The organism is Phyllobacterium sp. CCNWLW183 (genome assembly GCF_037203775.1).
Classification (GTDB): domain Bacteria; phylum Pseudomonadota; class Alphaproteobacteria; order Rhizobiales; family Rhizobiaceae; genus Phyllobacterium; species Phyllobacterium ifriqiyense.
Window position 1 is genome coordinate 57,672 of the sequence record NZ_JBBCBN010000008.1, and the last position, 56,005, is coordinate 113,676.

Annotated in this window: 58 protein-coding genes and 1 pseudogene (1 of these 59 running past the window's edge); 28 read left to right on the plus strand and 31 right to left on the minus strand. The window is 55.9% G+C overall.

Annotation, left to right across the window (positions count from 1 at the left end; all coding sequences use genetic code 11):
* The first annotated feature begins 27 nt into the window (after positions 1-27).
* The 5 genes from V9K95_RS17935 to V9K95_RS17955 are packed head-to-tail and all read left to right on the plus strand — an operon-like array spanning position 28 to position 5,070.
* A complete protein-coding gene (locus V9K95_RS17935; protein WP_336441756.1) occupies positions 28-864 on the plus strand; it encodes a metallophosphoesterase family protein in 837 nt (278 codons plus the stop codon).
* Positions 861-2,015 (plus strand): ABC transporter ATP-binding protein, encoded by a 1,155-nt coding sequence (locus tag V9K95_RS17940; protein ID WP_336441755.1) that lies wholly within the window; start codon positions 861-863, stop codon positions 2,013-2,015. The genes V9K95_RS17935 and V9K95_RS17940 overlap by 4 nt, the downstream gene beginning before the upstream one ends.
* The gene (locus V9K95_RS17945) at positions 2,008-2,946 is read left to right on the plus strand and encodes a carbohydrate ABC transporter permease (protein WP_336441754.1); all 939 of its coding nucleotides are present in this window, start codon (positions 2,008-2,010) and stop codon (positions 2,944-2,946) included. The genes V9K95_RS17940 and V9K95_RS17945 overlap by 8 nt, the downstream gene beginning before the upstream one ends.
* The gene (locus V9K95_RS17950; RefSeq protein WP_440810762.1) at positions 2,943-3,779 is read left to right on the plus strand and encodes a carbohydrate ABC transporter permease; all 837 of its coding nucleotides are present in this window, start codon (positions 2,943-2,945) and stop codon (positions 3,777-3,779) included. The genes V9K95_RS17945 and V9K95_RS17950 overlap by 4 nt, the downstream gene beginning before the upstream one ends.
* Before the next feature lie 25 nt (positions 3,780-3,804).
* Positions 3,805-5,070, plus strand: coding sequence for an ABC transporter substrate-binding protein (locus V9K95_RS17955; RefSeq protein ID WP_336441753.1), 1,266 nt, complete (start codon positions 3,805-3,807; stop codon positions 5,068-5,070).
* A gap of 167 nt (positions 5,071-5,237) precedes the next feature.
* Here V9K95_RS17955 and V9K95_RS17960 read toward each other — a convergent pair whose 3' ends face one another.
* Positions 5,238-5,936: a TetR/AcrR family transcriptional regulator gene (locus tag V9K95_RS17960; protein ID WP_336441752.1), complete on the minus strand. Its 699-nt coding sequence runs from the start codon at positions 5,934-5,936 to the stop codon at positions 5,238-5,240.
* Between the two features lie 221 nt (positions 5,937-6,157).
* On the opposite strand from V9K95_RS17960, the gene V9K95_RS17965 reads away from it, so the two are divergent.
* The 8 genes from V9K95_RS17965 (at position 6,158) to V9K95_RS18000 (ending at position 15,233) form a co-directional block, all read left to right on the plus strand.
* Positions 6,158-7,009 carry a uracil-DNA glycosylase gene (locus V9K95_RS17965; protein WP_336441751.1) on the plus strand — a complete coding sequence of 284 codons (852 nt, stop codon included), beginning with the start codon at positions 6,158-6,160 and terminating at the stop codon, positions 7,007-7,009.
* 2 nt (positions 7,010-7,011) lie between these two features.
* Positions 7,012-8,643, plus strand: coding sequence for a GMC family oxidoreductase (locus V9K95_RS17970; protein WP_336441750.1), 1,632 nt, complete (start codon positions 7,012-7,014; stop codon positions 8,641-8,643).
* A complete protein-coding gene (locus V9K95_RS17975) occupies positions 8,640-8,960 on the plus strand; it encodes an NIPSNAP family protein (protein WP_336441749.1) in 321 nt (106 codons plus the stop codon). The genes V9K95_RS17970 and V9K95_RS17975 overlap by 4 nt, the downstream gene beginning before the upstream one ends.
* A 124-nt stretch (positions 8,961-9,084) precedes the next feature.
* Entirely contained in the window at positions 9,085-10,155 is a 1,071-nt protein-coding gene (locus V9K95_RS17980) for a BMP family ABC transporter substrate-binding protein (protein ID WP_336441748.1), read from the plus strand.
* 22 nt (positions 10,156-10,177) lie between these two features.
* Positions 10,178-11,737 (plus strand): ABC transporter ATP-binding protein, encoded by a 1,560-nt coding sequence (locus V9K95_RS17985; RefSeq protein WP_336441747.1) that lies wholly within the window; start codon positions 10,178-10,180, stop codon positions 11,735-11,737.
* Positions 11,734-12,780, plus strand: coding sequence for an ABC transporter permease (locus tag V9K95_RS17990; protein WP_336441746.1), 1,047 nt, complete (start codon positions 11,734-11,736; stop codon positions 12,778-12,780). Before V9K95_RS17985 ends, V9K95_RS17990 begins: the two co-directional genes overlap by 4 nt.
* Positions 12,765-13,658, plus strand: a complete 894-nt coding sequence (locus V9K95_RS17995; RefSeq protein ID WP_115055690.1) for an ABC transporter permease subunit — start codon at positions 12,765-12,767, stop codon at positions 13,656-13,658. The genes V9K95_RS17990 and V9K95_RS17995 overlap by 16 nt, the downstream gene beginning before the upstream one ends.
* Before the next feature lie 63 nt (positions 13,659-13,721).
* Complete coding sequence (locus V9K95_RS18000) at positions 13,722-15,233, plus strand: amidohydrolase family protein (RefSeq protein ID WP_336441745.1); 1,512 nt, start codon at positions 13,722-13,724, stop codon at positions 15,231-15,233.
* Between the two features lie 278 nt (positions 15,234-15,511).
* Here the strand turns inward: V9K95_RS18000 and V9K95_RS18010 are convergent, their stop codons facing one another.
* From V9K95_RS18010 to V9K95_RS18055, 10 genes are all read right to left on the minus strand, one after another.
* Positions 15,512-15,934: a VOC family protein gene (locus tag V9K95_RS18010; RefSeq protein ID WP_336441744.1), complete on the minus strand. Its 423-nt coding sequence runs from the start codon at positions 15,932-15,934 to the stop codon at positions 15,512-15,514.
* Positions 15,935-16,523: 589 nt separating this feature from the next.
* Complete coding sequence (locus V9K95_RS18015; RefSeq protein WP_336441742.1) at positions 16,524-16,922, minus strand: response regulator; 399 nt, start codon at positions 16,920-16,922, stop codon at positions 16,524-16,526.
* Positions 16,923-16,992: 70 nt separating this feature from the next.
* Entirely contained in the window at positions 16,993-18,045 is a 1,053-nt protein-coding gene (locus tag V9K95_RS18020; protein WP_336441741.1) for a sensor histidine kinase, read from the minus strand.
* A 467-nt stretch (positions 18,046-18,512) separates the two neighbouring features.
* Positions 18,513-20,111, minus strand: coding sequence for an MFS transporter (locus V9K95_RS18025; RefSeq protein ID WP_336441740.1), 1,599 nt, complete (start codon positions 20,109-20,111; stop codon positions 18,513-18,515).
* The gene (locus tag V9K95_RS18030) at positions 20,108-20,551 is read right to left on the minus strand and encodes a DoxX family protein (protein ID WP_336441739.1); all 444 of its coding nucleotides are present in this window, start codon (positions 20,549-20,551) and stop codon (positions 20,108-20,110) included. The genes V9K95_RS18025 and V9K95_RS18030 overlap by 4 nt, the downstream gene beginning before the upstream one ends.
* Before the next feature lie 173 nt (positions 20,552-20,724).
* Positions 20,725-22,707 carry an amidohydrolase gene (locus V9K95_RS18035; RefSeq protein ID WP_336441738.1) on the minus strand — a complete coding sequence of 661 codons (1,983 nt, stop codon included), beginning with the start codon at positions 22,705-22,707 and terminating at the stop codon, positions 20,725-20,727.
* The gene (locus V9K95_RS18040; RefSeq protein WP_336441737.1) at positions 22,707-22,994 is read right to left on the minus strand and encodes a XapX domain-containing protein; all 288 of its coding nucleotides are present in this window, start codon (positions 22,992-22,994) and stop codon (positions 22,707-22,709) included. Before V9K95_RS18040 ends, V9K95_RS18035 begins: the two co-directional genes overlap by 1 nt.
* Before the next feature lie 61 nt (positions 22,995-23,055).
* Positions 23,056-23,745, minus strand: a complete 690-nt coding sequence (locus tag V9K95_RS18045) for an isochorismatase family protein (RefSeq protein ID WP_115053967.1) — start codon at positions 23,743-23,745, stop codon at positions 23,056-23,058.
* A gap of 695 nt (positions 23,746-24,440) precedes the next feature.
* Positions 24,441-25,382 carry a LysR family transcriptional regulator gene (locus V9K95_RS18050; protein WP_336441736.1) on the minus strand — a complete coding sequence of 314 codons (942 nt, stop codon included), beginning with the start codon at positions 25,380-25,382 and terminating at the stop codon, positions 24,441-24,443.
* Positions 25,383-25,557: 175 nt separating this feature from the next.
* Positions 25,558-26,490, minus strand: a complete 933-nt coding sequence (locus tag V9K95_RS18055) for a VOC family protein (RefSeq protein WP_336441735.1) — start codon at positions 26,488-26,490, stop codon at positions 25,558-25,560.
* Between the two features lie 120 nt (positions 26,491-26,610).
* On the opposite strand from V9K95_RS18055, the gene V9K95_RS18060 reads away from it, so the two are divergent.
* The gene (locus V9K95_RS18060; protein ID WP_336441734.1) at positions 26,611-27,510 is read left to right on the plus strand and encodes a LysR family transcriptional regulator; all 900 of its coding nucleotides are present in this window, start codon (positions 26,611-26,613) and stop codon (positions 27,508-27,510) included.
* Here the strand turns inward: V9K95_RS18060 and V9K95_RS23745 are convergent.
* Positions 27,497-27,841, minus strand: a pseudogene (locus V9K95_RS23745) (gamma-glutamylcyclotransferase); the annotation flags it as partial. The gene V9K95_RS18060 and the pseudogene V9K95_RS23745 overlap by 14 nt on opposite strands.
* 266 nt (positions 27,842-28,107) lie before the next feature.
* On the opposite strand from V9K95_RS23745, the gene V9K95_RS18065 reads away from it, so the two are divergent.
* Positions 28,108-28,281: a hypothetical protein gene (locus V9K95_RS18065; RefSeq protein ID WP_336441733.1), complete on the plus strand. Its 174-nt coding sequence runs from the start codon at positions 28,108-28,110 to the stop codon at positions 28,279-28,281.
* Positions 28,278-28,682 (plus strand): hypothetical protein, encoded by a 405-nt coding sequence (locus V9K95_RS18070; RefSeq protein WP_336441732.1) that lies wholly within the window; start codon positions 28,278-28,280, stop codon positions 28,680-28,682. Before V9K95_RS18065 ends, V9K95_RS18070 begins: the two co-directional genes overlap by 4 nt.
* 126 nt (positions 28,683-28,808) lie before the next feature.
* Here V9K95_RS18070 and V9K95_RS18075 read toward each other — a convergent pair whose 3' ends face one another.
* Positions 28,809-28,994: a hypothetical protein gene (locus V9K95_RS18075; RefSeq protein ID WP_336441731.1), complete on the minus strand. Its 186-nt coding sequence runs from the start codon at positions 28,992-28,994 to the stop codon at positions 28,809-28,811.
* A gap of 177 nt (positions 28,995-29,171) precedes the next feature.
* Positions 29,172-30,071 carry a LysR family transcriptional regulator gene (locus tag V9K95_RS18080; protein WP_336441730.1) on the minus strand — a complete coding sequence of 300 codons (900 nt, stop codon included), beginning with the start codon at positions 30,069-30,071 and terminating at the stop codon, positions 29,172-29,174.
* A 254-nt stretch (positions 30,072-30,325) separates the two neighbouring features.
* On the opposite strand from V9K95_RS18080, the gene V9K95_RS18085 reads away from it, so the two are divergent.
* Positions 30,326-31,207, plus strand: coding sequence for an NmrA family NAD(P)-binding protein (locus tag V9K95_RS18085; RefSeq protein WP_336441729.1), 882 nt, complete (start codon positions 30,326-30,328; stop codon positions 31,205-31,207).
* A 346-nt stretch (positions 31,208-31,553) separates the two neighbouring features.
* Here V9K95_RS18085 and V9K95_RS18090 read toward each other — a convergent pair whose 3' ends face one another.
* From V9K95_RS18090 to V9K95_RS18100, 3 genes are all read right to left on the minus strand, one after another.
* A complete protein-coding gene (locus V9K95_RS18090) occupies positions 31,554-31,952 on the minus strand; it encodes a hypothetical protein (protein WP_336441728.1) in 399 nt (132 codons plus the stop codon).
* Positions 31,953-31,983: 31 nt separating this feature from the next.
* Positions 31,984-33,591, minus strand: coding sequence for a GMC family oxidoreductase (locus tag V9K95_RS18095; protein WP_336441727.1), 1,608 nt, complete (start codon positions 33,589-33,591; stop codon positions 31,984-31,986).
* Positions 33,592-33,781: 190 nt separating this feature from the next.
* Positions 33,782-34,579: an alpha/beta fold hydrolase gene (locus V9K95_RS18100; protein WP_336441726.1), complete on the minus strand. Its 798-nt coding sequence runs from the start codon at positions 34,577-34,579 to the stop codon at positions 33,782-33,784.
* 144 nt (positions 34,580-34,723) lie between these two features.
* Between V9K95_RS18100 and V9K95_RS18105 the strand changes: the two genes are divergently transcribed.
* The gene (locus tag V9K95_RS18105; RefSeq protein ID WP_336441725.1) at positions 34,724-35,191 is read left to right on the plus strand and encodes a MarR family winged helix-turn-helix transcriptional regulator; all 468 of its coding nucleotides are present in this window, start codon (positions 34,724-34,726) and stop codon (positions 35,189-35,191) included.
* 28 nt (positions 35,192-35,219) lie between these two features.
* On the opposite strand, the gene V9K95_RS18110 is transcribed toward V9K95_RS18105, so the two are convergent.
* Together V9K95_RS18110 and V9K95_RS18115 are read right to left on the minus strand one after the other, a co-directional pair.
* Positions 35,220-35,999 carry an SDR family oxidoreductase gene (locus tag V9K95_RS18110; protein WP_336441724.1) on the minus strand — a complete coding sequence of 260 codons (780 nt, stop codon included), beginning with the start codon at positions 35,997-35,999 and terminating at the stop codon, positions 35,220-35,222.
* Positions 35,996-36,325, minus strand: a complete 330-nt coding sequence (locus V9K95_RS18115; protein ID WP_336441723.1) for a nuclear transport factor 2 family protein — start codon at positions 36,323-36,325, stop codon at positions 35,996-35,998. Before V9K95_RS18115 ends, V9K95_RS18110 begins: the two co-directional genes overlap by 4 nt.
* 138 nt (positions 36,326-36,463) lie before the next feature.
* On the opposite strand from V9K95_RS18115, the gene V9K95_RS18120 reads away from it, so the two are divergent.
* A complete protein-coding gene (locus V9K95_RS18120; RefSeq protein WP_336441722.1) occupies positions 36,464-37,360 on the plus strand; it encodes a LysR family transcriptional regulator in 897 nt (298 codons plus the stop codon).
* Between the two features lie 239 nt (positions 37,361-37,599).
* Here V9K95_RS18120 and V9K95_RS18125 read toward each other — a convergent pair whose 3' ends face one another.
* Both V9K95_RS18125 and V9K95_RS18130 read right to left on the minus strand, forming a co-directional pair.
* Positions 37,600-37,818, minus strand: coding sequence for a hypothetical protein (locus tag V9K95_RS18125; RefSeq protein WP_336441721.1), 219 nt, complete (start codon positions 37,816-37,818; stop codon positions 37,600-37,602).
* Between the two features lie 75 nt (positions 37,819-37,893).
* The gene (locus tag V9K95_RS18130) at positions 37,894-38,760 is read right to left on the minus strand and encodes a LysR family transcriptional regulator (RefSeq protein WP_336441720.1); all 867 of its coding nucleotides are present in this window, start codon (positions 38,758-38,760) and stop codon (positions 37,894-37,896) included.
* Between the two features lie 92 nt (positions 38,761-38,852).
* On the opposite strand from V9K95_RS18130, the gene V9K95_RS18135 reads away from it, so the two are divergent.
* A complete protein-coding gene (locus tag V9K95_RS18135; RefSeq protein WP_336441719.1) occupies positions 38,853-39,800 on the plus strand; it encodes a DMT family transporter in 948 nt (315 codons plus the stop codon).
* Positions 39,801-40,069: 269 nt separating this feature from the next.
* Here the strand turns inward: V9K95_RS18135 and V9K95_RS18140 are convergent, their stop codons facing one another.
* Genes V9K95_RS18140 through V9K95_RS18165 form a run of 6 tightly spaced genes read right to left on the minus strand, consistent with a single transcriptional unit; the run spans position 40,070 to position 45,980 of the window.
* Positions 40,070-40,939, minus strand: a complete 870-nt coding sequence (locus V9K95_RS18140) for an NADPH-dependent oxidoreductase (RefSeq protein WP_336441718.1) — start codon at positions 40,937-40,939, stop codon at positions 40,070-40,072.
* 34 nt (positions 40,940-40,973) lie between these two features.
* Entirely contained in the window at positions 40,974-41,762 is a 789-nt protein-coding gene (locus tag V9K95_RS18145; RefSeq protein ID WP_336441717.1) for an ABC transporter permease, read from the minus strand.
* Positions 41,762-42,610, minus strand: a complete 849-nt coding sequence (locus V9K95_RS18150) for an ABC transporter permease (RefSeq protein ID WP_336441716.1) — start codon at positions 42,608-42,610, stop codon at positions 41,762-41,764. Before V9K95_RS18150 ends, V9K95_RS18145 begins: the two co-directional genes overlap by 1 nt.
* 27 nt (positions 42,611-42,637) lie before the next feature.
* Positions 42,638-43,714 carry an ABC transporter substrate-binding protein gene (locus V9K95_RS18155; RefSeq protein ID WP_336441715.1) on the minus strand — a complete coding sequence of 359 codons (1,077 nt, stop codon included), beginning with the start codon at positions 43,712-43,714 and terminating at the stop codon, positions 42,638-42,640.
* Position 43,715: 1 nt separating this feature from the next.
* On the minus strand, positions 43,716-44,606 hold the full coding sequence (locus V9K95_RS18160; RefSeq protein WP_336441714.1) for an ABC transporter ATP-binding protein: 891 nt from the start codon (positions 44,604-44,606) through the stop codon (positions 43,716-43,718).
* An 18-nt stretch (positions 44,607-44,624) separates the two neighbouring features.
* Positions 44,625-45,980, minus strand: coding sequence for an LLM class flavin-dependent oxidoreductase (locus V9K95_RS18165; RefSeq protein ID WP_336441713.1), 1,356 nt, complete (start codon positions 45,978-45,980; stop codon positions 44,625-44,627).
* A gap of 618 nt (positions 45,981-46,598) precedes the next feature.
* On the opposite strand from V9K95_RS18165, the gene V9K95_RS18170 reads away from it, so the two are divergent.
* From V9K95_RS18170 to V9K95_RS18195, 6 genes are all read left to right on the plus strand, one after another.
* Positions 46,599-47,249, plus strand: coding sequence for a DUF6766 family protein (locus V9K95_RS18170; RefSeq protein ID WP_336441712.1), 651 nt, complete (start codon positions 46,599-46,601; stop codon positions 47,247-47,249).
* Between the two features lie 72 nt (positions 47,250-47,321).
* Entirely contained in the window at positions 47,322-47,813 is a 492-nt protein-coding gene (locus V9K95_RS18175; protein WP_336441711.1) for a YciE/YciF ferroxidase family protein, read from the plus strand.
* A 39-nt stretch (positions 47,814-47,852) separates the two neighbouring features.
* Positions 47,853-49,967, plus strand: coding sequence for a catalase (locus tag V9K95_RS18180; RefSeq protein WP_336441710.1), 2,115 nt, complete (start codon positions 47,853-47,855; stop codon positions 49,965-49,967).
* Between the two features lie 514 nt (positions 49,968-50,481).
* Positions 50,482-50,688, plus strand: coding sequence for a hypothetical protein (locus V9K95_RS18185; protein ID WP_336441709.1), 207 nt, complete (start codon positions 50,482-50,484; stop codon positions 50,686-50,688).
* A gap of 120 nt (positions 50,689-50,808) precedes the next feature.
* Entirely contained in the window at positions 50,809-51,009 is a 201-nt protein-coding gene (locus V9K95_RS18190) for a hypothetical protein (protein WP_336441708.1), read from the plus strand.
* A gap of 368 nt (positions 51,010-51,377) precedes the next feature.
* Positions 51,378-51,554 (plus strand): hypothetical protein, encoded by a 177-nt coding sequence (locus V9K95_RS18195; protein ID WP_336441822.1) that lies wholly within the window; start codon positions 51,378-51,380, stop codon positions 51,552-51,554.
* Between the two features lie 236 nt (positions 51,555-51,790).
* Here the strand turns inward: V9K95_RS18195 and V9K95_RS18200 are convergent, their stop codons facing one another.
* From V9K95_RS18200 to V9K95_RS18210, 3 genes are read right to left on the minus strand one after another with little or no spacing between them, the layout of a single operon-like run.
* Entirely contained in the window at positions 51,791-51,970 is a 180-nt protein-coding gene (locus V9K95_RS18200; protein WP_336441707.1) for a hypothetical protein, read from the minus strand.
* A gap of 59 nt (positions 51,971-52,029) precedes the next feature.
* The gene (locus V9K95_RS18205) at positions 52,030-52,632 is read right to left on the minus strand and encodes a general stress protein (RefSeq protein WP_336441706.1); all 603 of its coding nucleotides are present in this window, start codon (positions 52,630-52,632) and stop codon (positions 52,030-52,032) included.
* Positions 52,633-52,664: 32 nt separating this feature from the next.
* On the minus strand, positions 52,665-52,985 hold the full coding sequence (locus tag V9K95_RS18210) for a PepSY domain-containing protein (protein ID WP_442958590.1): 321 nt from the start codon (positions 52,983-52,985) through the stop codon (positions 52,665-52,667).
* Positions 52,986-53,252: 267 nt separating this feature from the next.
* Between V9K95_RS18210 and V9K95_RS18215 the strand changes: the two genes are divergently transcribed.
* Positions 53,253-53,456 (plus strand): CsbD family protein, encoded by a 204-nt coding sequence (locus V9K95_RS18215; RefSeq protein WP_336441704.1) that lies wholly within the window; start codon positions 53,253-53,255, stop codon positions 53,454-53,456.
* 67 nt (positions 53,457-53,523) lie between these two features.
* Positions 53,524-53,964 (plus strand): DUF1810 domain-containing protein, encoded by a 441-nt coding sequence (locus tag V9K95_RS18220; RefSeq protein ID WP_336441703.1) that lies wholly within the window; start codon positions 53,524-53,526, stop codon positions 53,962-53,964.
* A gap of 269 nt (positions 53,965-54,233) precedes the next feature.
* Here the strand turns inward: V9K95_RS18220 and V9K95_RS18225 are convergent, their stop codons facing one another.
* Positions 54,234-56,005 carry the 3' portion of a hybrid sensor histidine kinase/response regulator gene (locus V9K95_RS18225; RefSeq protein WP_336441702.1) on the minus strand. Its footprint extends 127 nt past the window's final position, so 1,772 of the gene's 1,899 nt are visible here — the last part of the coding sequence; its start codon lies off the right edge, out of view; the stop codon is at positions 54,234-54,236.

A 56,005-nucleotide genomic window follows, 5' to 3' on the forward strand; every position in this document is an offset into this window, starting at 1 on the left:
CATTTGATTTTTAAAGAGAGATATCCCGTGCGGATCATCCAGATCACTGACACTCACCTCAGCCCGTCCAAACCGCATTTCAACGCGAACTGGTCACCATTGGCCCAATGGGTCACAGACCAGAATCCGGATCTGGTTATTCATACGGGCGACCTGGCTGTTGATGGGGCTGATATTGAGGACGATCTTGCCTTCTCGGCCAAACTGCTGAACGAAATTTCTGCTCCGGTTCTCAGTCTGCCCGGCAATCACGATATTGGTCACATGCCCGGAAGTGCACAGCCGGTTAATGCAACCCGGATTGACCGCTGGCGTGAGATGGTTGGACCGGATCGCTGGACTTACGACAGCAAACACTGGCGGTTGATCGGCCTGAACAGTCTCATCCTGGGTGCTGACAGTCCGGAAGAAGAAGAGCAATTCGATTGGCTTGAAGTTGCGCTTGCCGACGCTGAAGCCCGCCGCATTGCTGTCTTCGCGCACAAGCCACTCTTCGTCGATACAGCCGATGAAGGCGAAACGGGCTATTGGAGCATTCGTCCCGCTCCGCGCCAAAAACTTCTGGATCTCTTTGCGGAATATGATGTCGCCCTCCATGCCAGCGGGCATTTGCATCGTGGCTGGCAAGGCATGCACAACAATACCAGCCTTGTCTGGGCCCCTGCGTCCTCGTTCATCGTCGGAGATATGGAGCGCGACATGCCCGGCGCGCGCATTCTTGGTGCGGCGATCCACACACTCGCGGACACCGTGAAAAGCGAGATCGTCGAAATCGATACCTTGTCCCGTTTCGTACTCGATGATGTCATCGAAGAGGTCTATCCGCGCGCAAAGAAGGCGCCGACGGCGGAGACAACCATATGAGCGCGTTCGCCCTCAGGCATATCTCCAAATCCTACGGCGCAAACAGTATACTGAACGATGTCAGCATTGAAGCAGAAGAAGGCGAATTTATCGCGCTTGTCGGTCCATCCGGCTGTGGCAAGAGTACCTTGCTGCGCATTGCCGCCGGTCTGGATCACGGCGATACCGGCAGCATCTGGATGGGCGAGCGGGAGATTACAGCCGATCATCCCGCTGACCGCAATGTGGCAATGGTTTTCCAGTCCTACGCACTTTATCCGCACCTGACTGCCGCACAGAATATCGCGGTGCCGCTCGCCATGCGCAATCTTTCCTTGCTACAGCGGATGCCGTTCATCGGCCCTTTCGTCTCCGGCCGAGCCACCGCTCAAGCGGCGATCAAAAAGCAGGTGTTTACCACAGCAACAAGCCTTCAGATTGACCATCTCCTCGACCGCAAGCCTGGCCAAATGTCCGGTGGCCAGCGTCAGCGCGTCGCCTTGGCCCGGGCACTTGTCCGGCAACCCGGCGTCTTCCTGATGGACGAACCGCTTTCCAACCTTGACGCCAATCTGCGCGTCCACACACGTGCCGAGATTGTCGATCTGCATCGGCGCGCCGGTGTCCCCACCATATACGTCACCCATGACCAGTCCGAAGCATTGAGCATGGCTGACCGTGTCGCGGTAATGATGGGCGGCAAGGTGCTGCAGTTCGATTCTCCGTCACGTATCTATGACGACCCGCGCCATATCGAAGTCGCGAAATTCGTTGGCAGCCCACGTATCAATATTATCAGCGCCATTACATCCGAGAATGGCACCATCTTTTTTGGCGGCAAGGCAATCCTTGAAGGTGTCACGGGGCCGGTGGGAACATCAGTCCACGTCGGGATCAGGCCAGAGCGTATAAAATTGAGGTCCCCCGGCTCAAAGGGCATTGCGGCGACAGTCTCACGGTTGGAGTTTCTGGGCTCCGAAGTGTTGGTGACGGCAGACACGGCTGGCATCGATGAAGGCCTTGTTGTCAAGGCCGCCCCTGCCGACATGGCGCACCTTGGCGTGGGCTCGCCGATTATACTGCAGATCGACAAGGGTGCTTGTCTGGTGTTCGGTCAGGACGGATCGCGCCTTCCCTTGCGAACCCCGGCAAGGATTGCCGTCGATGCGTGAGTTGGCGACACCGCTTCAGGACAATTGCTCTTCTGCAAGGCAGGCAGCGATCCGCGCAGCCAGGCGCGAGGAAAGGGTAGCATGGCAGCTGGCCGCCCCGGCGATAGTTCTCATTGTCGTTCTGATCCTGCTGCCGACACTCGCTGTATTTGTTTTCAGCCTGACAAATTACGAACTGGGCTATGACGACTTCCAGTTTATCGGCTTCGGCAACTATATCGAGTTGGTCCGTGACCGGACGTTCCTGATCTCACTCAAGAACACCGCCATCTATACGGCAATCGTCACGCCGTTTTCCGTGTTTATCGGCCTCGCCGTCGCCCTGTTGATTGAAGGGGAAACACGCGGGCGGACCTTCTTCCGTACAGTCTACTTTCTGCCCGTTGCTTCGCTACTTGTCGCCATGGCAACCGTGTTCCAGTATCTGCTTCATCCGACAATCGGCCCGGTCAACGCCATCCTTTCCATGATCGGTATCGCAGGACCAAACTGGCTCGGCAGCAGCAGCACCGTGCTTTTCAGTTTGGCAATCATTGGCATCTGGCAGTCGGTCGGCTTTAACATGGTGCTGTTCCTTGCGGGCCTGACGGCAATCCCGCGCGAGCTTTACGCGGCAGCGGAAGTCGATGGCGCCAAGGGCAGCTGGGAGCGTTTTCGTCTCGTCACATGGCCAATGCTGGGGCCAACAACGCTGTTCGTCACCACAATCAGTGTCATCAATGCGGTCAAGGTTTTCGAGACCGTCAAAACCCTGACCGAGGGCGGTCCGAACAAGAGCTCGGAGGTTCTGCTTTTTACCATTTATCAGGAGGGATTTGTCTTTCTGCGTGTAGGCTATGCCTCCGCTATGACTGTCATTTTCCTGGCCTTCCTGATCGTTCTTATGCTCATCCAATATCGGGTTTTGGACCGGCGGGTGCATTACACATGAAAAACGTTGCTCTGTTCTCCATGCGTAATCTGCGTCTCGGCATCCTGTCAGCCGGAGCCCTCCTTTTCCTTGCTCCCTATATCTGGATGATTTCAACCGCAGCCAAATCACGCGAGGAAATCTTCTCATCCTCGCTGACATTGCTGCCGCAACACTGGGCTTTGTGGGAAAATCTCGGCAAAGCCTTCTTGCGAGTGCCTATGGAGCAACTCCTGCTTAATGGAGTGATCGTGTGCGCGCTGATCTTCTTCTTTCAGGTGGTCATTGCGATACCATGCGCCTACGCCATGGCGAAGCTGAGATTCCGCGCGGCCCAGACCATGATGACCCTCGTCATGCTCGGATTGCTCATTCCCATTCATGCAACCGCGTTGCCCATCTACGTCGCATTGAACAAGGCCGGCATGCTCAACAGCTACTTCGCCCTGTCGGCACCGTTCTTCATATCGGTCTTTGGCATCTTTCTTTTTCTGCAATTCTTCCGCGCCATGCCCGATGACCTGATCGCGGCTGCCCGCCTCGACGGGATGTCGGAACTGGCCATCGTCAACCGCGTAATAGTGCCCAATGCATGGCCCGCAGTGACCGCCTTTGCGATTTTCTCGGTCGTTGCCCACTGGAATGATCTGTTCTGGCCGCTGATCGTGATCACCGGCACGGAACGGGCGACCCCCCCGCTTGGTTTGCTATTTTTCCGTGCAGCAGAGGCAGGTGACGACTACGGCGCGCTGATGGCCGCAACCCTCATCATTACCCTGCCGCTTGTCGCAGCATTTCTGCTGGCACAACGGCGCTTCATAGAAGGCATCACTCTCACCGGCCTCAAAGGCTGATCATTCCCAAGACCAGGAGATAATAATGAGCTTTTTCCGAAAGACGATTGCGGCTGCCGCCATCGCCACTGTTTTCAGCATACCCGCATTCGCAGAGACAACGCTGAATGTGCATTACCCGATGCCCGGTTTTTTCAAGGATGTAATGGATGTTATCTCCAAGAAATTCATGGAGGAAAACCCTGACATCAAGATCAGTTTTGTCAGCCCTTCGGCCACCTACGAAGAAGGTATTCAGACGATCTTGCGTCAGGCAGGCACTGCTGAAATGCCTGATATCACCTTTATCGGCCTCAACCGGCTCCGCATGATTGCCGAACGCGGTGTGAACGTGGACATGACGCCACTGATTGCCAAAGAGACCGACATGGCCGCCCAAGGCTTCAGCGACAATATCCTTCGCCTGGCCCAGGTTGGCGATCGGCAGGTGGGTCTCGCCTTCGCCACCTCAAACCCCATCATGTACTACAATGCCGATCTCATCCGGCAAGTGGGTGGCAATCCCGATCATCCTCCAAAAACATGGGACGAGGTCATCGCGCTTGGAGCGAAGGTCAAGGCGCTCGGAAACGGTAATGAGGGCATCGATTTTCGCTGGCAAGGGGATGATTGGATGTTCTCCGCGCTGCTTTTTGGTGCGGGCGGCACCATGCTTTCTCCCGATGAAAAGAAAGTTGCCTTCAATGGCCCCGAAGGTGTTGCTGCATTTAACCTCGTCAGCCGTCTGGCCAAGGAAGGTGGAATGCCGGTCCTGACAAAACAGGCAGGCGAGCAGGCCTTCGTCGCTGGTAAGGTTGGCTTTACATTTCAGACCACAGGCGCCTTGCGCAACACGATCAAGAATGTCGGCAGCAAGTTTGATTTGCGCACCGGTCCATTGCCGCTTCTCAATCCCGAAAAAGGCCGTCTCCCGACGGGCGGCAATGCGGTGGTAATCCTGACGAAGGATATAGCAAAGCAGACAGCTGCGTGGAAGTTTGCAAAGTTTGCCGCCGGGCCCTATGGCGCATCGGTAGTCGTTCCGGGAACGGGTTACGTACCCAATAATGAGCTTGCCGCGAAGTCACCTGAATATCTGGCTGATTTCTACAAGCAGAACCCGTTGTTTCAGGCTGGTCTTAACCAGATGAACCTGATGATACCCTGGTATGCGTTTCCAGGATCAAACGGCGTGAAGGTGACCCAGACAATCGTCGATAATCTGTCGCGCGTCGTAGAACAGACAGCAACGCCGGAAGAGGCATTGAACAACGCCGCAGACGAGGTACAGAAACTGCTGCCACGCCGCTGAAAATAAACCGCTCTTATGAAATCGGCCACTGTGCGTGATTAGCGAAGTGGCTGATCGATCCTTGATCTTGAGTTGGCGCGCGTTAGACCGTCGATATTAGAGCGTTTTGATTGGTCCCATAACGGCCCAGAGTCGCGGTTCTAGCGGCTCAGTTAAGCCGATGCAGACTATCTCGCCTTTGCTGAATCATCATGATGACGGGGCAGAAGCCCCCTCAATACCGTCTGCGTGATCGTCTTCGCAGCCATATCGTAGTCCATGGCCTTTAATTCGCTGACATTAAGCGCATCACAGGCCAGAGCCTCGAACTCGGCATAGAACTGCGTTACCGACCACAACAGAATGAACAGGTGGCGGGCATCGATTTTCTCGATCTTTCCAGCCGCCGCCCATGCATCGATTACTGTCGCCTTCTCGGACGTAACAGTTCGCATGTGGTCGCGGGCCGCGACCGAAAGGTGTTCAGCTCCCTGCAGTATCTCATTTGCGAAAAGACGCGTCTCCGCGGCATTTTCCCTGGCATTGTCCAGCTTTGCGCGCACATAGGCCTCGATCGCATCACCGGGCTCACGATCGGCGCAAATATGCCGGAATGCATCATCCCAACTGTGGATCAGGTGATCTATGGCAGCGGTGTAGATCTCCTCTTTGGACGAGAAATAATAATAGACATTGCCCTTTGGCAGACCCGAAGCCTTGGCGATTTCAACGATGCGGGCGCCATCAAGGCCTTTGCGCGAGAATATCTCGACAGCGGCAGTCAAGATCTTGAGCACATTGCGTGCTCTGATCGGCTCATCCGACGCGGCCTGCAATGTAAGCCCTTTTTCAGCGGCGGCATGGGTTGCGCTAAGTTCTTCTGCCATTGGTATCCCGTTATTTTCCATAAGGTGTGTCTGAATAATCGCCCACGTCAACACCCCTTTTTGCTTTGGTGGTGCGTCTTTCCCATTGAATGGTCCGCAAAGAATCGTGGTGCCAATAAAAAAGAAGTTGACAATTTGGTCAAGTTTTTTCATGAAAAGCTGACAAAACGGTCAGGTTTCTGTAGACGCCTGCCAGAGTCGATCAGTTGGGGGACCTGGGGATGCCAATATCGTTAAGAGCCGCCATGGAGGAATTTCTGTCAGATTGGTCCGCTGACCTGACTGCACCATGGCGTTTGCTGATCGGGCATGCGGGGCCTGACATCGAAGCGATAGCGCCCGAACTCGAGCTGGAGGTCTGGGAGCCTATTTTCCCCGTTCGTCTCGAAAAGCATTTTCCCGGAATGCCTGCCGGCGCGCACTGCCTGAGGGCATTTGAAGGAATTAAACCCGACGACGTTCATTGTGTCATTCTGGGTCAAGACCCCTACCCCGAACCCGGGTTTGCTACCGGACGTGCCTTTGAAGCCGGGAATCTTGCGGGTTGGAACGAACTTGACAAGATGTTTTCCAAGAGCATTCGGGCCTATATGCAGATGATCGTGGCAGCGCGAACAGGCGATCTATCTTACGCCCGCAGCTTCGAAGACTGGCCGAAGACACTTGCGGCCATGGAAAACGGTACAGTCGACATCGAACATCCATCCGCTGTAGCGGACCGCTGGGTCTCAAATGGCGTTCTGCTTCTGAATGCCTCGCTCACGCTCACCCGTTTCAAAGTGAATATGGATGAGCATCAGACGAAGGGCCATCTGCGACTCTGGCATCCGCTGATTGTGGAAACCCTGCGTGTCCTCGCCTCCAAGGGCAAGCCGTTGGTGTTCCTCGGTTTTGGTGGCGCCGCTGCAGACGTACTGGCAGACGCTGGCATTGACGAGTCTGCCAATGGAAATCTGCGCTGCATCTTGCGGGAACATCCAGCCTATGCCGATGCCGTCCTTTCTAGACCCAATCCATTCATTCTTTGCAACGACTCTTTGAAGGAGATGGGCGCTCGTCCCATCGCGTGGTAACCATGGTGTCAACGAAAACATTCGATTTCATAATCATAGGCGCCGGTTCGGCAGGTTGCGTCCTGGCAAACCGCCTGTCCGCCGATCCTTCCAACAAGGTACTTTTGCTTGAAGCGGGCGGGCGGGATCTCAACCCATTGTTTCGGCTGCCCATGCTTATGGGCAAGCTATTTCATTCGGGCATCTATAACTGGCACTATCACACTGAGCCGGAGCGGCATCTGAACGGACGCTCTCTCTATTGGCCTCGTGGCAAAGTACTTGGCGGAACATCCACGATCAATGGCATGATCTATGTTCGCGGCAACCGTCACGACTATGATCGCTGGGCGCAGATTGGCGCAGCGGGATGGTCATACGATGAAGTACTGCCGGCATTCCTCCGCTCCGAGAACCACGTGCAACGCAATGGCGCCTACCACAATTCCGAAGGTGAACTGACGGTCTGCCGGGCACGCGGCTGGAACAGCCTGCTGGATGTTTTCAACGAGGCAGGCGGACAGGCCGGATATCCTCACAATGACGATTTCAACGGTGGCGAACAGGAAGGTTTCGGTCGCTATGACTTCACCATCGCCAAGGGCAAACGCTGCTCGGCGGCTTATGCCTTTCTGCGCCCAGCCAGGAAACGCTCGAACCTGACGATCATTTCGCGCGCCCATGCAAGGCGTATCCTCATCGAAAATGGCCGGGCTATCGGCGTCGAGTTCACTCGGAAAGGCAATATTTCGCAAGTCTATGCAGATCGTGAGGTGATCCTGTCTGCCGGTGTCGTCAACTCACCGCAAATTCTCATGCTGTCGGGAATCGGCGCGGCGGACGAACTTGCGCAGCATAATATTTCGGTCGTCCAGGACCTTCCCGGTGTAGGCAAAAACCTTCAGGATCATGTTGATTGCGTCATGTCCTATGAGTGCCGGGAGCCGGTCACACTCTATTCGGACCTGCGCGCCGACAAGCTTACCTGGTCGGTGATCCAGGGCATGCTGTTTGGAAAAGGAATCGCGACAACTTTTCCATATGAAGCCGGTGCTTTCGTCAAATCGCGCCAAGACCTGGTTGCACCCGATATCCAGCTTCACTTCATGCCGGCACTTGAAAAAACCGCGAACCTGCATTTTCCAAATCCGTTCAAGAAAGAGCGGGTGGAGGCCAATCATGGCTTTTCATTGCGCGTTGGTCCGGTCAATCCAGAGAGCCGTGGCGAGATCAGGCTGCGCTCGGCCGATCCGATGGACAGGCCACGCATCACAGCGAACTATCTGCAAACAGAATTTGATATTCGAACGATGATCAATGCGATCCGCATGACCCGCTACATCATCAAGCAGAAAGCTTTCGATAAATATCGTGGCAAGGAACTTGCTCCTGGTCCCGCCGTCGAAAGCGACGCGGAAATGACCAAGTGGCTGCGTGCCAATGCCATGACGACGTTCCATCCGGTCGGCACTTGCAAAATGGGCAATGACCAGATGGCCGTTGTCGACTCTCGATTGAAAGTTCACGGCATAAAGGGCCTACGCATCGCGGACGCCTCGATCATGCCAATCATTTCAAGCGGCAACACGAATGCCCCGGCGATCATGATCGGGGAGCGGGCTGCTGAATTCATTCTCAAGGAGCCATCCATATGATCGTCGAACATCGCACCTATACGTTTCGCCCTGGAACAGTCGAGGGTTGGCTGAAAAAATACGAGACCGAGGGCCTGCCGATCCAGAAGCGGCACCTCAACACATTTCTCGGTCTCTATGTCAGCGAGATCGGCCACCTGCACACAACGGTTCTGATGTGGCGCTATGACAGTCTTGCCGACCGGGAGACAAGACGGGCAGCCATGTATGCTGACCCGGATTGGCAGGCCTTCATCTCCGGCGTCTGGTCTCTCGACGCCATTCAGAGTCAGGACGTGATGATTATGAATCCGGCACCATTTTCTCCCGACGCCTGAGACGGGCGGTGTCTGAAGTGAAAAGGGCCCAAAATCCTGGACCCCGATGACGACCGGGCGGCAAACGAAGCCGCCCCAATAAGAAGTTGCTGATATACAACCTCCAGAGCAAGGAAATGGGAACATGACCAACAAGACTTCAAATGAAATGAATATGTTGCATAGGCCGGTCGGTCGCCGCACATTCCTCAAGGCCTCGGCCGGATTGGCCGCCATGACAATCGCAGGTGGCCGACTGACAACGGATGCGCGCGCTGCGGGCGGCCTTGTCGCGCTGGTTCACACGCAGGCAGCGGGTGATGCCGGTCCCGTGGACTCGATGATCGCCAGGCTCACACAACTTTCCAAAGAGCTGGGGTTCCAATATCGCTCCTTATACGCTCAAGACCCGGCGACCTATGAGACCATTTTCCGTACTCTCGGCGATGCTGGCGCGGCAGTGATCGTTTCGACCTTCAACGAGGTAGCAGAACCCTTCAAAGCGCTCGCCCCTTCTTACCCCGATACCAAGTGGATTCAACTTTTCGCTGATCCCTTCGAGCCAGCAATCCCCAATGTCGTGACGGTGTCCTATGATTACTATCTCGGCTGTTATCTCTCCGGCATTTTTGCTGCGCGCGTGAGCAAGTCGGGCAAGCTTGGTTTTATCGGAGGCGTGTCCATTCCGCCAATCAATGCCGACTATAATGCATTCAAGGCAGGTGCCTTGTCCGTGCGTCCGGATGCATCGGTCAAAATCGCATTCGCAGGATCTTTTCAAGACCCGGCAAAAGGTCAGGAGATCGCGACACAGATGTATTCAAGTGGCATTGACTTCATCCAGACTGATGCTGCAGCAACAGATTTCGGTATCATTGCCGCAGCAAAAGAGACGGAAGGCCGTCTGGTGAGCGTCCTTGATCCCGCTCAATTCCCGCAAGGTCCAAAATCCGTAATTTCAATCGTCAGCCTCGACTTCGGAACCTCGCTCTATAACGAGGTAAAGAAGGCATTTGGCAGCGAATTTGCTGGCGGAACCCATGAGCATACCGGTTTGGGAACAGGCGTTATCGACTTCATCCCGTCGCCACTCTTCGCCGAACAGGGGCCAGCTGACATTGTTGCCAGGGCAAAGGAAGTGGAGCCAGAGATTGCAGCGGCACGAGCAGCAATTCTTAACGGATCATTGAAGGTTCCGTTCAATACAAAGCTGTGAACTTCGACTGGATCAAGCCGCGATGACAAAACTTAGCCCCCCAATATTTGAATGCCGCGACGTGACCGTTCGCTACGGTCATGTCCTCGCGCTCTCTAATGTCGGAGCCGTTTTTGAACGTGGCATGATCCACGCGGTGGTCGGCCAGAATGGTGCGGGCAAGACGACGTTTGCCCGCGTCCTGGCCGGTCTGGTTCGCCCTGCATCGGGTGAGATCAAGGTCGACGGTCGCCCGCTTGCAGGCGGCAACGTCAGGGATGCCCGGCGTTCGGGTGTTGAACTCGTCCACCAGAGCTTCGCGCTACCCCCCTCTTTCACGGTCGCCGAAGCAATGCAGTTTGGCGCGGAAGGCGGAAGATTCTTTACAAAGGAAAAACTTGAAAAGCGGTGGCAGCTCCACCTCGACGCGCTCGACGTGAAGGTGAGTGCGAGGCAGCGCATTCGCGACCTACCAGTCGAGACCCAGCAAGGGGTTGAAATCGCAAGAGCTCTCGTTTCGGACGCAAAGCTGCTCATCCTGGATGAACCCACAGCGGTTCTTTCTCCTGAAGGTGCCGAGAAGCTTTTCGAACGAGTGAGGCGTCTCAAGGAGCGCGGCGTGACCGTGATCCTTATCTTGCACAAAATTCGAGAAGTTCTGGCAATTGCAGATACCGTCACGGTTCTGCGTGGCGGTAAGCTCGTTGATGGGCCTCTTGCCAGCAATGGGATTGATGCGAACCGGCTGGCAGAGCTTATTATCGGGCCAGCTGCTGCCCGCAATCTCAATCCGGAAGCCAAAGCCGCTTTGACCGGAACAACGCTGCTCCCACATACCGAAAGGCAAGCGGACATCACTGCGGCGCCGGTCCTCAAGATGCGTAACGTTTCCACGCGACCCGACCCCGAAGGTCCTGCGCTCGACGGGATCACCCTCGACATCCGTCCCGGAGAAATTATCGGTGTTGCGGGCATTGAGGGAAATGGACAAAGGACACTGGTGCGCGCAATTTCGGCATTGGCGAATATCGTCAACGGTGAGATTTCCATCGACAGCACGAATGTGACTGACACCCCGCTCGCGGCAAGACGCGCGATCGGGCTGCGCGTCATTCCCTTTGAGCGGAATGTTGAAGGACTTAGCATGACCAGTTCCCTTTGGGAAAATTGGTCCGCACGAAGTCTTCTTCAGACACCGCTTTTATCCACTATCAGCCCCTCTGCTATTCGCAAGCAATGCGATAGCGCCTTGAAGCAATGGGATGTCCGTTATTCCGATGTGAGACAGCGCGCTGGTTCCCTTTCGGGAGGAAACGCCCAGAAGGTAATCCTGTCGCGCGAGATGGATGAAGATGCCCGTCTTATTCTTGCAGCGCAGCCCACCCGTGGTCTGGATATCGGCGCGACCTCTTTTGTATGGGACTCGATGCGCCATGCGCGAGCACGCGGTTGTGGTTTATTGTTCATCTCATCGGATCTAGACGAAATCTTCGATATTTCGGACCGTATCCTTGTCATGCTGTCCGGGCGCATCGTCGCCGAATTCCGCCCCCCCTATGATCTTGCCGCAGTCGGCGCAGCCATGACAGGAGTGCTGAGATGATCGATCGGCTCGTAACCGTTTTCCGTGCGCTGATCTTCGTCATGCTGGGTCTTGCGCTTTGCGGCATCATCTTTCAGGCCGCTGGCTATTCTGCTCCCTTGATGTTTCAGTCTATCGCGGATGGCGCCTTCCTCAGACCAGGCGCACTGCAACAGATACTTCGCTGGGGGCTCCCGCTGTTTATCACCGCTGTGGGTGTAGCCGTCTCCTTTCGAGCGGGCTATTTCAATATCGGTGCTCAGGGCCAGTTCTACATGGGAGCCATTGCAGCCGCTTTCATGGCGGAATGGCTCAATGGCGCATCGGCACCTGTCCTTGTCACGGCCTGCTTCCTTGCGGGCATGACAGGCGGTGCACTCTGGGCACTTTGGCCAGGACTTCTGCGGCTGAAATCAGGTGCTGACGAAGTGATAACTACCCTGATGGGAAATTTTATCGCAGGTCTTGTCCTGCTCTATGTCACCGCCGGGCCTCTTAAAGATCCATCAGGAACCGGACAGCAGGCATCAAGCCGTCCACTTGCGGGTGCCTACCGGATCAGCGACTCGCTCGGGCTGTCTCCAACGATCATCATCATCGCCGTTATTGTCGGCCTTGCGATGTGGTTTCTGGTTAATCGGACCGCCTTCGGGATAGTTTCCGGCCTTGCTGGTCGAAATCCGACAATGGTCGAGTGGCAAGGCGCGCGGACATGGCGCATAGGACTTGCAAGTTTTCTCCTCAGCGGTGCGCTTGCCGGTCTTGCAGGAACCATCGAATTCATGGGGCCAAATGGACGGCTGACCGGTGGTTTCCTACCCGGTCACGGCTTCACCGCGATTCTGATCGCTCTCGTTGCCAACTTCTCGGTTGTCGGCACGGCCTTCGTGGCACTTTTCTTTGGCGGGCTTGCGTCTGCCGCTCTCTACCTGCCCATCATGGCTGGCCTACCCTCTTCGGCAATCGACATTATCAACGCAGCCATCGCTCTTTTCATCACCGCAAAATCCAGTACCGTCGACCGGATAGCGAAAATTGGAGGACGGATATGGAAGACTTCGTAATCGCCATTCTGCGCTCAGGCACTCCTTTGATTTACGTAACACTTGCCGGTGTGATTGCTCAACGAACAGGTGTCTGGCATCTGGGCCTTGAAGGTCTGATGATTGCAGGTGCCTGCACAACCATTCTTGGCATTGTGCTCACACAATCGATCTGGCTTGCCCTTCTGGGCGCAATTATCGTCTGCGTGCTTGGATCAATCCTGTTCTGGTTTGTAGTGGAAAAGCTCAAGGCCAACCAGATTATCGCGGGGTTGGGGCTGACCGGTTTGGGGCTGGGTGGCACTGCACTCGCCGTGCAATCCATATTCGGCACGCAGGCGGCTGTAAGCGCACCATTTGGCCTGCCCCGCATCGGTTCCGCTTTTGGATCATTCGGCTCCTTGTCTATCCTCGTCTTGATCATGCCTGCAATCGTCTTTGCAATGTGGGTTATATTGCGCCGGACTCGTTTCGGCCTGCGCTTGGCTGCTGCTGGCGAGCACCCTTTCGCTGCGCGCAGTGTCGGCGTCAACCCGGCTGTCATGCGCCTCATTGCATTGATGGTTGGCGGCGTGCTTTGTGCGCTGGCGGGTGCTGAACTTGCTGCGGGAAGCCTTCAGATATTTGCCCAAAACATGACGGCCGGTCGTGGCTTCATGGGGTTTGCTGCGGTCATATTCGGGGCCGGACATCCCATCGGCGCGACTCTGGCGGCCATGTTCTTTGCCATTGTCGGCGCACTCGGCATCAGGGCTCAGCTGGCTTTCGGCGATCGTGTCCCCCACGACCTGCTGCTCGCTTTGCCCTATTTGGCCACTGTTCTCGGCATCTGGCTCAGCACGCACCTGCGCGGAGGTACCAAAGCTGCCAGTGGCTTCGGTGAGCTACGCGATCAATAGACACCAGCCTCGCGTCGCTCCACTTCGGAACCGGTGCGACGGCACGACGAACAGGACACGCCCATGCTTCAGACGCTGATCAAGAATGCCACCCTGTTGACGATGTGTCCTCAGAACGGAACCAAGCCGTTCGAAGGCGATATTCTGATCGAGGACGGGCGCATTGCTGCTATCGGCCAAAATCTCGCCGCCCAACCGAGTGCCACCCTTATCGACGGCCAAAGCCGTCTCATCATGCCGGGCCTCATCAATGCGCATACCCATTCAAGCGAAACGTTTTTTCGCGGGCGATATGAAGGCATGCCATTGGAAATCTGGTTGCTCTACGCCTACCCATTATTGATGGGCCCCGTCATTAATGACAGGCTGCTTTATCTGCGCAGCCTTCTTCTTGCCATGGACTCGTTGCGCAATGGCGTCACAACGATTTGCGACGATTTTTTTGATCCGCCGGTACATGATCTCTCTCGGCTATCAACCGTATTCAGGGCCTATGACGATGCGGGTATTCGCGCCAATGTGTCCAGCGCCGCCATGAACGTACACACATTGGATGCCTTGCCCTTCGCCCGCGAGATCATGCCGCGCCATCTGCAGGAAAAGCTTGATTTTGGCCCGCCCATGTCAGCCGAGGCCTATATCGATTATTGTCGTTCCGCATTTTCCTCATTGCATGGCAAGGCCGGTCGGCTCAACTTCATGATCGCACCTTCGGCGCCGCAACGCTGCACTCCGGATTTGCTGCAGGCTTGCCATGCGCTGGCTGTGGAGATGGGTGTTCCGCTGCATACACATATCTTGGAAACCAAGACACAGGCCGTAACTGGACATCAAATTTACGGCAAGAGCCTGATCGGCTATATGCGTGATCTCGGCGTGCTGTCGCGCAACACGACCATCGCCCATTCTGTTTGGGTGAGTGAGAGCGACATGGAAATGATGGGCGATGCCGGATGCTCAATTGCCCATAATGCCATTTCCAACCAAAAACTGGGGGCGGGGATTGCTCCCATTCGCCACCTGATGAATGCGGGCGTAACCATTGGTCTTGGAACCGATGGCGTTTCGTCGAATGACACCGCCCGCGTCTTCGACGTCATGCGGGTGGCCGGACTGATCCACAGCGTCTCCGGCCCGGATCACGATCAGTGGATTCGAGCTGACGAGATACTCACCATGGCGACGATCGGCGGAGCACGCAGTGCCATGCTGGAAAATGTGACTGGTTCACTCGAAATTGGCAAAGCCGCCGATCTGTTAATCCTTGACCTCACAACTCTCAGCTTCACGCCTCTCAACGACATCGCCAAGCATCTCGTCTACGCAGAAAATGGCTCATCCATTGAAACGGTCATGGTCGCAGGACAGATTGTTTTCAATGCAGGCAAGTTGCAACTGATTGATGAGGCTGCGATACTGGCCGAGATCTGCGAACTTGTCCCGGCGCATCTCGCCGCACATGCTGAACTCGAGACACGCAACGCAGTTTTCCACACCACTATGGCCGAAATTCATCGACGCGCCACGTCTACGGATATAGGTATGGACCGCTATGCAGGAGGTCCTGGAGTGTGAGGGACTGTCGCGATTGTCGACGACAGCTGCCCCGCCTCCATGCACGGCTAAACGGTAATTACTTTGACAACTGCCAGCAAGCCCCATTGGTGGCGCACCGACCAGAAGGCAAACTTGAGGGTGTCGCTGCCTATGCGCTCGACAGGCGCCAATGCAGATCGGCTTTGGGAGATGGCTCTCAACATGGTCGGAGAAACCATGGGTCCTTACACAGACCACTGACGAAATGGAATTTTCGCCAGTGGTCATCACACCGGGGGACCCATGTCGCTTGGCAGTTAATCGTAAGACTCTGCTCTTGACGCTCCGTTGATCTCGATGACATTCAAGTCGGGGTCACGCAGATAGAGTTGCGGGAAACCGGTCAGGCCGAAGCGAAAGATCAGCAGACAACGCGGATCGTCCTGGGGCAGGTCCTCGCGGAAACCCAATCGCATTAGTCGCTGGATGGCGCCGTCGAAATCATCTGTGCGGAATGCGAAATGCCAGTCGTTGCGATCGATAGAAGGGTTCTTTCGGAATGTGCCTTCGGGATACTCGACAAGATGGACCTGCAGATCGCCGCAGGCCAGCCAGGCACCGCTTATGGAGAAATTCGGCCGCGCGATTTCGGTGAGGCCGAACGCGTCGCGATAAAACGGTAGTGATTGACCAAGGTCGGCGGTGATGATCGATACATGATGCAAAGCAAGCAAAGACATGGCTGCCCCCCAACGGTACTGCAACGCCTACAGTACCAGAAGCACAGCGCGCATTCCATAGAGAGGTGCTAGCACCTCGAGCCTGGTGGTGCCGCTCGTAGCGGAAGGAAGAAGCCCCTCCAGCGTCCCCGTCACCCGGCGCTTGTCCTGCCGATGTTTTCCCGCTCGCATAAAGAAAGGCGTCCTCAAAATGCTTTTTGTTTTCGAGGCTGCGTCCAGTCAGATTGAGGGCTTCCGTTTCGATATCGGCAACCTCAAGTAATCTTTCTCCCGAATTATCCATTTACGGTCGCCCATTGAAACGTCGAAACGGCCACGCTCGACCTCACGAATGGCGTATCGTTCAAACCTGTGGTTGATGGGCGCGTCAGCAGATCTGTCTGTAGTACAGAAACGATGCTCGCCACGCCGGCCAGTGCGGAGCTTGCGAGAAGGAGAACCACAAGCGCCTGGGCCGGTGACGAAGGCAACGCTGCGACCCTTCTCTTTGCGGAGAATTCGTGTGCGATCACCCGGATGTTGCCCACGGGGAGCCGTCGCCGCGCTATCGCTGCTCGGTAGGTGATATGGTGAAGCCTAACAGGCAGGCTCAAGCAGTAGGCGGTGTATGAAGAACGTCGTCGCTGGAAAGCAGGCGGGCCATAGCGTCCGCGATCACATGGTCGTCATAAGGCTTCGAGAAAAACCTGCTGCCAAAAGGCAGACTGCTTTCCTCGAGAATGGCTGCACCGGATGCGACTATCAGCTTCACAGGCGGCCATCGGTCCCGGATGCAGTGGGATAGTTTGATCCCGTCCATCGTCCCCGGCATCTGTACATCTGTGAACACCAGATCGATGTCATCTCGTGCCTCAAGAATGCGGATTGCCTCGTCCGCATCGGATGCTTCAAGCGCCTCGTAACCCGCCGAGAGCACTATGTCCACCGCACCCATTCGGATCATCGCGCTGTCTTCGACAATCAGGACGACCGCTTTGCCGTTTTTCATCGTTCACTCGAAATGTGAGGGTGGGCCCCAAGGCCGGGAATCGTTAACGGTATGCAGCGCAACTTCGTTCCTATGCTGCTGTAGAAATGTCGGGCAGGAGACCTGCGGTGTCCCGATGGCGAATTGTTACGACAGTGCCGGGAGCTGCATCGCTCACCTCTATTACACCGCCGAGGTTTTTGACGAGAGCTTCGATAATACCCGTTCCAAGTCCAGCCTTAGGTGCACCAGCGCCCACCCGCATGCCGATACCGTTATCAGCAATGGAAAGTGTCCAGCCCTTGCCTGACGACCGATAGTTGATCTCGATCAGGCCAGTTCGATCATCGGGAAAGGCGTGTTTGAGAGCATTGATCACAAGCTCGGTGACAATTAGCCCAAAGCTCACAGATACGTCAGCCTCGACGGCACTGTCATCGACCATCACTTGGATCGATAGCCGGTCAGGGTCTGCGATCATTGAAGCACCAAGACTTAGGGCTAGCTGCGTGAAATACGCATGCAGTTCCACGTTGCCGCCGGGTGAGGATGAAAGCTGGCGTTGCAGGGCAGCGATCGACATGACCCGGCTGTGGGCGTTGTGGAGATGGCCGCGCGCTTCCTCCGACTGAACACGACGCGCGCTCTGCATCAGTACGCTCGCGATAATCTGGAGACTATTCGCTACCCTGTGCTGGACCTCCTGAAGCAGGATGGCCTTATCACGTACCAGATTGTCTTTCAGCCTCGCTTCCGCCCACATGTCAGTCACGTCGGTTACGGCCAGAAGCAAGCGAATATGATCGAGGTCCCCATCATCCAGCGTTCGGGCGTTGACCACCAAGTATCGGACTTCCTGATCGGGCCGATTGAGCTCGATTTCGTAGGCTTCTATGTTCGCACTTCCAGAAGCCGTGGCTTTGAGAAGCGAGGCAAGCGTGGGCATCGCCCATTCCCCATCCCCAAGTTCGCTGAGCAATGTACCAGGAACCGTCACAGGGTTGATCCCAAAGGCCCGGCAGAAAGACGCACTCGCCGCTATCACCTTGAGGTCATCGGACAGGAACAGCAACGGTTCGTTGGATGACACGACAACGGCAAGCGTGCTCGCCGCCTCGAAGTGCACAATCGGCGTCTCGGACATGATTTGGCCCTCAGGGACCGAAGACTCGCGGAGCAAGTCATTACTCGGCAGCAATACCGATCTGCCTCGAAGGGCGCGGTCGACCCGTGCATTGTAACACGCTTTGTATTCGCTCGTTCCATTTATATTCAGGTGACATCAAATGCGTGCCGCAATCGATGTTTCTTGAAAAACGACCACTGACACTACCATTCATTCGCCGTCAGTCAGAAACAACCTGACATGCCCAGAGAACGTGTCGGAAATCCAACGGTGACAAACCGTTGCAACTTAACCCTGCCAGCGATGACATCTCAAGGAGATACGACCCAGTGGCCTTGCCGTTGCGTGGCGCAGCGATGGTACCGCGCAGTGTGGCCATACCGTCCAGCGAAACCCGCCTGATAACAATTGCATCAATAGTTCGACTTTATTGCGCTAAACGGCATAATGGAAAGGACGGCTGAAGCCGCCCTGCCCTTGATTATCTACGCCGCCCCTGGCCGATTGATCGTCAGGAAATGACGAACGACCGGTTTGGCCGGACCAACATGGTAGGTCAGAACCTTTCCCTGCAGATCGGCATCGGCGTTGGAAACCCGCTTGTGCTGGCGAAGGTGTTCAGCCCAGGATTCCACCATGAACCACTCGACGATCTTTTCCGGATCCGCGGAGTCTTCGGTCACACCCCACCCATAGGCACCATCGCGGCGGCGTTCGCGAGAAAGGTGGTCGAGAGCACCCAGGAAGGCAGAACGATGCTCTTTCTCGACCTTGTACTCGATGAGGATCAGGACAGGACCACGGTCATGGGCGACAGGCTCGGCGACCAGCGGTTCCGGCCAGTGGTTGGACGGCACCATGTCGGCGTCACCAGCCGGGAGCTTTACGCGGTGCATGATGAGCCCCGCAACGAGCAAGCCAGCTGCACCGATAAGCAATGTCGTCTGAATGCCAACGGCCTCGCCCACAGCACCCCAGCCGAGGCTGCCTGCCGTCATGGCTCCGTTGAATACGGTCAGATAGACAGCAAGACCGCGCCCACGCACCCAGTTGGGAAGAACAGCCTGGGCTCCCCCATTAAACGTCGTCAGGGCGGTGATCCAAGCACCACCGAGAAATAGAAGAGCGATAATGGCGACGATCTTCGGTGGGGAGAGCGACAGGACACCCATGACGACTGCGGTGATCATCGCTGCGCCAAGAAGCAGACCATCCGAGCTCAGGTTTTCGCGCAGCTTCGGCATGACCAACGCTCCACCGATCGCACCAGCACCGACCGCACCAAGCAGAATACCGTAAAAGCTGGCATCGCCACCCAGCAATTGGCGGGCAACGAGAGGAAGAAGAGCCCATACTGCACTGGCAAAAGCGAAGAAGATCGCGGCCCTCAGAAGGATGACATGTAGCGGGCGGCTGGACCGGGTGTAACGTAGCCCGGCTCGGAATGCGCCGAAAAAGTTTTCCTGCAACGCATCATTGGCATTCTTGGCGCGCGGCCACCAGACCAGCGCAGCGATCACGAAGATATAACTTGCGACGTCTGCGCCATAGGTAATACCCGCACCGAAGGCTGCGAGAAGCAGGCCCCCGGCGGCGGGGCCAATCGAGCGAGCAATATTGATGCCGAGCGAGTTGAGTGCCACTGCGCTTTTCACATCCTCACGCTTGACCAGTTCCGGCACGATCGCCTGCCAGGTCGGCCCCATGAGCGCCGCGCCGATGCCCCCGAGGAATGTAAGACCGATCAGGGCACTGACAGAGAGCATTCCGGTCTGGGACAGAACCATCAGCGAGATACTGACGGAGGCCAGCAGCAGCTGGACCGCAATCAGGAACTTGCGTCGATCGAGAATGTCGGTGAGAACGCCTGCAGGTATCGCTAGAAGAAAGATCGGCAATGTTCCGGCCGCCTGAACCATGGCGACCGCGCCAGGCGATGCCGAGAGATCCGTCATCAGCCAGGAGCTGGCGACGTCGCGCATGAAGCTTCCGGTATTGCCGAGAACCGTTGCAATCCACAGAACCGCGAAGACGGGCTGTGCGAGAGGAGCAAAGGTGCCCCCGGATGATTTCGTGGTGCTCATTTGCCCGCTCCCTTTGCAAGGTCAACCGCTGCAACGAAGATGAATGCACCGGCCAGACCGATGTGTTCGAAGAAGGCGTTCGTCGCCATCATACGGTCCATACCGGGCGCGATTTCCCAGAAGCGAAGAGCGATGAGCGTTGCGAGAAGCGTAAAGCCTGCAAGCGCGAGGGCGCCTGCCCAGCGCAGGAAGCCCGAGACCACCATCGCTGAGGCCATGAGCTCGAACGCGATGACGGTAACCGCAAAGAAGGCGGCAGGGCGGAGACCAAAATGATCCATCTCGGCAAGCGCGCCATTGAAATCAAAGATCTTGGTGAGTGGACCCTGGATGTAGGCAGCGCAAAGAGCAAGTAGCGATACCCTTCTCGTAATGGGAGAGCCAACGACACGTGCCAGTCCACTCAGGGCTGAATTCGATACATGGGATTGGTAGGTCATATCTTCTCCTTTATGGTCGCTGAGGTGATCGAGCGGCCGTGTTTGATGGAGCGATATTGGCCGGTGATCGCTCTGGCAACAATTGCAGCAATAGTTTCGATTTAATTGCCAATATTGCAATTATGGGATCGGGATCGCTTGGGCGAACAGAGGCCGCCCAAGCGAGGACAGGATCAGACTGCCCAGCAAGAGCAACCAAGAGCGCCGAAGAAACCCTTGAGGTCGGCGATCGGCAGTTTCGAGGTCCAGGCTCCCGCATGGTCGTGACCATGCACGCCGCAATCGCTGGCGCAGCCACAGGTTGAGATCGCCGTGCACCGTAGAGATCGCGCGCCAGCACCTTCCGGCTCGCCCCATGCAGCATACCCACCGAACTTGCGCACCGGTGACCAGTCCGGCATCGCCGGCGGCACGTCATTCTCGTCGAGCGTTTTGAATTCACCCGCGCCATAGACGATCTTGCCGCCGACCATGGTCAGCTCCGATACCAGGAACGAGATCTCGTCCTCGGCGCAGGAGAAGAAGTCCTTATCGGGAACGACAAGGTCAGCGAACTGGCCTTTCTCGATGCGACCTTTCTTGCCTTCTTCGTTCGAAAACCAGGTGACTTTTTCAGTCCACATGCGCAGAGCCGTCTCGCGATCAAGGCAGTTGGCACGCGGGTAGAGCTGCATGCCGCCAACCGTCTTGCCCGTGACCATCCATGAGAGCGACACCCACGGATTATAGGAAGCGACGCGGGTGGCGTCCGTGCCGGCGGAAACGTTGACGCCCTTGTCCAGCATCTTGCGGATCGGTGGGGTGGCTTCGGCCACGCCGTGTCCGTAACGCTCGGCGAAATACTCGCCCTGATAGGCCATGCGATGCTGGGTGGCGATGCCACCGCCAAGCGCTGCGATACGGTCGATAGAGCGATCCGAAATCGTCTCCGCATGGTCAAAGAACCAGTTCAGGCCTTCCAGCGGTATATCCTTGTTGACCTTTTCAAAGACATCCAGCGCACGGGTGATCGTCTCGTCATAGGTAGCGTGCAGGCGCCATGGCCAACGGTTTTCTGCCAGAACCCGCACCACCTCTTCCAACTCGCCCTCCATTTCCGGGGCCATTTCCGGCCTCGGTTGGCGGAAGTCCTCGAAATCGGCTGCGGAAAAGACCAGCATTTCGCCCGCGCCATTGTGGCGGAAGTAATTATTTCCCTGCTTGTATTTGACCGAAGACGTCCATTTGAGAAAGTCCTCTTTCTCTTCCTTTGGCTTTTGCGTGAAGAGATTGTAGGCGAGACGAACCGTCATCTGGTTTTCGTCGGAGAGTTTCTGGATCACCTCATAATCATCAGGATAATTCTGGAAGCCACCACCTGCGTCGATGACACCGGTCACACCAAGCCTGTTCAGCTCGCGCATGAAGTGGCGGGTGGAATTGACTTGATAATCGAGAGGCAGCTTCGGACCCTTGGCGAGCGTCGAATAGAGGATGCCGGCGTTCGGCTTGGCGAGCAGCAGGCCGGTCGGATTGCCATTGGCATCGCGGGTGATTTCGCCACCAGGCGGGTTCGGCGTGTCGCGGGTGTAGCCAACGGCACGCAGGGCCGCGCCGTTGAGGAGCGCTCGGTCATAAAGGTGCAGGAGGAACACTGGGGTATCTGGCGCGACCGTATTGATTTCCTCAATGGTCGGCAGACGCTTCTCCGCAAACTGGTGTTCAGTGAAGCCGCCGACGACACGCACCCATTGCGGGGCGGGCGTAACCGCCACCTGCCGTTTCAGCATGTCCATCGCATCGGCCAGCGAGCGAACGCCATCCCACCGTAGTTCCATGTTGAAGTTTAACCCGCCGCGCACGACATGAGTATGATTGTCGATCAAGCCAGGCAGGACGCGCTTGCCCTTCAGGTTCACGATCTTCGTATCCGGACCTTCGAGTGCCAAGATCTCGGCATCGGTGGCGACTTCCATGAACAGACCGTCCTTGATGGCCACCGCTGTCGCGCTCGGATTGGTACGGTCAAGGGTCGTGAAGCGACCGTTATGGAGGATCAGGTCGGGATGCATGGTGTCTACTCCGGTTTTTTTGGGATCGGCAGCATTGGCCGTTGAGAAGAGGCTTGAGAACGCCAGGCTCGACGCCCCTCCGAGAAAGGTCCGACGCGTCGTCATCAGCTCTCCTCCTCTACCCGGGGTTCTGCGTTGTGGGCAACATCATGACGGGCCCCACCCTTGGGGAGGTGCCCAAACATATGCGGCTTGACCTGATTGAGCCAAGAGACCGCAGCAGGCTCCTTACTCCAGAGCGTCTTCGCCAGCGGGACGATCTGTTCGCCGACGAGGATGCCAAGTAGCCCGACAAGCGCGATCACCGGCGGAGCCGGAGAGCGTACGTTGAGAAGGCTGTAGATGATGCCGACCAGAAGACCAGCGCCAAGAGATAGAAGATAGATTTTCATGAGAGTCACCCTCGTTAAAACGGACAACCGCTCCGATGATCACCGGAGCGGTCGATTTGGCTTACTTCGCGGGGTTCGGGCCGATGCGGTTGCCATGGCCAACGCGTTCGGCACCACCATGGACGTGCGTGATCGCGTAATCGATTCCCATGCCGTAAGCGCCGGAATGCTCTTTCACCAGTGTGGTGACCGCATCGTAGGTTTCCTTGCGAGCCCAGTCGCGCTGCCATTCGAGCAAAACCTGCTGCCAGGTGACGGGTATGACGCCAGCCTGCACCATGCGGTCCATTGCATATTTGTGCGCATCGGAAGACGTGCCGCCGGAAGCATCGGCGACCATGTAGATCTCGTACTCCGGGACGTCATGCAGTGCAGAGAGTGCAAAAGTCGTGTTGCAGACTTCTGTCCATAGACCGGAGACGACAATCTTCTTGCGGCCGTTGGCAGCATTTTTTGCCAGCGCATCGCGTACGTTCTGATCATCCCAGGAGTTCATCGAGGTGCGTTCAAGGATGTCATTCTGCGGATAGACTGCCAAAAGTTCGGGGAAGGTGTTGCCGGAGAAGCTTTCGGTCTCGACGGTGGTGATCGTGGTTGGCACGTTGAAAATCCTGGCAGCCTTGGCCAAGCCGACAACGTTGTTTTTCAGGGTCTGGCGGTCGATCGACTGGACGCCGAAGGCCATCTGCGGCTGCTGATCGATGAAAATGAGCTGGCTGTTGGCGGGGGTCAGGACTTCAAGCTTGGACATGGTAATTCCTCTTCGGTTGTTTTGGACCGCGAATGCGGCCGGTTAAAATGAGCAGGACCTGTCGGACGAACGCCATGCCCTGGGACACGACTTGTAAGACCCGAGGGCTTCCGTTCAATCGCTGCCTCGGCTGCTGAAAGGAAACGTAGCGTGACTTGCCCCCCTGCAGAATTGCAATATTAATTGCGAATGAATTGTCTTTATCGCAATAATTACTCTGCGGTCCGGCTGGTCTGTGAACGTCACACGGGGTTGCGCTACGCGACCGCCTGTTCCGAAAATTTCTGAAGGAAGCGTCATTCGAGGAGGACGTCTTGAAATAGCTCCCGGTGTCCATGGGCACGCTGTTCGTCGTGAATCGATTTGGTTGAGCTGGCTTTGCGCGAGACAGCAGCCGGCCGTTGAGCCGTGTGTATTCCCCGAAATGCCTGCCAGTCTGCCGTTGACGAACGATGCGACCAGATAGTGAATACGCCTTCGGCGCAAAGGCTTTATACCGAGTTCACATCGTCTTTTATTTGCTTTCAACAACCGTTGTTCCAAATTGCAGGTGTTTACACGATCCCGAACCGATACAGCCGACTCTCAAACGGGATAAAGCTATCATACAGGCCGTGCCGTCAGACGAGGGCTTACATCAGTTGCGGGGAATACCTTCAAAGGAGAGATTGGAGAAGCCCGTGGTTGTGGAGTCACTATCCATGAATATGGATAAAGCTGTCAGGACGGGGCGGTGCATCGTCGTAGGCAGAAAACACGCCCGCGACCCAGTCTGCAAAGACCTGATACTTAACACTCGGAAACCGGCCCGCTGGCCTGACTATGTGAACAGGACAACGTGGTGGTGCCCAATCGTTCATGATAGGGACCAGGGCGCCACGAGCAATATGTGGTCGTGCCAGGAATTCAAACGTCTGTCCAATACCCAGTCCTGCTAATATTCCATGTAAATGCGCGGTCGCATCACTGGTGGAGAGCTTGATGGGGCTGTAGATTTCTAATTTCTCGTTACCATTCATCAGTCGGACGGGTGCAGCTTTCAAGCTGCGTGCGAAAAAGTACTGAACGAAAATATGATCACGCTGCAGATCCGATGGCGAAGCTGGCACGCCGTATTTTTCGAGGTATGACGGGGTGGCACAGGTCACTATCTCGACGCTGCATAGTTTCTTCGCAACGAGAGATGCGCTGGGTAGATCGCCGGCACGTATTACGCAATCTATTCCCTCCTCAACAATGTCGGCCTGACGTTCTGTTACACCAAGATGCAACTCGATCTCTGGATAGAGGGCGTAAAACTCTGGCAACCGAGGGATCAGAACGGTATTGGCGAAGGTCCCTCCTATATCAACCCGAAGTTTCCCCCTGGTGGCCAGGCGCCCACGGGTCGCCTCGTTGTTCATTTCATCGAAATCGGCGATCAGGCGGATGGCGCGCTCGTAATAAGCAAGGCCCTCAGGTGTCACGGCAAGTGAACGCGTCGTTCGTTCTAGCAGTTTCAGACTCAAGCTTGCCTCAAGATCCTGAACAAGCTTACTCACGGAGGACCGCGGCGCACCCATCGTATCTGCGGCCTTTGCAAAGGATCCGGCCTCGACGACGCGCACAAAGGCTCTGATTGCTCCCAATTGATCCATTGGCATCTCTCCCTCGAAATCTATATGTACGATGTTTTGGGGCTCAGTTATCGATTGTTGGACAGGACACAGGGCGTAGTCGAATGTCTGAGAATCTTACTTGCAAAAGCGTCATGGCGCCGCCTGGACAGATATATGGCGTCCCGAATTTGAGACGCCCCGTTCAATGGTATTATCAGGCCGCCAGTGGTTCGAGATTTGCCTGGATCTGGTCCCGAAATTCCTCATATCGGCTGGGCAGCTTAAGCGCCTCGCCCAGATGTGCCGTGTCCTCGTCCCGGTTAAACCCCGGCTCGTTCGTGGCAATCTCAAACAGCACGCCACCCGGCGTCCTGAAGTAGATTGCCCAGAAATAATCGCGGTCAATGACTGGCGTAACCTGATAACCGGTGTCCATCAGTGCCTTGCGAACTTCGAGCTGCTTTTCGCGGTTCTCTACGGCAAAGGCTATATGGTGGACCGAACCGGCGCCCTGACGGGCAAACGGCGTTTTCGGCAGCGCTGCGACATCAATCGTGTCAGCGCCGTTTCCATTGGGAATGATAAAGCGGGTCACGTCACCCTCCTTCCCGGCGCGTTGATAGCCCATGAAGCCCAGAAGCTCTTCTGTCGCGGCGGTATCGTGCAGGCTAAACCGGGCGCCAGCAAATCCGAGGATAGCTGCATCGCTCGGAATGCCGTCCGCCAGCCATGGCGCGCGGTTATCATCGGCAGATTCAATCAGCGCCAGGCTGTCCCCGTCCGGACCCTTGAAATGAAGTCTGTTGGCGCCAAAGACGGTTTCAGTTTTCAAGCCATCGACACCGTGCGCGGTAAACCGATCCTGCCAGAACCTCAATGCCCCCTTTGGCACGGAGAACTGCGTTTCCCCGACCTCGCCAACACCGGGACGACCCAGCATCATGTTAGGGAACGGGAAGTACGTCATGACGGTGCCTGCGGAGCCGTTCTGGTCGCCGTAGTAAAGGTGGTAGACGTTCGGGTCGTCGAAGTTGACGGTCTGCTTGACGCGGCGCAGGCCCAGCGTGTCAGTGAAGAAGCGATTGTTCTGACGCGCATTCGAAGCCATGGAGGTTACGTGATGCAGTCCCTTGATATCCTTGATCATGTCCTTGCCTTTCAAAGTCGCCGTTAGTGTTTGGCTGTTGACGAATATCTAGGCCGATTGATCACGCCCGAGAATTGCAATATTCGTTTCGAGTGCGTTGCTCTTTTTGAAACAATCCCAATGAACGATTACAAAGCTCTGCGAACCTTCCTCCTTGCAGCCGAAAAGCGAAACTTCGCTCAGGTTGCCCGCGAACTGGACATGACGCCCGCAGCCGTCACGCGTGCCATTGCCGCGCTCGAGGCGGAACTTGGGGTGCAACTCTTCGTGCGGACGACGCGCCAGGTCTCCCTAACCACAGACGGCGCGATCTTCGCCGCACAGATCCAGCCAGCGGTAAAGACGCTCGAAGAGGCGCGCCGCGATGTGATGAACGCCCACAAGGCCGACGAAGGGCGTCTCAGGATCAGTGCGCCGACGTGGTTCGGCAAGGCGGTGCTGCCACCGATCCTCTCCGGCTTCAAAGAGCGGTACCCGAAGATGGGCTTTGAGATCTCACTGTCCGACGGACTGGTGAATATCGTCGATGACGACTACGATCTGGCAATCCGCATCTCAATTCAGCCGTCGGACAAGTTCACGATATGGAGAAAAATCCGCGTCGTACCGCGCATTCTGGTTGCCGCACCGGGAAGTCGGTTTGTCGACATGCAGCATCCAAATGAACTGACACCAGACGATTGCCTCGCCTATAGCGGCGAAAGTCGTCGAGAGAACTGGGTGCTTTCGGACGGCGGCTTGAGCATGACGATATCGGCAGGGCGTGCCTTCAGCGCCAACAATGGCGAGGTCCTGGCCGACATGGCAGCGGATGGCGCAGGCGTTGCCATGCTGCCGAACTTTCATGTCTCGGAGCATTTGCGCACCGGGCGCCTCGTACATGTGTTCAAGGGGTGGGCACCGCCCGACTTGTGGTTGACCCTTTATTATCCGCCTTATCAGGCACTGCCTCCGCGGATTGCTTCATTCTCGAAATTCTTCGAAGAACAGGTTGCGGCTCGCATGGTCATGTTGGACTGACAGGCATCGGTTGATCGAAGGCCTGTGGCATATCGTTCGTTACGTGGCATTGCCCGCTGCCTTGCGGTGGCCAGTTTCTGTAGCTCTCAAAGATTTCTGTCAAAGATCTTTCATTTTTTCCATCTAGAACGGCCCTATGCAAATACTTTGCACGGAGCCGGCCGGTCCACCTGCCTGGGCGATCAACGCTGCCTCATCAAGAGGGATATTGTGCGTGAGTTGCAACGCGTTTGGCATGGCCCAGAACGTGAGTGGGCGGCATTCCTGTCGGTGTCCTGACCGAAACCTATCGGACCGTGTCACATACTTCAGCATAGCGGATCTCGCGCGCGCCAAAAGCGTGCGAGGGCGCGGCGTCGACGCGCGCATTTAGCGAAGCTAGCCAGTTGGCGCTCACATCCGTCGCGTCCAGCAGTACCTATAAGTGTATCGCCGCGCCCCGACGGTTTCAAGATTCGACAAGGGCTGCTTCGGCTCCAACGGGACGTGACAATGCACTTTCCTTTTGCTCAAATGTCAAAATGGAAAATGGCTGTAATACATAAGGAACTTACGGTGCTACATTGTGACGGATTGTGAATTTGACGGACCTATACCGTGACTGCACTCGATGCGCTCTTTTGGATCGTTGCTGTTGCCGAAAACGGTGAGTTTCTTGGTGAATTCGAAGGTGTTTTGGAACGCCTTGAAGGCCCCAAGAGTGATCCCACAACGATGAATGTCTGGCGCAGGCACCATCACCGCGCGATTCACTGGGGACGCGGACAGTGATCTGGTTTGATGCCTCCTTGGAGAGCCCGGCCGATGATGGCCTCCTGCAGCGTTGCATAGCGGCCATGCTCAACTTCTCCACCGAGAGCGTGAACGTTGTCCACAGTATCAGCGAAATTAAGGATGCACCCGTCACGTGCATCGTTGAAGCTCATTCTCCACACAAGTACTCGCAACTGATCACTCTCTACATCTCTGAACCTTTGCCACGCCCTGATGTTCCTGAGGCAGCCGCTTATTTAGCGCGGACGCTCGATAGAGCTTTGCTCTTGGCCAACGATGAAACAGCAAATCCATATTCATTCGTTCGTGTCTCCAATACCGGCCAACGCTCGGTTGTCTTTGTAGACCCGGACGAATTGGACGAGAATGACCGCTATGTCATTCAGGAACCCGGCTAATCGTGGTCGTACCAAGCTATGTCTGCCTCGCAGTTTTTCGGCGAATAGTGGTGGTGCCGAGCTAACGTTGCCTCAACTAAAGTGTCACAACGGTTTAGAAGTTGTGGCCTTACAGAGTGTTCTCGGCTAGCCATGTGCTTTCAACACGCGCACGCCTTCCGGTTCAGCTCCGGGCCAGAGCCGAACCACATATTGATCATATTCCTTAAGACCATCTTCACTGAGCGTGTCGTGACCGGAAAAGCACGCACGCACGCCAAGTGTACCCTCGTTTACCGAAAGTCGCGGAGCGGTGGGCTCGTAATCCATCATGCCAGCCAGCACAAGTTGACCGGTGGGACAATCGAAATGTGTCTCGACAACGTGTTGGCACTTTAGACCTTGAGTTCGTTGTCGACCACCGACATGCTGTCGCGTCCCATTTTGCCTGTGCAGGATCGGTGCCTAAGTCACGGCCGAACGCAGGATAAAGTCGATCAATGCCCTACGCTACGTCGCCACAGTTCGTTGAACAAAATCCAGAAAAGCCCGCACCTTAGCAGGCGGCATGTGGCGTGACGGATGATAGGTGTAAAGCGGAAACTGCTCGCCGGACCATTCCGTCAAGATCGTCGTGAGCGCCCCGCTCTCAAGCCACTCGTCGAGACCGATGGCAAAGCTCTGGAATATGCCTTGCCCCGCCAGACAGGCCGCGACGGCAGCGGAGGGATCGTCCATGACCAACCGCCCCGCCGCCTTGATCTCGATGGCGCCGTTATGCCCCTGGAATTCCCAGGTGAACGGTCGCCCGGTCTGCGGGTCGCGAAACAGGATGCAATCGTGGTGCATCAGGTCGTGGGGTGTCGCTGGAACTCCGTGGCGGGCAAGGTAGCCTGGGGCGGCACAGGTCAGCACCGGTACGTCCAGCAGTTTGCGCGCGATCAGCGACGATTCGTCCGGCGGACCAAAACGCACGGCGACATCCGCGCCGCTCATCATCTCTTCGCGATAGTTGCTGGTGGTCAGATCGAGCGTCAGAGCGGGATAGCGCGCCAGAAATTCACCGATCCTCGGCGCCAGCACCATGCGCGCGAACCAGGGATCGATCGAAACCCTTAGCCGCCCGCCGACGAATGCCGCCGAACCGGCGGCTTCGGAGGCCGCCTCCTCCAGCCCGGCAAGCAACGGCATTATCTTTGCATGGAAGCGGGCGCCTTCTTCCGTTAGCGTGACTTCGCGCGGATTGCGGTCGAACAATCTAACGCCGACGCGTTGTTCGAGCCGCGCTACCGCACGACTGACTCCCGATGGCGTGAGGCCGAGAACATCCGCAGCCCGCACGAAATTGCCCGCTTCCATCACTGCCCCGAAAACGCCGACCCCGGTCAGCAGCCGCGTGTCGAAACTCATGCCTTCTCTCCGTCGCAAGGTCGCTCTTTGCCGACCGTCTTATCATGATGATTTAAAGTCATCTTATCTTTGATTTTAATGCGCGTGAATCATCTTTCTGCATCCCGTAGATCTTCCTCAACGCTCGGCTGGCGCAGCGGCCTGCCGGAAGCGCGGAAGTCTTAGGCCTTGCAGAGCTCTACGGCACATTTGAGCGCCGCCTCTACGACGGCGTCGCCTGATCCATTCCCGACCCCAACACCAGGAGACATATCATGTATGCGATTACAGGAATTACCGGCAAGGTCGGCGGCGCGCTGGCGAAAGCCCTGATAGGAGCCGGAGAACCGGTCCGTGCGGTGCTGCGCGATCCTGCCAAGGCGGAAATCTGGCGCAAGCGCGGTTGCGACATCGCCTTTGCCGATATGGGCGACGCGACGCAGCTTGCCGCCGCGTTCAAGGGCGCCACTGGCGTCTTCATCCTGCCGCCGTCGGAGTTCGATCCGGCGCCTGGCTATCCGGAGGCGGCGAAGCAGAATGAAGTGCTGACGACCGCTCTGCTTGCTGCCCGCCCGGAAAGGGTCGTCTGCCTCTCCACCATCGGCGCCGATGCACAAGTGGACAATCTGTTAAGCCAGCGGACGATGCTGGAAGAAGCCCTCAGCGAGCTTGATCTCCCCGTTACCTTTCTGCGACCCGGCTGGTTCATGGAGAATGCGGCCTGGGACGTGGCCTCAGCCCGCGACGAAGGCGTGCTGCACAGCTTCCTCCAGCCTGCCGACAAGACCTTCGCCATGGTGGCGACGCAAGATATCGGCCAGCTTGCCGCAGAGCTGATCCGCGAGCAATGGATCGGCAAGCGCGTGGTGGAACTGGAAGGTCCTGCACGGGTCTCGCCCAATGATCTCGCCAATGCCTTCGCGTCGGTGCTCGGGCATCCAGTGCGGGTGGAGATCGTTCCGCGGGAAAGCTGGGAGGGCCTGTTCCGTGCTCAGGGTTCGCGTAACCCGCAGCCGCGCACGCGTATGCTCGACGGCTTCAACGAAGGCTGGATCGACTTCAAGGCCGAGGGCGGAAATCGTGCCAGGGGCACGACGTCACTTGAGCAGGTAATCGAAACGCTGGTCCGGCAGGCGGCCGCGAGCAGGACCGCTTAGGCTCGCGAGAAAACGGGCGGCGGACGGCTTCTGCTTCTGCTTCTGCTTCTGCTTCTGCTTCCGCCGCCGCCTACCCCCGCAACTTGATAGGAACGATCATGGAAGCGATCGCAACTCACGGTGTCGCTATCCCCGGCCAGGCTGGGGACCTTCCGGATGCCGGGCGATGCCGCCCAACCGGTGGTCGAAAGCGGATTTGAAGTCGGCTCTCTCCTCAAGATATTGTCTTGCGCTGTAGACCTTTACACGAACGAACAGATTGCAGCGGCGCTGGGGAGCATCTCAAGACCAAATAATCGAAGAGCCTTGACGATAACTCGAAGACGATCACCGCGATCGCAGCGACTTAGTGTGGGATGCTAATCTCGGGCAGGAATCGCATTATCTGGCTAGCCACCGCCTGTTCCTCGTCAGTTCGAAAAACGAGCACTTTTACCTTGGATGAAGGGGCACTAATATCCTCTTCACCCCACCAGTTGCGCTGCGCATCTATTTTAATGCCCAGCCAATCTGCTGCCTCCCCGATCTTCTCGCGAATTAGAGGAGAATTTTCCCCGATACCTGCACAAAAAACCAAAGTATCCAGCCCTCGCAAAGCAGCAGTCATCGCACCCATTTCACGTGCGATTGTATAAACGAACAAATCGACTGCTTCTTGTGCAAAGGCATCTTGTGAGTCTAACAGCGTTAGCATGTCGCCAGAAATTCCCGACACGCCAAACAGCCCAGATCGGTTTCCCAACAAATCCGCGACTGCGAGATCGATTGAGCAAACCCTAGTAATTTCCCAGGAAATGCACCTTTCGGATCAAATCGGATGCCCTCTCTCCGATAACCACGCACGGCGCCATCGTGTTGCCGGTGGTAATCCGCGGCATGATCGAGGCGTCCGCGATGCGAAGGCCTTCGATGCCGTAGACCTTGAGCTCGTTGTCGACCACCGACATGGCGTCGCGTCCCATCTTGGCGGTGCAGGATTGATGCCAATAGGTGACGGCCGAGCGACGGATAAAATCGATCATGCCTGATCTGTTTCGCTGACCGGGAGCGGCTTCGCCTGTCACCAAAGGTCTGAAGCCATCGCTGTTTCCGAGTTCGCGGCACAATTCAACTGCGGCTAACGCTGCTGCCATGTCTTCTGGCTCACTGAGTGAGTTCGGTTCGATCAGGACGGGATCGTTTATGTCGGGACCAGAGAGCCTCAAACGGCCGCGGCTTTTCGGCTGTGCGAGACCATTGAACATCGTCCAGCCGTGCTCCGGTGTTTCAAGACCGGCCTCAGGCGGCGACGGAACGGCGAACTCCAACTGGCACTGGAGGATATCAGGCTGGGACAGACGTGCGTCACTCTTCCAGTAGAGATTTGCCTCGCAACCGCTCCCGCCGATGGCTTCCGGTTTTCGGTAAGCCCAGGTGCAGCCGAAGGCGAGATGATCCTGATGATTGCGACCAACCCCCGGCAGGTGTTGCACGACTGGAATGCCGTGAGAATGGAGTTCGTCTTCCGGGCCGATACCGGACTGCATTAGGACTTTCGGCGTGTTGATCGCTCCAAGTGACAACACCGTTTCACAATGCGCCATGAACTGACGTCGCCGACCATCGATCAGAACTTCAACACCTCTCACCCGCTTACCATCGAAGATGAGACGCGTAACCAGCGCCTCCGTTATCACCGTCAAGTTTGAACGCGACAGCAGCGGACGAACGTATGATTCAAACACCGTTTCCCGCTTGCCCTCCCTGATACGCAGTTCAGCAATCGATGCGCCGCCAACGGCCTCCATCATTTCGCCGTTTGTTGAATCGAAGACCGGAATGCCCATCGCTGACGCGGCGCTCAAAAGCGCTTGCGCCACTGGCTGCGGCGACGCAGGCTGCGATACATGGGCGGGCCCACCGGTTCCGCGACGAGATGGGTCCGGCACGCCTTGCCAGTTTTCGATCCGGCGATAGTAGCCAAGGATCGATTGATAGCCCCAGGCCTCATCCCGGGCCTCGGTCGCAAAGTGGTTCCAGTCTTCCTTGTGTCCCCTGGCCCATACCATGACGTTGATGCTCGAACCACCGCCAAGCCCTTTGCCCATGCTCAAAGGAAGTCGGCGGCCATCCAGGCCAGCCGCTGGCTGTCCGACAAAGCCCCAGTCCCGGTTTGATCCAAGATTGAGTGGCCATTGCGCAGGGTTCGATACGGTTTCGGATTCATCATCTCCGCCCGCTTCAATCAGCAGAACGGTCGCGTTTCCATCCTCCGCCAGCCGCGCCGCGACAACTGAACCGCTGGAGCCGGCGCCGCAGACGATGAAATCGTAGACGTCACCGACCGCTTCATGTGAGTGAAACGTTGTATCGGGTGCATTTTTATCATGGCTATGCCGTTTCACGTGAGATCCTCTGTGAATTGTTTCAGGTAAATTTGGGGGAGTCCTGGACGCTAAGACAAGGAAATGTTTACGGATCTCGGTCAGAGATCCGACGTCCTACCGTTATTTTGCATCGGGCATGCCGATCTGTTTAACGGGTTTGTCTCGACGCCATCGGGAAAGTCTCGACCGTCCCGATGGCGGAAGTCGATCATTGCTTTTTCGCCGACGCGGCCTTGGCAGCCTTATCAATCGTCTCGGCGATGACTGCCGGCTGCGTCATGAACAGGGCGTGGCTGGCCGACACCTTGGTGATCTTGGCCTTGATGCGCTCAGCCATGTGGATCAACATGGCCTGATCGAAGGCCTTGTCTTCGGTAGCAATGACGGCCCAGCTGGGCTTGGTACGCCAAGCGGCATTTTCGAGCTTGGTGCCGAACGCCGACATGTTGATCGGAACCTGCGCGTCCCTCATGAAGGCGACATCGGCGTCGCTGACGTCATGTGCGAACCCCGCCTTGAACTTTTCCGGACTGACATAGCCAAAACCATCCTTTGTAGTCTCAATTACGAATTCAGAAGCAGGCGCAAAGCCTTCATATTGCTGAGCCGTCGTCTCGCCGGCATCGGGGGAGAGAGCGGAGACGTAGACGAGGCCCGCAACCTTCTCATCAATGCCAGCCTCCGTGATGACCGTGCCACCCCAGGAATGACCGACGAGAATAACCGGACCATCCTGACGCTCGAGCCCACGCTTGGTGGCGGCGACATCGTCTGCAAGCGACGTCAACGGGTTCTGGACGATGGTGACGCGATAACCGCGTTTCGTCAGGTTGTCGTAAACACCCTTCCAGCCGGAACCGTCAGCAAACGCGCCGTGAACCAGAACGACGTTTCTTACGGATTGATCTTTAAGAATAATGTCGGCGGCATCCGCCGCCGGTAGCGCAACCGACAGTGAGGCTGCAGCTGCGATTGCCGAAATGGTCGTGATGGACTTGCGTGTCATGGCCTTCTCCTCGTTGTAACTGCGATAATCGTTATCGCGATATCTATTAGATTTCACATCTTGATCTGCACGTCAACATAATTCTTATCGCAATATTGGTTTTCGTGATAAGTTCGATTATATGGACGTCTTCAGGAGTTCAAAATGACCAAACGCCATAACGATCCCCCGCCTCTGCGCGACCAACTTTGCTATGCGATCTACACCGCCGGCATCGCCGTTCAGCGCGCTTACAAGCCGCTTCTCGACGAGCTTGGGCTGACATATCCGCAGTATCTCGTCCTGAACGTTCTCTGGACGGAAGACGAACAAACCGTGGTTTCTATCGCCGACCGACTAGCTCTTGAGTCCAGCACGTTGACACCGCTTCTGAAACGCCTGGAAGCCGCCGGGCTCGTGCGTCGGACGCGCAACGCCAACAATGAGCGTCAGGTTCTGGTGGCGCTGACAGATCAGGGTCGTGCCTTGCAGCATAAGGCAGGCTGCCTCAGCGACACCTTGCTTGCAGCCTCGACCCAGACACCAGCGGAACTCGCTGCCTTGAACCGCGACGTACGGCATCTTCGTAACGCGATCTACTCCCAGATCGGCGGGTGGGACGCACCCGCCTGACCTGAACCGCGGTAGATGGCCTAAATGCTCAAGCGGTCGGAACAGTCCCGCCGTCGATCACATGCTCCGTGCCGGTGATAGACGATGCCCGATCCGAGGCAAGGAATGCGATCAGGTCTGCGACCTCTTCCGGCGCGGCTGGTCGTCCAAGCGGTATGCCGCCGAGCGAGTTCATGATGACCTGCACCGCGTCGTCGTAGCTGATACCGGCTTGCTCGGCTATGCGCAGGGCCAAGCCATTGGATCCCGGGCTTGCGATCCACCCGGGAGAAACCCGCACCACCCGTACACCCTTCGGAGAAACCTCCTTGGAAAGGCTTTTGCTGTAGGTGTTGAGCGCCCCCTTGGCCGAAGCATAGGCGGTCGTCGCCTCGGGTAGTGGAAGGTTTCGCTGGATCGAGGTGACGTGGATGACGATACCACTTCCTTGAGCGACCATGCCAGGGATCAGTGCACGATCCAGCCTGACCGCCGGAAAGAAGTTAAGGTTGAACTCCTTGTCCCACTCCTTGTCTGTGAGCACAGCAAAGCCGCCAGAAGGTGCCGAAGAACCGCCCAGCACGTTCACAAGAATATCGAGGCCGCCGAGTTCCCGATGCACCGCATCGACGACGGTTTGAACCCCCGTCGGGGTCGTCAGATCGGCTTCAACGAATGCCGCACCGGAGAAATCTGCCGGTTTGGTGCGCGCACTGGTAAGCACACGGGCGCCAAGATCCTTGAAGAGCGCTACGGTTGCAGCGCCGGCCCCCGAAGTGCCGCCGGTAATCAGGGCGCGGCGGCCCTGCAAGGTGAGGAACTGTGTCATACGGTGATCTCCAGTTCGGCGACCTTGTCGCCCGCGAGGACGAAGAAGAACCGCAGGTCGATCGGGCTGCCCGGAAAGTCGCCTACGGCGTGGGCCGTCACCAAGGTTTTGCCATCTTCACTGTTGATCAGGAAGGGCTCGACCGTGTAGCTGTATTGCTGGCTTTCGTCGGCCATCCACGCGCGAATGGCATCCCGGCCTCGGTACGTGAGGCCTTTATCTTTCACGATGCCGTTCTCGGTGAATGTGGAAGCGATCACATCCGGGCTGCCTGTCCGGTCGGCATCGAAATAGTCTTCGATGCCTTTGGGTAGTTTGATCGTCATTCGTATCCTCCAATCATGTTTCCAGCCTATACCGGCTGTGAGCTCGACTCTCTTCCGGCCGACAAGGTCAATTTAAGGCCGGATGATTGACATAATAACTGGGACAAAGCAGGATGAGGAATTTCGAAAAGAGGGACAATGGCGCGATCTGTTCTTACCGACCTGGATGCCGTTCTGAGCATTGCCCGGCTGGGTTCGTTCCGGGCCGCAGCGCTAGAGCTCGGCATGTCCACGACCGCACTGAGCAACGCCATTGCGAAGCTAGAGCAGCGCCTGGGCATTCGCTTGTTCAACCGCACAACGCGTAGCGTTTCGCTCACCGATGGGGGAACGACCTTTGTCGAGCGAATTGGACCGGCAATGACCGACATCCACGATGCCATGCTCGCGGCTCAATCGCTTCAGGATACTCCGACCGGCACATTGCGTATCAATGCATTTGCGTCAGCGGCTCGAGAGGTGATGGAGCCGCTCATCCTGTCGTTCATGCGGCGTTACCCCCAGGTTCATGTTGATCTGGTCACGGAGGGTAAACTCGTCGACATCGTCGCGGCCGGCTTTGATCTGGGCCTGAGGACGGTTGATCTGGTCCCGAACGACATGATTGCCCTGCCACTCGGTCTCGATCGCAGCAATGCCGTCGTCGCGTCGCCGAATTTCCTGCGCACTCACGGCAGGCCAACCGTCCCGGCCGACCTATACCGATTTCGCTGCATCCGTGCGCGTCTGCCCAACAACGCCTTGTTTCGTTGGCGGTTCGAGAAGGACGGGAACGCCGTGCAGATCGATGTCCAAGGCTCTATCACGCTGGACGAGCCAAGCCTCGTCAGTATAGCGGCCCAGAATAGCGTTGGAATTGGATATGTCATGGAAGCGGATGTGCGCGATGACATTGCGGCCGGGCGACTAGTGCGCGTTCTCGAGGACTGGACTCCCCCACTGGCACCATTAGCCCTATACTACCCCGGCAGGAAGAATCCGCCGGCTGCCTTCAGCGCATTCATTCAAGCTGCCCGCGATTTTGCAAAGGGGTAATCGACCGGTGCATAAATCAACGTCTTCTCGACATCGAAGATGCGCACCCAACATACTTTCACGTCATCCGTCTTGCTGGGAAGAACAGCCTGGAAAATGACTGTTATCCGGACAGGGACCTGCATCCCATGTACGTGGCTGATCGCTGTGATTTTAGATGCTCGGAAAATCAAATGGCAGGAAATGGTCAAATCAAGAGGCGCAATTATCGCCTTGAATGGAATGGAACAGCAGACCACTCAATGCAGTTCTGTTAAGTGCGGTTCCAGACGAGGCACTATGCGATTTTCGGAGCACATGCCGGGAAAATCACCTGTGCTGCCACCAGCTCCGCGCCCCGGAACCGACCAGCCCTTCAGATTGGGTTCCAGATCGAGAAGAGCGCCGAGGATGGGGCGATTCCGGTGGGAGGCAGGATCGTACATTAAGATAGCCAGACCTTCGTGATTTGGGTTCAATCCGGTCCTCCCTCATATTGCCGTCAACAGAGATGGGTAGGAACAGTCATTCGCGCACGGTCTGTTGAAGGCCGCCTACGAGCCCAAGGCCATCGAGTGGAGTCGAAGCACAAGGTGATTGATAGCCAGTGCGGCGCCTGGGCTGAGTGTTTTGGACCGGTGAAGACGTATCTCGGCGCCAGGCAGCGGCGGCAAGCATTGACCGGGATCAACGTTGCGCAGGCCGTGCGAAAGCATGCTACCCTTGACGACAGACACCGCCAGGCCCTGCCTAACAATAGCCTCCACGGCTGCAAGACTCGAGCTGACATAAGCCAACCGCCATAGGCGACCTGCCGCACTGAGCGCCTCAAGGGCCCAGGCGCGAAACAGGCAATCTGGGTTCGACAAGGCCATCGGCAGAGGATTGATATCCTCGACGGCATAGTCGGCCGCTGCTACCCAAACCGCCTTTTCCCGACAGATCAACTCTCCTTCGGTTGCGCCTTCTGGATGCATGGCGATGACCGCATCGAAGGACGATCCGAGCCTTTTCAGGAATCGGGCAGTCAGACCGATCTCCATCTCAATTTGAACGAAAGGAAATCGCTCGGCCATGTCGGCCAGCAGGCGCGGCAGGACCTTAGTGCCATAGTCCTCCATGACACCGATGCGAATGCGTCCGATAACCTTTTGATTGGAAAGGCGCGCGATCGCTTGCTCGTTGAGGGTGAGGATACGACGCGCATCGATCAGAAAATCCTCGCCGGCTGCCGTGATTTCGACGCGCCCTGTCGATCGGCGAAACAGCGCGACACCAAGGCGCTCCTCAAGGCGGCGTACCTGCAAACTCACCGCCGCCTGTGTTCGATTGAGCCGCTCGGCGGAGCGCGTGAACGACAGGTGCTCAGCGACGGCGACGAAAGCCCGCAAGAGTTCCGGATCGAGGGTCGAAGTGCTCATAATTGAATGTTATCAAGTTAATGAGATTAATTCGATTCCTTTTAGCATTCTTGTCGCTTACCACAGGCTCTGAGCCCGGGAGGTGCGGCGGTATGGAAATTCTTGGCGTCCTTGCGGCAGTTCTGTCCAGCGCAATCGGCGGTACAGCGATCGGCGCCACACGCTATCTTGCGGGCACGCTCGATCCGCTGACGATTGGGGCCATTCGTTTTGGCGGCGGTTTCCTGGTCCTGCTGGCGATAGCGGTTTGGCGGCACGACCGATGGCCGAGCAAACACGACTGGCTCGGCACGGCTGCGTTGGGTCTCTTGTTCTTTGGTCTGTTTCCCGTGCTTTTCAACGTGGCCCTGATCTACACGACCGCCTCGCGGGGCGCCTTGGCGCTTTCGACATTGCCGCTGCTCACCATGGTCGCCAGCGCAATCTTGAGGGTCGAACGGCCAACAATGCGCAAAATGATCGGCGTCCTCGTTGCAATGGGTGGTGTATTTATTGCGCTCGGCATCGGCACGACAACCACACCACCGGACGCATGGCGAGGCGATACCCTGATGCTAGCGGCCGCATTCTGCATGGCGCTTTACAACGTCTGGTCCCGTCCGTTCATATCCCGCTCGGGACCGATCCCATTTGCCGCCTTCGGCATGGGCGTGGGCGCGGCGTGCCTGTCGGCCTTGTCGGCTCTGACTGGTGGTCTTGCACAACTCGACGTGCTGAGCGCACCGCAATGGATTGCGAGCGGATATCTCGCAATCGTATGTGGAGCTGGCATTTTCTTCCTGTGGGCCTATGCACTTGGCAGAACCACTCCCACGCTCGTTGCTGTGTCCGTTGCGGTGAATCCGGTAACAGCTTCGATCTTCGGCGTTGTCCTCCTCGGCGAATCGACGGGAGCACACCTGATCATCGGGCTTCTGGCTGTTTTTATCGGAATCGGTATTGCATCAGGACCAATCGACTGGCGCAGTCTGCTGAGCCGGCGGTCGGCGTCCACTGCCACCAAAGCATCAAGCGGTGTCATTCGAAGCAAAATGCACTGAGAATGAGACGGCGTAGCAGCCTTGACTATGAGGTAGATTGAGTGGCGACAATGCGGTATGACCAACGTTGCGTTGCCGTCGCTGTCCACATGAGCCCAGGCGCCATAGGCCTGCCCCACAAAGGATAGGGAGATCAACCGGAGCAATTGCGGCGAAGGCGTCGCCGCCTGCTGACTTGTCGGCAGAACTATAGGCGAGAGTGGTTATCGTCGCCTGCGGGGTGACAGCCACTCCGCCAATTAACCGAACGTTTTAAGAACTGGGCAATCCTACTTGATCCGAAACCCGAGCAATTTGACTGCACTTGACAGTACATCGCGGTTTTTCAGCGCTTCTTTCGTGCCAATTCGCCTGCTCATTTGCTCAGTCCAATCGATTGCCGGCATAAGTTGCAATTTTTGAAAGGCACGCAGTATCGTGTTATAGTCGCCGAAATCCGCACTGTCTGCGTTGGCTCCGTATTGTTCGCGGTGGAAGACTGTTGATCGTGGCAGGCGCGGTTTGATGTCCGTTCTGATTCCTGGGTTCGGATACCCGACAGTCAAACCAAAAACCGGAAAGACCTCCTTCGGAAGCGCCAGTTCCCTTGCAATAGCCTCCGGGTTGTTTCGCAGTGCACCTATATAGCAAGTTCCCAGCCCAAGGGATTCAAAGGCCATGACTGCATTTTGCGCGGCAAGCGTGGCATCGATAATGGCGAGAAGAAAGCTCTCCAGATAGTCCAGGCCCTCGGCCGGGGACCCTTGCGTCCTGGTTATACTTCTTAAGCGAGATAGGTCAGCCAACCAGACCAGAAGCAACGGAGCCTGATCAATTTGCTTTTGATTTCCCGCAACAGCGTTGATCCGCGCTTTGCGGTCGCCGTCTTCAACTGCCAATACGCTCCACGCCTGCAGATTGGAAGAGCTCGGCGCGGACTGTGCCGCAGAGATCGCAAGCTCCACCGCTGTCGCCGGAACCGATTGCGGCAGATAAAACCGTATGCTGCGGTGTGCGAGGAGCGTTTCGATTGCCGTGGTTACCGGGAGCTGGCCGGCCAAATCCTGTTGAGTCCCATAACGTTGCTGCAACAACGTACTGATCCGGTCGGCATTTGGTAGTTTTGGCGTGTCGGTACCGTCGCTGGCGAGTGTAGACATCAATCGAATTTCCTGTTGTGGCCAAGTCGGAAGACTAATGCGCACTGACGCGCCAGCGAAGAAGATGAGCTTCGGCGGCCGCAGCAAGTCTGTTGAGCGTAAAGCCTACCAGACCAAGAATGATTACCCCTACCATGACCAGCGCCATGTCGAAATGCTCCCGGCCCGCAATGATCAAGCCACCGACGCCTCTGCCCACGGCTAGAAAATATTCCGCCCCGACGGTTGCCAACCAGGAATAGATCAGTCCGAGATGCACCCCAGTCGCAATCGAAGGTAAGGCGGCGGGAAGAAAAATGCGGGTGATGCGTTGCAGCGGTGTAAACCTCAATGCCTGCCCGACTTCTATAAGGTCACGCGGCGTGTTGCGCATACCCTCATAGGTATTGAGCACAACCGGGATGAACGCGGCAAGAGCAACGAAAACGATCTTTGCCTGTTCGCCGAAACCAAACCAGATCGATATAAGCGGAATCCAGGCCAACAATGATATCTGCTTGAGGCTGTTGAAGGTTGGAGTGACCAACGCGTCCGCAGCGCGCGACAACGCCAGCAGCGTTGCGAAGGCTATCCCGATTGCTGAACCAATCAGAAAGCCGACCACATTGCGAAAGAGGCTGACTCCGAGTTCGCCAATGAGATCGTTGTCGATCAACTCACGCTTTGCGGTCAAAAACACGTCTTCCAGAGACGGCAAAAACCGGGAGTCGACCAGACCGGTGCGGCTCGACACTTCCCAGACAACCAACAGCAGCACGGGAATGGTCAGACCGCGCCGGATCTTGACAGCTCGCCGTGTTTGGAAGTTCGCGATAAGTGACATCAATTGCCCTCCTCGTGCTTCCAGCGCTGGACAGAGGTCTCCGAGATATCGAGAGCCTTGTCCATCACGAAGCCAAGAATACCGATAGCGATCATCGCCACAATGACAACGTCGAGCCAGAACATCTGTCTGCCCCAGACCAGCAGATAGCCAAGTCCCTCTGAGGACGCGAGCAACTCGACGCCGACGAGCGCGGTCCAGGAGTGCGTGAGACCATAGCGGATACCGGTAAAAATAGAGGGTGCCGCTCCGGGTAGCACAATGAGACGCAAGGTCTGCCAACGGCCGAAACGCAGGGCATGACCGACTTCAACCAAATTGGCGGGGACCGAACGGATGCCAGCAGCGGTATTTATTGCCATAGGAACGAGTGCTCCCTTGGCTATGACGATGATCTTCAAGGTTTCGCCAATGCCAAAGATCAGCATGAGCAAGGGAATCCAGCCAAGCGTCGGTATCTGCGCAAAGGCGAGAAACAGTGGCCTGACATAATCATCGATCCGTTGCGACAGGCCCATTGCCATGCCGAGTGCCAGACCACCAACCGCACCGAACAGAAATCCGATCGCCACGCGGCCCAGACTGACGCCTGCATGATAGAAGATTTCACCGGAGTTGATCATGTCTACTGCCGTAGAGTAGACATAGGCCGGAGACGGCAATATCTGCTCCGGCAGCCAGCCCCTCCCCGAGGCAATCCACCACGCAATAAGCAGCCCAACCGGCAGGACAAGCGCGATCGCAAAACGGTGCAGTCCCCATCTTCTTCCAAACGTCTTTGTTTGTGCCTTGTCCACCTGTTGCGCAGAGGCAGGTTCGATGATGATGCTGTTAGATCCGATACTCATGTGATGGTCTGCCAGGTTTGTTTGGTACTACGAGCCCAGTGGCTTGCCGTTTGCCCCATAGGCCTGCCAAAAATTCCGCAGCCCAAGCTTCTGCAGCGAAGTATTGAGATATTTCGGCTCGAACCAGCCGTCGGTGCTGACCTCGCGACGGATCAAACCGAATTCCTTGGCCTTGACGCCCTGCTCCCGATACTGCGAGACGAGCAGATCATCAATGAGAGGCGAGTTACGATAGGCCAGTTTGTCGTTCCTGAAATATTCTTCGAGGATCGGGATGGACGTGCCAGATTTGTGCCAAAGGTCGAAGAGGGCCGCACGATTTGGCTCGTCGGAGGACCACTGCGCCGCTTTGACAAAGGCATCCACGACACGCTGGGTGATTTCCGGGTGCTTTTCGATAAAGTCTTCGCGCGCAACGATACCGGCATTGCGACCATAGCGCGGATCGTCTCCTTTTGTGGTGTAGATCACCTTGGCATTGCCCTTTTCGGCGAGATTGATCAGTGCTGTATCGCCAAATGCCGCATCGATGTCCTGGCTTGTGAGCGCTGCGACCGTCCCTGCGCTATCGAGATTGATGACTTGCAGATCTTTCTCGGTGAGGCCATTGGCCTCCAGGATCTTGATCGCCGCAAGATGTCCATTGGTGCCACGCTGATAGGCGACTTTCTTGCCTTTCAGATCCGCGACCGATTTGATCGCGGCATCCTTGGCGACTGCCAGGTATAGGGGCTTGCGTGCACCGCTGGCCAGAAGATATTTGGTCTTCAATCCATTGGCTCGGCCGATCAGGGAGGGTAGATCGCCCTGATAGGCAAAGTCGAGCTGATTGTTGGCAAAGGCTTCGTTGACGGCCGGACCGGCACCCTTGAAGAAGAACCATTCGATCTTGATATTCGGATCGCCGGCGAATTCTTTCTCAAGATACTCGCCCGCTCTCGCTGTTGCTGCGGAAGTGCCTTCCGAATAAGGCCGGCTGTCGAGGCCAATGGCGGCATAACCGACGTTGATCGTCAGTGGTTCCTCCGCAATAGCCGGAAACGTAAAGGAAGAAAAGGCGATTGCGGCAAAAAGCGCTCTTCGGGTGAAGTGGGATAGGTTCATGTCAAATCTCCGTCGATGAATAGAGGGGCCGGCTAGCAAGTTTTGGGCGCAAGGCGGCATGGATCAGGTTTGCCTTGGGAACCGGCTGTTCTTTTGCAGCAGGCTGTTTGATCGGGAACTTCGGCTTGTCGCCACCCGTCGTGCTATTGAGAATATCAAGTACGTGGTTGCGAATACTGGCGAGCTGCGCGGAGGTTCGCTCGCGCGGATGCGGCAAATCCACAGTGACGGTTTCCCTGATCCGACCCGGGCTCGGCGACATGATCACGACGCGGTCACCAAGATAGACAGCCTCATCGACATCGTGCGTGACGAGCACCATTGTAATCTGCTCCTTGGCCCAGATATCCTGCAACTCCCCCTGAAGGCGAGCCTTGGTGATGGCATCCAAAGCGCCGAAAGGTTCGTCGAGGAAGAGGACATCAGGGCGATTGACCAGACCGCGCGCAATTCCGGCGCGTTGTGCCATGCCGCCTGATAATTGGTGCGGGTAGGCTTTTTCAAAGCCGGTCAAGCCCACCAACGCGATCTGTTTTGCAACCAGTTCGCGTTTTTCCGCCTTCGAGAAGTGTGCGTTTTCGAGGCCAAGCGCAACGTTTTGCTCGACTGTCAACCATGGAAACAGGCGCGGCTCCTGAAACACGATACCGCGATCAAGGCTGGGACCGGTCACCCGTGCCCCATCGTGGTCGATAGTGCCGTCGTGCTTTACATCGAGACCCGCGCCAAGGCGCAGCAGTGTCGACTTGCCGCAACCGCTGGCTCCGACAATGGTGACAAATTCGCCTGCCGCTATATCGAGGCTCACATTATCGAGTGCCGTGATCGTATTTCCATTGACCTGGAAACGCCGGCTGACATTGTTGATTTTCACATGTGCAACGCTCGGCATGGTTGCTCCTTTGTTGGTTTATTCGACTGCAACAGTTGACTGAGCCGGATGGTGCGGCTCACGCAAACCCAGATGGCTGCGCAGTGTACGCCCCTCATACTCGGTGCGGAAAAGTCCGCGCCGTCGGAGTTCCGGCACAATATGCTCGACAAAATCTGTAAGCCCGACAGGCAGATGCGGCGGCATGACGTTAAAGCCATCGGCAGCACCGGTCGTGAACCAATCTTCCATCTGATCGACTATTTGCGTCGGGGTACCCACGATCTGCCAATGGCCTCGCGCACCGGCGACACGCAGGTAAAGCTGGCGGATCGTCAGATTCTCGCGGCGGGCCAGATCAACAATCAGTTTCTGGCGGCTCTTGCTGCCATTGGTTTCGGTGACTTCGGGCAGAGGTCCGTCCAGAGGATATTTCGACAGGTCGACATCGCCGCCTATGCCATTGAGCAGGGACAGTCCGACGGCCGGATGAATGAGCTCCTGAATCTGCTCAAATTTTTCCTGGGCCTCCGACAGGGTCTTGCCGATAACGGGGAAAATGCCGGGCATGATCTTCAGATCCTCCGGCGAACGCCCAAAGCGGGCAAGCCTGCCCTTCACGTCGCGGTAGAATACACGGGCGTCCTCGATATTCTGGTGCGCTGTGAAAATGACTTCGGCGGTTCGCGCTGCGAGATCCTTGCCCGGCTCAGATGAGCCGGCTTGTACGACCACCGGATGACCTTGGGGTGATCGCGATACGTTGAGCGGACCTTTCACCTTGAAATGCTTGCCGCGATGATTGAGAAGATGCTGTTTGGACGGATCATAGTAGATGCCGCTGGGCTTATCGCGCAGGAACGCATCGTCTTCCCAGGTGTCCCACAGTCCGAGAACGACATCGGCGAATTCTTCGGCACGTTCGTAACGCTCCGCATGGGCAACGTGATGATCACGGTTGAAATTATGCGCCTCGTCCTCACTGGCTGAAGTCACGAGGTTCCAGCCGGCGCGACCGCCACTAATATGGTCGAGCGAAGCGAACTTGCGGGCGATGTGATAGGGCTCGTTGTAGGTCGTCGACGCCGTAGCGACAAAGCCCACGCGCTCGGTCAGGGCAGAAAGGGCCGAAAGAAGCGTCAGCGGTTCAAATTGCGCCACATAACGTAGGGCAGTACGACTGAGTGCTTCCGTATCGGTGCCACGCGTACCAACGCCGTCGGCCATGAAGATCAGATCAAATTTCGCCGCTTCGACAATGCGTGCAAGTTCGGCATAGTGGGCGAAATTCGAGCCGGCGTCGGCTTGAGCCTGCGGATGGCGCCATGCCGCAATATGATGCCCCGTTGGGTACAGGAATGCGCCTAGTCTCAATTGGTCAGCAGGTTTGCTCATGGTTCATCTCGATCCGGTGTTACCGAAAGCCTAGGCCGCAATTTTTAATCACGACAGAAATGGTATTCTTTAGATTGGATCGATTTGGGTTTTCTCGTTCGTGCGTTCCCTGCAGCCTGGAACTCGATTGTAGAATACGCCGGGTTCAACTCTGGCGGTGCCCAAATTCGGCCTTTCGGGTCGCAAACAAATTTTAGCCCGCACGCCTAAACGCGATCACCGATCGGGATTTATGGAACTGGCGTCAGGCTTGAATGGCAATGCGGAGGCTTCTCAGGCTCGGCAAGGGAACGTCGAAATACCAGCCGACAATGTCTCTGAGATATGCCTGTGTTCTGCTGCAGCCGCTTTTCCCGTACGCAAGGCGCAACGCAACTGACGCTCCTGTGGTATGGCCGAGAAAGAATTCCCGGCGACTGATCTACCGTGGGTTACATGTGGCAGGCGGCTTCCCAACCAAGCAGGAACAGAGGATTGGTAATTTCAATCACGGGATGGCGCTGGAGCGCAGCCGCGCCACCTCCCTTTATAAAAACGATGCCTTCGGCGGAACCGCATCCTTGCAGGGGGGTTGAGTGTGAGGCGGCCGATCTAACGCCCACCCGGAGGCTCTAAAAAATGAAAAAAATGCTGAAGAACAATGGTTTGACAATTGTTTTGACCCTCGCCTTTCTGGGTAGTTTGCTCGGAATGTGGATCTCAGGCTGGTACCAAGAGAATGCTGAGCTCATCAGCCATGGTCTGCCTCCCCTAACTTTGCTTGGCTATACCATGGATGAGTCTTTCCTATCGGCTCTCTTCGAAAACTGGGAAAGCGAATGGCTGCAAATGTCATTCTACGTCATGCTAACTGCCTTGCTGTTCCAAAAAGGATCTGCGGAGTCGCGTGATCCAGATGAAGCCTCAACAGCCGAGGACAAGTTGACGGCCAAGTCGTATCCTGTTTGGCTAAGACGTTCTGCGATGGGCCGATGGATCTATCGCTATTCTCTGGGCCTGGCCTTGGCCATATTATTTTTAGCCTCTTTCGTCGGGCATCTAATAGCCAGTTCTGCGTCCTACAACTCCCAAGCCACCATGCACCACGAAGCCACGCGCAGTGTGATTGAACATTTTGCGAGTTCCCAGTTCTGGTTTGAGTCTTTCCAGAACTGGCAGTCAGAGTTCTTTTCAACTGCCATGCTGGTTGTTCTGTCCATTTTCCTGCGTTTCAAGGGCTCGCCTGAGTCTAAGCCTGTATCCGCACGAGACAGTGAGACCGGAGCTTAGGCGAATATATTTTCCTCCTGCGAGGGAACCAGTCTCTCCAACCAAGGTTAAGACTGCAAAGGAACCAGCATCATGCAAAACAAATCAGTCGAAGACCTCTACAATGATGGCTTGAAGGAAATCCTTTATGCCGAGCGTAAAATTCTGCAAGCCCTGCCTAAGATGTCGGCGGCTGCAACGTCGGACAAGTTGACAGCTGCATTTGATAAACACCGAAAGGAGACTGAAGGGCATGTCAGTCGCCTCGAAAAAGTTTTTGCAACATCGGGTCAACCCGTGGTGGCAAAGACCTGCGCAGGCATAGATGCGATAATTGAAGAAGGCGAGCTAATAATTGCCGATTATAAAAACAGCCCCGCTCTCGATCTCGGCCTTGCCGCCGGTGCGCAGGCGGTCGAGCATTATGAAATCGCAAAATATAAAGCTTTGAAGAAGTTGGCGGCGTCTCTCGGTAACTCAGATGCTGCCGAATTGTTGGATGCCACTCTACAGCAAGAAATGCAGACCGAAGCCGATCTTGACGCACTTGCCGATGCCTTGGACGGTTCCAAGGTCAAGCGCTGATCACCACGAATTCCCGCACTAGACTATAGAGGGACTACAATGCCCAAATCTTCGAAAAGTTCGCCGGCAGATAACGCAACGATCCATGATCAAAAACTCCATCGCGGTCCGGGTGGAGAACTGCATCAGCTGGCATCGACCGACACTCCAATACTCACGACGGCGCAAGGTGGCCCGGTAGCGGATGATCAAAACTCGCTGAAGATAGGAGCACGGGGACCAACTGTGCTTGAGGACTTCCACTTTCGTGAAAAGATTTTTCATTTCGATCATGAGCGCATTCCCGAGCGCGTGGTTCATGCACGTGGCTATGGTGCTCACGGATTTTTTGAAACCTACGAATCCTTGGCCCAGTACACGCGGGCTGACCTGTTTCAAAGGGCGGGCGAACGCACCCCCGCTTTCGTCAGATTCTCGACGGTGGCTGGCAGCAAGGGTTCCTTTGATCTCGCACGAGATGTCAGAGGTTTTGCCGTCAAAATCTATACGCAGGAAGGCAACTGGGATCTGGTCGGGAACAACATCCCGGTGTTCTTTATTCAGGACGCTATAAAGTTTCCGGATATGGTTCACGCGGTAAAGGAAGAGCCGGACCGCGCTTTTCCTCAGGCGCAGTCAGCGCATGATAATTTCTGGGATTTTATCAGCCTCACGCCCGAAAGCATGCACATGATCATGTGGACAATGTCCGATCGCGCCATTCCCCGTTCATTCCGGTTCATGGAAGGGTTCGGGGTCCACACCTTCCGACTTGTCAATGCGAAGGATGAGTCGACTTTCGTCAAATTTCACTGGAAGCCGAAGCTCGGACTGCAATCCGTCGCCTGGAACGAGGCGGTTAAAATCAACGGTGCCGACCCTGACTTCCATCGCCGTGACCTGTGGGATGCAATCCAGTCGGGAGCGTTCCCTGAGTGGGAGCTACAAGTGCAACTGTTCGATGAGAAATTTGCCGATAGCTTCGAATTCGACATTCTGGATTCAACGAAAATCATTCCGGAAGAAATACTTCGTCCTATCCCCGTTGGCCGTCTCGTTTTGGACCGCATGCCGGATAACTTCTTTGCAGAGACCGAACAAGTCGCCTTCATGACGCAGAACGTCCCCCCCGGCATTGATTTCTCAAACGACCCATTGCTCCAGGGACGTAATTTTTCTTATCTGGATACACAGCTGAAAAGGCTCGGCGGGCCCAATTTCACGCATATTCCCATCAACGCTCCAAAATGTCCTTTTGCTCACTTCCAGCAGGATGGGCATATGGCAATGCGCAATCCAGTTGGGCGGGTAAACTATCAGCCAAATTCATGGGGTGAAGGCCCAAGAGAGTCACCTGATAGAGGATTTCGCTCATTTGCTGACGTGGAGTCCGGCCAAAAGGTAAGGCTGCGTGCTGAATCCTTTGCAGATCACTACAGCCAAGCCCGTCAGTTCTTCATCTCGCAAACTTTACCGGAACAAAAGCACATAATCGCCGCTTTGACCTTTGAACTCAGCAAGGTAAAAACTCCGGTGATCCGTGAACGGATGGTTTCGCATCTTTTGAACATAGATGAGACACTGGCATCAAAGGTCGCCAAGGGCCTTGGTCTGAAAACTATGCCTGTCGCCGCAGAAGCGGCCGTTCCCACACGTCAGGATCTTGACCCTTCTCCTGCGCTCAGCATTGTCAAGAACGGGCCCCAAAGATTTGAGGGTAGAAAGCTCGGAATTCTGCTGACCGACGGATTTGATATGACGCTACTGAAAGATTTGCAAAAGGCAGTAATAGCCCAGAAAGCTGTTTTCGAGGTCATCACGCCGACGGTCAGCGGAGCCACGGCGTCTGATGGAACGTTTGTAGAAGCAGATCAAATGATAGATGGCGGCCCGTCAGTTCTATATGATGCTGTGGCTCTGCTGCCCTCAGAGCAAGGCATCGGAGAATTGGTCAAGGAATCGACTGCCCGTGATTTCGTGGCCGATGCTTTCGCCCATTGCAAGTTTATCGGCTACAACGCGTCAGCAGTTAAATTGCTCGACAAGGCTGGAGTTTCGGGTCAACTCGATGAAGGCATCATACAGCTGAACGGACCGGACGATATCGCGAAGTTTATCATGCAGCTTGGAAAGTTGCGCATCTGGTCACGCGAACCAAATGTGAAAATGCATTAGCAAAACAATCTTACGGAGCGCGGTGCACTGTGTTTTTGAAAATGATTCCAGATGGAACTAATCCATCATCAGAGCATTAAAATATCAGCTGTGTTGAGCTCAAACATTCGTGACCTGACAGAATGGGTCATTACAGGAGGTTTCCCATAGGCCGCGGTATTCTTCTATGGTTACTCGGAATTCCGATTCCAATCATCATTCTCCTCTTTCTGTTTATGCGATAGGAGAACATCATGTCCCTCACAGATTTGAACGGGGGCGCTGATCCAACCACGGAATCTAGCTCGTCCGCAGTAAGTTGGGGGCCAATCATTGCAGGCTCCGTCGCCGCGACTGCAATCACGCTTTTGCTTACGCTGTTCGGTTCGGGGTTCGGGCTGACAATGGTTTCACCATTTGCGTCTGAAGGCGCATTTGCCGCAACGTTTGCGGTGTCTACAGCCGTCGGGCTGATCATCGTGCAAAGGGTATCAGCTGCTTTCGGTGGTTACTTGACTGGCAGGCTGCGCACCAAATGGTCCGGCGTTCACCAAATGAAGTCTATTTCCGTGATACCGCGCATGGCTTCATCTCATGGGCAATTGCAACATTGTTTCTCGTTGTCGTTCTCGGTTCTGCGATCTCTTCGACGATTGGCGCCGGTATTCAAGCGGCCTCCAGTGTAGCATCCGGTGCTGCCAGCGCAGCGTCTTCTGCTGCAGGTGCTGCCCGCAACCAGTGACTCGGCAAACTACTTTGTCGACAGCCTGCTACGCCCCGGCAGCCCGGCCGCTGCCAATGCGGAACAGGCAGGTCAGGCAGCATCGGAAGTCTCCCGCATTCTGCAGCCACGACCGGTGAAATGCCCGCCGATGATCGCGCCTATCTCGACCAGCTCGTTGCCTTGCGAACCGGTTTGAGCGAGGCAGATGCCAAGGCCCGCGTTGATGGCGTTCTCGCTCGGATCGAAGAGGCGAAAAAGTCGGCGATCGAAACAGCCGAGGCAGTCCGGAAAGTCGGAGCAACAGCGGTATTCATGACCGCACTGTCGCTTCTGATCTGATAACGAGGGATGAAGTTGCGAGCATATCAATTTTTAAACGACCATCCGCCCAGAACTAGCTCAGTTTCCGCAGTTTCGACCTGGAGCGACAAGCGTGCGGAATAGCGGTCCTGCATTGCATCATGCGCCTACGATCACCCTGTAATCAAGATCGACTGTGCCCAATACCGTCGGCAAAACACAGATATCCGTCTCTCCCTCGGAAACCAGCTGGATGTTTACATCAGCCGATAAAAGAATTTTATGGAGCTCGGTGAAGACCAAGGTGAGTAGATGTTTTTATCCAATCCGGGCAGGAGGGACATAAGCCTTCAATTCTGAAACAAGGCCGACTCAATCAGCCCAGCTGACCATAGATGTAATAACGAATGGAACGCACTTTCGGCGGCATAAACCTCGAAGATATGAACGCACCGGAATGTTTCGAAGTTAAAGAACAGCTTCGTGAGAAGATGAATATTCCGGTATTTCATGACGATCAGCACGGCACAGCGATCATTGTTGCCGCTGCGATCACGCCCGACCGCATCTTCCGGTGTAGCTAACGGCATAAACTTTGTAAATATAGTTCGCTCGGGTCGGTGTTCAACCAGCTTGCAAATGTTAGGACGGTCGGTCTCAAACCAAGGCATCGCACAAGGGCTGCTGCCTGTAAAAATCCCCTGCATATCCATGCATAGGTGAACCGCTCAACTGCCCGGAGGGCCGAATCCCAAAACTGCTCCCATAAAATTGCCTCGACATGGCATTGCGTTTGACTAACGGCAGGAACATCCGCGGGCTAACGCTTTCTTGGCAGTCCCTTTTCCGTAAATGTCGCATCGCCATCTTTCTTCCCAGAAAGCACGCGAGGATTGGCACTTGGGACGCCGTCATTGTCGGATTTGGTTTTGCCCTTGGCGAAACTGCCTTTGGCATCCACTCGGGTTTCTGATGCTGTTTTGATGTTCTTGATGACCACGGCTAATACTCCGAGAGGCTCCCCCATCCCTGCATGAAGCTTGAATGGGGAAGAAAAAATTAAGGCATCAGGTCGCGTGTCTGACGTAGACGATCACGTTCCTTGAGGACATCGTCATCCGTGTATTCAGGCGCGTTCTCGTCAAAGCGTTCCCAACCTTCTTCACGATACACGCCCCGCCGGGCTTTAACATCGACAGCACTGTCGTCACTGAGGATAGCCCTTGCCGCATCGACGTGCTCGTCTTCCACGCGCGCAGACACGAGTGTACTGCCCCGTCGCACGCCTTCTGCGTACACATGCGCGTCGTCTTCATCAACACCGGAGGTGATGAGGGAGCCGATAATACCGCCGGCGGCACCGCCTGCTGCAGCGCCGGCTACTGCGCCAGCTGCCGTCGCCGCCAGCCAGCCGGCAGCCACCACAGGACCAACACCGGGTATGGCTAGCATACCCAATCCGGCCAAGAGTCCGCCTGTTCCGCCAACGACTGCGCCGACGCCGGCTCCGGCCGCCGTACCCTCCCCGGCATTGCTGTCGTGCTCTTCACCGTCGCGGCCAATGATGCTGATATCCGATGAAGAGATGCCGGCGTCTTCCAACGCATTTACTGCCGTTTTCGCGTCACTGTAGTTATCGTAAAGACCTGTTACAGTCTGCATAACAATCTCCCTATTTCTTTTGCGTACCGCGATTATTTCGCGGTCTCTGTTATGTTGCCTTGGTAGTCGAGCTTAACAGTCGAGGGTTTTCCATCTTTCATGGCTGTAGCGTTCCAGATCCCATCTTCACCTTTTGTGAGGCCGCTGATATCGGAGTAACCCTTGCTCTCGATGCGATCCTTAGCCTGTGCCTCAGTGAAACTATTCTCGCCGGGGACAGGAGCAGATGGATTTGCAGTGTCTGGAGTAGCGACCGCCGGTGTTTCCAACTCGGTAGCGGGTTTTGTGCCAGTGTCCTGCGCATAGGCAGCTGAAAAGAAAGAAAGAGCACCTAGTGCTATAACGAAACGGATCATTTGTTACCTCCGGTCAGTTCTGATCTTTGTTGATCAGCTAAAAGGTAACTGTCGGTCAGTTCATAGGTTCCGTAATAAGGGTCTAGCCGAAAAAATGAATGTTTCTCAGCGTTTAAGTATCTCTTAAAAGTTAAGGTCACGACATAAGCTCAGCATTACCCGTATCCTATTCCAGAGAAATATTTCTCCGTCAAATGCATAGACAAGTCGGAACTTTGTTCCTCTGTTCAAGTTATAAATGCATCAACAACAAGGAGAAATGTCATGGCATGGGACCGTGTTGAAGGTAACTGGAAACAGGTTAAGGGCAAAATCCAGGAACAGTGGGGAAAGCTTACTGATGACGATCTGGATGTGATCAATGGCAAGCGTGAGCAGCTTGAGGGAAAAATCCAGGAGCGCTATGGCAAAGCAAAAGACGAAGCCAAGCGTGATGTCGACGATTGGTACAACACCCAGACCTGGTGACAATGACAACTGAATGGAAAGCTCCGGATCTCGAGATCCGGAGCTTTCTTTATAGGAAGCCAGCGCGGTGGATATCAGCAATTACAATCTAGGTCGGTTTGTGAAAGCGCAGGAACCTGTTCTGTCTAAAGCGAGACGTGAGCTGAAGGCGGGTTTGAAACAGTCGCATTGGATGTGGTTTATCTTTCCCCAACTGGAAGCGTTGGGAAAGTCACCGATGGCAAAACATTATGGGATCTCAACAATTGACGAAGCGCGGGCCTATCTTGCCCATGGCCTATTGGGTCCCAGATTAGTCGAAATGACAGAACTTGCCATAGCCCATCGGGGTAAGACGTTGCGTGCGATTTTCGGATCGCCTGACGATTTGAAGTTTTGTTCATCCATGACACTTTTCAGTGCAGCCTCAAACGGTGCCGAGATATTCGATGACGCATTATACTGCTTTTGTCAGGGACAGCGAGACGGGAAAACACTTGATATCCTGAACCAAGCCCCGACGGGATGAACGAAGGCCCGGAGCGGGTGGACAATGCCTACCGAACGGGATAAGCGCTCGCCTGCCATTTCGTTGGCCAAGGTCGGAAACCGGAAAAACTCCCTTGTCCGCTCTGCCGTTATGTCCGGTTGACACGGCGGCACTGTCCTCAGATAAAATGCAAGATAACAGATATCGTTCCGCCAGGCAGATCTAGTGACCGCCGTTGGGCCCGCTCATTATAACTCGTGCATTTTGTGGGCTTGCTGAAAGCCTTAAATTCAAGGACTGAGATTTCATCATATATTTTTCATCGCATCACGAATGGCTGTGGACAGATTGCTCTGCATGAATGGCTTTGTAAGAAGCGGAACCTTTCCGACGTCCGATGGCAGTTCAGAGTAGCCAGTTGCAAGGATCGCCCTTGTCGTTGGCCAAGAGGTTTTGATCTCCCGGATTAACTGCGTGCCGGACATTCCAGGCATCGCCTGATCTGTTACCACCAAGTCTATGTCCGCAGACAAATTCAGTAACTCAAGGGCTTTCTTGCCCGAATTCGCCTCGACAACCGTGTGGCCAAGGTCTTCCAGCATCGCCACCGTATTCATCAGCACAAGACTGTCATCATCAACGGCGAGTATCTTCAGCTTCTGCGTTGGCAACTCAATCGGCGAATGGATCGCTTCGACCTGTTTGGAAAGATTTCTCTCGGCAACGGGCACCCAAAGCTCTGCCGTTGTGCCCTGCCCCAGTTCGCTGGACACTACCAAGCGTCCGTTGAGCTGTTGCATCAGACCATGCACCATCGACAGCCCGAGACCTGTGCCCTTCCCAACACCTTTGGTCGTAAAAAACGGCTCCGTTGCGCGCGCCAGCGTCTCGGCGTCCATACCACTGCCCTCGTCCTTCACAGAAAGGCATATATAAGCGCCAGGTGTCAGGTCGGTCTGCGGTTTGTCGATCGTTTCCTTCCGGCCTGCAACGGTGATCGTGCCACCGACAGACATTGCGTCGCGCGCGTTGACCATGAGGTTCAGCAAGGCAAGTTCGAGCTGATGAGGGTCAGCCAAGACAGGGTCCAGAGTAAGCGGGAACCGCGTTTCAACCAAAATCGTCGGACCGAGCGAACGCTGGAGTAGCTCCTCCATACCTCTCACCAAAGTTACGGCATCGACTGGCTTCAGTTCAAGATCTTGCTTTCTGGCAAAGGCAAGCATGCGTTTTGTCAGATTGGCACCACGTTCCGCCGCGAGAACCGCATTGTTGAGCAATGCCTGTGCACGGCGGTCTTCAGGCAGATGTTTACGCAGAAGTTCGAGGCTACCGAGAATGGCCATCAGCAAATTATTGAAGTCGTGGGCAACTCCCCCCGTCAGTTGTCCGATGGCCTCCATCTTTTGCGCTTGGAACAATGCTTCCCGCGCCTTCTCAAGTTCTTGGTGGGTGCGGTTACGCTCCGTGATATCTCTAGTTACCTTAGCGAAACCAATAAGTTCACCCGCTTCATTTCTTACGGCATCGATTATGACATTTGCCAAAAACCGTGAGCCGTCTTTTCGCACCCGCCAACCCTCTTTTTCGAACCGGCCTTCCTTTGCCGCAGTCGTCAGAGCGGTATTCGGGAGGTTATCGTGCAAATCCTCGTCTGTGTAGAATTTTGAGAAATGGCTGCCGATTATCTCTTCAGGCGAGTAACCCTTTATTCGCTCGGCACGGGCGTTCCAGCTGACAACATTGCCTTTCGGGTCGAGCATGTAAATCGCATAGTCCGTGACGCCTTGGACAAGGATGCGAAACTGCTCCTGGCTACGCCGGAGTGCATCTTCAGATGCTTTCCTTTCTGTAAGGTCGCGGGTGACTTTCGCGTATCCCAAGAGTTCGCCGTTGGAGCCACGTATAGGGTCGATGACAACATGTGCCCAGAAGCGGGCACCGTCATTGCGAACCCGCCAGCCTTCGCCCTCGAACTTTCCTTCACGTGCGGCCGTATCGAGTGCGCGCTGAGGAAACCCGGTAGCGCGATCCTCTTCCGTATAAAAGCGTGAGAAGTGTTCCCCGATAATTTCGTGAG

Bases quoted from the DNA above. Each gene is read 5' to 3' on its own strand.
- V9K95_RS18015 (WP_336441742.1), bottom strand. From the start codon at position 16,922: ATGAAAAACGGCAAAGCGGTCGTCCTGATTGTCGAAGACAGCGCGATG.
- V9K95_RS18030 (WP_336441739.1), bottom strand. From the start codon at position 20,551: ATGACCTACCAATCCCATGTATCGAATTCAGCCCTGAGTGGACTGGCA.
- V9K95_RS18135 (WP_336441719.1), top strand. From the start codon at position 38,853: ATGGAAATTCTTGGCGTCCTTGCGGCAGTTCTGTCCAGCGCAATCGGC.
- V9K95_RS18000 (WP_336441745.1), top strand. From the start codon at position 13,722: ATGCTTCAGACGCTGATCAAGAATGCCACCCTGTTGACGATGTGTCCT.
- V9K95_RS18195 (WP_336441822.1), top strand. From the start codon at position 51,378: ATGGAACGCACTTTCGGCGGCATAAACCTCGAAGATATGAACGCACCG.
- V9K95_RS18155 (WP_336441715.1), bottom strand. From the start codon at position 43,714: ATGAACCTATCCCACTTCACCCGAAGAGCGCTTTTTGCCGCAATCGCC.
- V9K95_RS17955 (WP_336441753.1), top strand. From the start codon at position 3,805: ATGAGCTTTTTCCGAAAGACGATTGCGGCTGCCGCCATCGCCACTGTT.
- V9K95_RS17970 (WP_336441750.1), top strand. From the start codon at position 7,012: ATGGTGTCAACGAAAACATTCGATTTCATAATCATAGGCGCCGGTTCG.
- V9K95_RS18205 (WP_336441706.1), bottom strand. From the start codon at position 52,632: ATGCAGACTGTAACAGGTCTTTACGATAACTACAGTGACGCGAAAACG.
- V9K95_RS18185 (WP_336441709.1), top strand. From the start codon at position 50,482: ATGGTCCGGCGTTCACCAAATGAAGTCTATTTCCGTGATACCGCGCAT.
- V9K95_RS18130 (WP_336441720.1), bottom strand. From the start codon at position 38,760: ATGAGCACTTCGACCCTCGATCCGGAACTCTTGCGGGCTTTCGTCGCC.
- V9K95_RS17945 (WP_336441754.1), top strand. From the start codon at position 2,008: ATGCGTGAGTTGGCGACACCGCTTCAGGACAATTGCTCTTCTGCAAGG.
- V9K95_RS17940 (WP_336441755.1), top strand. From the start codon at position 861: ATGAGCGCGTTCGCCCTCAGGCATATCTCCAAATCCTACGGCGCAAAC.
- V9K95_RS18050 (WP_336441736.1), bottom strand. From the start codon at position 25,382: ATGGATCAATTGGGAGCAATCAGAGCCTTTGTGCGCGTCGTCGAGGCC.
- V9K95_RS18105 (WP_336441725.1), top strand. From the start codon at position 34,724: ATGACCAAACGCCATAACGATCCCCCGCCTCTGCGCGACCAACTTTGC.
- V9K95_RS18115 (WP_336441723.1), bottom strand. From the start codon at position 36,325: ATGACGATCAAACTACCCAAAGGCATCGAAGACTATTTCGATGCCGAC.
- V9K95_RS18045 (WP_115053967.1), bottom strand. From the start codon at position 23,745: ATGTCCAAGCTTGAAGTCCTGACCCCCGCCAACAGCCAGCTCATTTTC.
- V9K95_RS18055 (WP_336441735.1), bottom strand. From the start codon at position 26,490: ATGATCAAGGATATCAAGGGACTGCATCACGTAACCTCCATGGCTTCG.
- V9K95_RS17960 (WP_336441752.1), bottom strand. From the start codon at position 5,936: ATGGCAGAAGAACTTAGCGCAACCCATGCCGCCGCTGAAAAAGGGCTT.
- V9K95_RS18120 (WP_336441722.1), top strand. From the start codon at position 36,464: ATGGCGCGATCTGTTCTTACCGACCTGGATGCCGTTCTGAGCATTGCC.
- V9K95_RS18160 (WP_336441714.1), bottom strand. From the start codon at position 44,606: ATGCCGAGCGTTGCACATGTGAAAATCAACAATGTCAGCCGGCGTTTC.
- V9K95_RS17990 (WP_336441746.1), top strand. From the start codon at position 11,734: ATGATCGATCGGCTCGTAACCGTTTTCCGTGCGCTGATCTTCGTCATG.
- V9K95_RS18020 (WP_336441741.1), bottom strand. From the start codon at position 18,045: ATGTCCGAGACGCCGATTGTGCACTTCGAGGCGGCGAGCACGCTTGCC.
- V9K95_RS18150 (WP_336441716.1), bottom strand. From the start codon at position 42,610: ATGAGTATCGGATCTAACAGCATCATCATCGAACCTGCCTCTGCGCAA.
- V9K95_RS18060 (WP_336441734.1), top strand. From the start codon at position 26,611: ATGAACGATTACAAAGCTCTGCGAACCTTCCTCCTTGCAGCCGAAAAG.
- V9K95_RS17965 (WP_336441751.1), top strand. From the start codon at position 6,158: ATGCCAATATCGTTAAGAGCCGCCATGGAGGAATTTCTGTCAGATTGG.
- V9K95_RS18040 (WP_336441737.1), bottom strand. From the start codon at position 22,994: ATGAAAATCTATCTTCTATCTCTTGGCGCTGGTCTTCTGGTCGGCATC.
- V9K95_RS18110 (WP_336441724.1), bottom strand. From the start codon at position 35,999: ATGACACAGTTCCTCACCTTGCAGGGCCGCCGCGCCCTGATTACCGGC.
- V9K95_RS18100 (WP_336441726.1), bottom strand. From the start codon at position 34,579: ATGACACGCAAGTCCATCACGACCATTTCGGCAATCGCAGCTGCAGCC.
- V9K95_RS17975 (WP_336441749.1), top strand. From the start codon at position 8,640: ATGATCGTCGAACATCGCACCTATACGTTTCGCCCTGGAACAGTCGAG.
- V9K95_RS18190 (WP_336441708.1), top strand. From the start codon at position 50,809: ATGCCCGCCGATGATCGCGCCTATCTCGACCAGCTCGTTGCCTTGCGA.
- V9K95_RS18165 (WP_336441713.1), bottom strand. From the start codon at position 45,980: ATGAGCAAACCTGCTGACCAATTGAGACTAGGCGCATTCCTGTACCCA.
- V9K95_RS18075 (WP_336441731.1), bottom strand. From the start codon at position 28,994: ATGATGGATTACGAGCCCACCGCTCCGCGACTTTCGGTAAACGAGGGT.
- V9K95_RS18175 (WP_336441711.1), top strand. From the start codon at position 47,322: ATGCAAAACAAATCAGTCGAAGACCTCTACAATGATGGCTTGAAGGAA.
- V9K95_RS18170 (WP_336441712.1), top strand. From the start codon at position 46,599: ATGAAAAAAATGCTGAAGAACAATGGTTTGACAATTGTTTTGACCCTC.
- V9K95_RS17980 (WP_336441748.1), top strand. From the start codon at position 9,085: ATGACCAACAAGACTTCAAATGAAATGAATATGTTGCATAGGCCGGTC.
- V9K95_RS17995 (WP_115055690.1), top strand. From the start codon at position 12,765: ATGGAAGACTTCGTAATCGCCATTCTGCGCTCAGGCACTCCTTTGATT.
- V9K95_RS18025 (WP_336441740.1), bottom strand. From the start codon at position 20,111: ATGAGCACCACGAAATCATCCGGGGGCACCTTTGCTCCTCTCGCACAG.
- V9K95_RS18145 (WP_336441717.1), bottom strand. From the start codon at position 41,762: ATGTCACTTATCGCGAACTTCCAAACACGGCGAGCTGTCAAGATCCGG.
- V9K95_RS17985 (WP_336441747.1), top strand. From the start codon at position 10,178: ATGACAAAACTTAGCCCCCCAATATTTGAATGCCGCGACGTGACCGTT.
- V9K95_RS18215 (WP_336441704.1), top strand. From the start codon at position 53,253: ATGGCATGGGACCGTGTTGAAGGTAACTGGAAACAGGTTAAGGGCAAA.
- V9K95_RS18180 (WP_336441710.1), top strand. From the start codon at position 47,853: ATGCCCAAATCTTCGAAAAGTTCGCCGGCAGATAACGCAACGATCCAT.
- V9K95_RS18085 (WP_336441729.1), top strand. From the start codon at position 30,326: ATGTATGCGATTACAGGAATTACCGGCAAGGTCGGCGGCGCGCTGGCG.
- V9K95_RS18140 (WP_336441718.1), bottom strand. From the start codon at position 40,939: ATGTCTACACTCGCCAGCGACGGTACCGACACGCCAAAACTACCAAAT.
- V9K95_RS17950 (WP_440810762.1), top strand. From the start codon at position 2,943: ATGAAAAACGTTGCTCTGTTCTCCATGCGTAATCTGCGTCTCGGCATC.
- V9K95_RS18035 (WP_336441738.1), bottom strand. From the start codon at position 22,707: ATGACGACGCGTCGGACCTTTCTCGGAGGGGCGTCGAGCCTGGCGTTC.
- V9K95_RS18080 (WP_336441730.1), bottom strand. From the start codon at position 30,071: ATGAGTTTCGACACGCGGCTGCTGACCGGGGTCGGCGTTTTCGGGGCA.
- V9K95_RS18010 (WP_336441744.1), bottom strand. From the start codon at position 15,934: ATGTCTTTGCTTGCTTTGCATCATGTATCGATCATCACCGCCGACCTT.